A 57,671-nucleotide genomic window follows, 5' to 3' on the forward strand; every position below is an offset into this window, starting at 1 on the left:
ACCTGTTATAGTTACCTCTCCTGTTAATCCCTCACATGTTGTGTTTGCCGAAATAGTAGCCGTGGGTAAAAGATTTACTATTAAATTGAAGGTGGTTGTACTATATTGAGCAGGGTTTGCATTACTTTCCATTCGTACATAAATCACTTGATTTGGACCACCGACATATGCAGTGACAGGAGTTGCAAAATTATTTCCTGCATCAGCACCTGCCTGATCAAGGTGATAAGTTATTGTAAAGTCTGTTGAAGACAAGCCTCCTAAAACTGATGCATCTTGAATTGTTAAATCAAAAGTTTCAACACCATCATTAGAAGCATCATCACAAACTATTAAATCAGGTGGCATGGTTGCTTGACAAGGAACAACTACAGCATCAAATTGTGTAATTTTAACACAATTAGTAAATAAATCTTTAACAGCTACGAAAAAAGTTGTTACAGGAGCAGTAGTAGTTACAGAACTTGAAATAGGTATCCCATCAGGATCAAGAGCTTCTGCAAGAGAATCAAAAAACACTAAGTCATATTGAAAAGGATCCAAGCCATTTAAAATAGTTGAAGTATTCTCACTTAAATCAAAATTATTATCACAACTTATCAAATCATTTGGGGAATCATTAATTATGAAATCGGGTTGATATTCTACAACAATACAATCTTCTTGCTGACAACCAGCACCACCAGGATTGTTTGCTCTGACACAATAAGTACCAGGGGCACTAACAGCAAGAGTAGGACCTGTTTCTGAAGTAAGTATAACTGGACCACTTCCATCATTAAAAGTCCACTCAAAACTATAATTAGCAGGATTTAAACCAGTATCCAAAACTCTAATTTCATCTGGACAAGGAGCTAAGCCATTTGCAATGGTCATATCACTGTCTTCAATACCTACTCCAACAGGATAAGTTAAATTAGCCGTTCCAACATTAAAACTTCCTGCTTCAATAAAAACTGCTGAATCATATGCTGTATCCTGATAATCTCCAATTGCCAATTTGATACTATAAGGGTTATTTGGTATTACATTAGCCATAGCTGTCATCTGAACAGTGTATCCTCTCATATTCATTACTGTTGAAGCTACCGGAATACTTGGATTAAAAGTATCAAAAAAAGTAGGATTTACAGAAGGACAAGTTGCATTGTAGGCAGTGTCCCTAATATTTGTAACAGAAACAGGAGTAGTTGTCCCTGGTATAACTGCTAAATTTGTTGAAACACCAGTTGTTAAATCAGTAAGAATAAATGCAAAAACATCTGAAAATCCGCATTGAAAAGTTCCATATTCGTTTGAAGCAAAAATAAAATTAAAACTAAAATTATCTGTTAAAGGTGTAAAGTTAAATTTCACAAAAGTAACATCATTAATAGTCCCTGGATTACCATTAGCTTGACTTATTGCCAAGAGTTCAGCATCGCTATTACTTGAACAAATAGAGCTAATATTTGAATCTGTAAATTGACCAGCTGAATTTGTAACTTGTCCACATCTTAATATCATTCCACCAGCAAAATCAAAATTTGATCCTGTATATCCAAAACTCCCAACACCACAAAGACCTTGTGTTTGAAAATTAGACACTTGAGCACAAGAGGAATTAATCAAAATATCTTCAACAATATGTTGAACTGAATTTGTTGATGTATTTGCTGGATTTACTGTTATTCCTTGTGAAAAACCTAAATAAGCAGAAAATAACAGTAATAATATTGTAATTTTTTTCATAATAAAAGGGAATTATTCTTGAAAAATTGTTTGATTTAAAAAACCAAATATAATCAAAGAATGCAAATAAGTTTACTAAATTTGCAAAAAAAATAACTATACAATGCAAAATATCACTATAAAAACTACATCTAATAAAAATATTGTCAAATTTGAATTAGAGGATTTTATCACAAAAAACCAAAGTTTTGAATATAAGAATATTGATGAAACTAGCACATCTCCTTTGGCTAAGCAACTGTTTTATCTTCCTTTTGTAAAAACCATATATATTTCTGGAAACTTTATTGCTATTGAAAAATATTCAATTGTGGAATGGGAAGATGTACAAGATGAAGTAGCAGAACAAATTCAAGATTATATAACAAATGGTGGTGAGATAGTTGCACTTAACGAAAGCAACAACAAGAAAATTCCTGTTAGCATTTACGCGGAAACAACTCCTAACCCAAATGTAATGAAGTTTGTAAGCAATACTTTATTGACAAAAACTGCTTTGGAGTGTAAAAATATTGATGAAACTAAAGCTTCACCTTTAGCTAAAGAATTATTCCGATTTCCATATGTAAAAGAAATTTTCTTTGATGAAAATTACATTTCAATTACAAAATATGAAATTAAAGAATGGGAAGAAATAACACTTGAACTTCGCACCTTTATTAAGGAATACATTGAAACTGGAAATACAATTATTGATGAAAGTTTGATAACAAAAACCGAAACGCATCAAAAACAGCAAGAAGCATATTTTGACAAGCTTGATGTTACATCACAACAAATAATTAACATCCTTGAAGAATATGTAAAACCTGCTGTTCAAAGTGATGGTGGAAACATCATGTTTGATTCTTTTGACGAAAAAGAAAAACGTGTGAAAGTAATTTTACAAGGTGCTTGTAGCGGTTGTCCTTCTTCGACTTTTACATTAAAAAATGGAATTGAAAATATGTTGAAAGACATGTTAAAAGATGAAGCTATTATTGTGGAAGCTATCAATGCTTAAATCTTAAATTATTTATGATAAAAAAAGAGCCAATTTTCATTGGCTCTTTTTTATTACTTTATTTCTTTTTATTAGCATATTCGTTGAACTCTTTGAATAACTCTATTAAGTTCATTGTTGCTTTTATTAAATCATTCGTTTCTAATAATAATCCAAAGTATAATTTACTGTTTTTTGGACTATTTTCTGTAGTTCTAATTCTTTCAATTTGTTTTTGAATTAAATCAGAAATTCTACTTAAAACATCTTCTTTACTAGCTAATACTTTATCAATATTCACAAAATCTTTGTTTTCAAAGATACTTTCAATGTCTTTGAACAATTCTAAAATATGCAATTCAACACTTTTTAAATCTCTAGTTTGATTAAACTTCAATTGTTTGTGATTGTTATCAATGTGTGAATGACTATTTAATGCAATATAACTTAAAGACTGTGTCATATCTTGTAAATAACCTAATATTAAAATATAGAATTTACTTGCTTCAACAGAAGTTTCATCTAGGTTTTTAATAAAATAATATACATTGCTTTTTAATTCATCGACTTGTTTTTCAAGTTTCTTAATTGATTTTTTATTATCCTTTAAAGTTGGTAAATCTTGCAGACTTAGTCCACTGATAACACCACTATAAATTCCATTTGATTTTTTTACAATGTTTGCAATTTGGTCTGAACTTTCATTAATTACTTCGTGAATTGTAACAATATCTTCACGTTTTAAACTTTTCATTAACTCTTCTTCTTTTACTTTCTTTTTATGCAATTGGTTACTTCTATAAAAGAAAATAGCAACAATAATCATAAAAGCAAAGAATGCAAAAGCTTCACCAATATATAATAAGTAAGCAATAATTCCAGAAGCAATAAATGCAGCGATAGCTGTTAAAAACCAACCACCAATTACATTTAATACACCAGCAATTCTATAAACTGCACTTTCTCTATCCCAAGCTCTATCTGCAAAAGATGTACCCATTGCAACCATAAAAGTAACATATGTTGTAGAAAGCGGCAATTTCATTGAAGTTCCAATAGAGATCAAAACTGCAGCCACAATTAAGTTTACAGAAGCTCTCACCATATCAAACATTGGTTGTTCACTTCTTTTTCCTTTATATTCGGGCAAAATGAATTGTTGGTCAATCTTAAACTGAACAGATTTAGGCAAAATAAAGTTAATTGCATTTCCGATATACATTGAACCTCTTACAATTTGTCTCGATAATGTATTAGCACTATATTTTTCTGAACCTTCACCTTGACGAGATAAATTTTGCTCAGTTTCCAAAACATTTTTAGCCTTTTTAGAAGTCCAAAGTGTGAAAACCATTATTGAACCTGCTAATGCAAGAAAAATAAATGGTGCTGGTAAATTTTCTCCTTCTAAACCTACCATCATGAAATCTTTTGCACCTAATGTTTGTCCTGCAACTGAATACATCTCATAAGATTGAAAAGCTGCAATTGGAACACCAATAAAGTTTACTAAATCGTTTCCTGCAAAAGCAAGAGCTAAACCAAATGTTCCTACAATAATGATAAGTTTAAAAATATTATATTTAATAACAGTCATTACTATTTGCGAAACTATTGTCCAAAAGATAAAACAGTATCCAATAATCATTAATTGGTTAGCTTTAATAAAATCTTTTGTTTCACTTGAAATGAATGTAACAGATTTTAAACCTTTAATTAAGATGAAAAATGAAATTGCAGTTAATGCTATTCCTCCAAAAATTGCTCCAAAATACTTGTATCTTTTATCTACATGGAATGTGAATAATAACCTTGAAATATATTGCACAATAGAACCAAGTGCAAAAGACAACAATACTGATAAAAGTATACTATAAACAATCTCTGAAGCTTTTTTAGTGTTTATATAAGAACCTAATGTATCAAAATCTCCATCTGAAAAATAAATTTTTGATATTGCTATAAAAACAGATGCTCCTAATAATGAAAAGATAATAGAAACAGTTGTAGATGTTGGCAATCCTAAAGTATTAAACACATCAAGCAATAATACATCTGTTATCATTACTGCAAGGAAAATCATTATGACATCATTGAAACTAAACATACTTGGTGTAAAAATTCCACTTCGGGCAATTTCCATCATACCGTTTGAATATAAAGCTCCAATTGCAACTCCAATACTCGCAACAATCATTATCGTTTTAAATGATACTGCTTTTGATCCTATGGCAGAATTTAAAAAATTTACTGCATCATTACTTACTCCAACCATTAAATCAATAGTAGCTAAAAGGGCTAAAGCAATAAGCATTATAACGTAAACCTGTTCCATCTTTTATTTAATTATTTGTTTTTTAAATTTTTGCAAAATTCTATTTAATTATCGACTAATATGTTAATTTAATGTTATCAAATATACTAAAAATGTAAGTCCATTTGCAATCTCCACATAATTTCATCACTAGCATTTTCAACACCTAGATAACTTACATCTGATTGAATTTTTAATTTATGACCTACAATGTATTTTGAAACACCAAAAGTAAACTGTTTTTTTAAATTTTTTCCTGTAATTACTTTATCTAGTTTAAGCTGTGTAAATCTTGTAGCAATTTCATAATTATTCTTAAACAAATACCCTGTTTGTAAATTATAAGATTGACCTACATGAACTACATCACCTGTTAAAGTACCATCTGAATTTTTTGCTATTGGATCAGAAGCTTTTCTGTCTGCAAATTCTCCCATAAAAGAAAATCCTCTGTATTTAAACATCGCATCTACAAATAGCGTTTTAATGTTTGTTTCATAAAACCCTAAATCCGTAAACATCCAATTTCCTTGATTACTTTTAGTTTTAACAGCGTTGTTATTAAAATCATACGTTGAAGCTACAGATAATTTAGGTGTAATTTCTCTTTTTAAATCACCTCCAGAATAATCTCCATCTTTAGTAAATTCTCCGAAAGGTAAAAATTCAATTCTTGTAGTATATTGATGACCTCCTAAATTTCCTGTAGTAACATTTCGTCCTTCACCTTGAGAAATAGCAAATTTTTGCCTGATTAAAAATTCTTTACCTATTGTAAAATGATTTCTCAATTGAATTCCCATATCTCTATCAATATTAAATTCTCCATTCAATAAAGAACGATCAACTAACTGCATGTTTCCAGAAGAAATAACACGCTCCACATTTCCAGGTAATTTAGTTTGACCAGCCCATAATTCTAAATTCTTATAGAAATTCCACATAATTACGGCATCATAAACATATCTTGGTGTATTACCTGTAAATTCAGAACCTCCTGAAATATCAGTATTAGATAATCCTATTTCCATTTTATAAGTCAACTTTGGAGAATAAGCAAAACCATTGAATTTCAATCTTGATCTTCTTAATAAAAAATCTTGAGAAGGATTAGTAAGTTTATCATCAACAACATCCCATGCTGAAGTAGAAAGAATTTGCATTCTTGCAGAGAAATTCATACTCCAAGTACTGTCTTTTCCAACAATGTTTAGAATTCCTTTTCCGAAGTTTGTAGTTTTGATGTTGTTTTCTTGAGAATAAACTAAAGTAGTGAATAGCAAAAAAAGATTTGCTATCAAAAGATAATTTTTCATGTTGTGTTGTAAGTTTTTGTCGCAGCAAAGAACTTACTTCAATGTTAACAGAATGTTACCAAAAGATAATGATAACATTAAAAAAAGCTGCCTGGCCAAGGCAGCTATTTCAAGAAATAAGTTGACAAAAACTTTACATCTCATGAAATGTCTTAAGACTGTCGCAAATATCATTATTGTTTATTATCTAAATGTAAACTCGAAGTTACTAATTCATTAAAACAGCATATACTATTAATTGACTTGATATTAACTTAATTTTTTTGTAAATTTAGATTTTACTAATTTAAATTTAAACAAAATGGCAGTATTAAAAGTTATAGAAGTTCTATCAAGTTCAGAGAAAAGTTGGGAAGATGCTACTAAAAATGCCGTGGCTCATGCTGGTAAATCATTAAAAAACATTCGCTCTGTTTATGTAAAAGAGCAGAGTGCTTCAATCAAAGATAATCAAGTTCATGAATTTAGAGTGAATGTAAAAATCACATTTGAAGTAGAATAATTCTTTGCAAAACTATAAATAGCCCTTTAATTAGGGCTTTTTTTATTGTAAAAACCACACAATTGTTAAACCTTTATTAATAATCAAAATAACCATGCCATAGATTTGAAATACCTTTTTTGAAATTCTATCTTTGTTAAAAATTAAAAACATATGTCTGAGAAAGAAATTACCACCTATTTTGAATACATCAAAAATTACGTTTTAGAATATTCTCCCAAATTAATATCGGCAATACTTATTTTATTTATTGGTCTTTGGGCTACAAGTATTATCACTAAACTGATAAAAAGGTTAATGCGAAAACGAGAAATCGAAGCTACTTTGATTTTGTTTATTGGAAACCTTGTGTTTTGGGCATTGCGTATTTTGGTATTGGTAACAGTAATTACCCAATTAGGAATAGGTACAAGTTCTTTTGTTGCTATTTTAGGTGCTGCTGGTTTGGCAGTTGGTTTGGCACTACAAGGTTCACTTTCTAACTTTGCTGGTGGCGTTTTGATAATTTTACTAAAACCTTTTAGAGTTGGAGATGTAATTGAAGCTCAAGGTTTAGTGGGTACAGTAAAAGAGATTAAAATGTTTTCTACTTATATTACTTTACCTGAAAATAAACTAGCGATTATTCCAAATGCAGCTTTATCGAATGATAAGATTATAAACTTTACTGTAAATGGAAATTTACGTGTTGATATTGAAATTGGTGTTGATTATGGTTCAAACTTCAAACAAGTTAAAGAAGTTGTGTTCAACATATTAAACAATCATCCTTTGATTTTAAAAGAACCCGCTCCGAGTGTTTTTGTAAAGACTTTAAATAACAGTTCAGTTGATTTTGCCATAAGACCATGGTCAACAGCGGCAGATTATTGGACAGTTAGAGCAGAAGTAATAGAATCATGTAAATTAGCCTTTGATGAAGCTGGAATTGAAATTCCTTATCCACATCAGGTTGAAATCAGAAAAGTTGTAAAAGAAAATTAATTATTTATTCAACATAAAATCTTTCAAATAAAAAGGTTCAAAATAAGCGACATCTACAAAGTCGCTTTTTTTGTACTTTTCAAACGACAAAAAACTCATCTCATTTGCTGAAGGGTAAACTACATCTTCATGAAAAATAAATTTATCATCAGTTAGCACTCCTTTAAATTTGGCAATTCCGTCTCCTACTAAATGAATTTTAGTATCTATTTCTGAATAAGAATTAGCATCTATTATTTCGGCTTCAACTTTTCTCATTTTAGTATATTCTACATCAAAAATAGTAGAGTACACTTCCATTCTTCTTGCATCTAGCATTGGAATAATTACACCTTCAGAAACAGAAATTTTTCTTGCTAACAATTCTAATGTATCAATAGCAATCATTGGAATATTCAAAGCATAACAAAGTCCTTTTGCAGAAGAAACTCCAATTCGCAAACCAGTATAAGAACCAGGTCCTTGACTAATTGCTACTGCATTCAGATTGTTGTAGGTGAAATTTTTTTCCTTCAGCAACTCATCAATAAAAACATGAAGTTTTTCTGCGTGAGAAAAGTTTTGTTCTGCAATTTCTTTACAAGCAATTGTCTTTCCATCTTTAGCTAATGAAACCGAACAATTTTTTGTAGCTGTTTCTATGTTTAAAAGTAATGCCATAATTTTTATTTCAATGCAAAAATACAATCTTTTGAACACAATAAAAGTAAATTATATAAACAAAAAAAAGACACTCCCGTTAAGAAATGCCTTTTGGATGGTTATAAAACTTTATTTATTTTTTATCTTTTTTGTCGTTTTCATTTTCTAAACGAACCTTATCATTTGACATTAAGTCTTTTGAAACAGTTGTGTATGGTCCAACAATAATTTCTTCACCAGGTTTTAATCCTGAAATAATTTCGATGTTCGTATCATCTTGAATTCCAGTTTTAATAACTCTAAGTTTTGCTTTATCTCCAACTTTTACAAAAACACATTCAAATTTTTGATCTGATTTTGGAGCTGTTCCTTTTTTCTCTTGCTCTTCTTTTTCCAATTCAGCCACAATATCTTTTTTCACTGAAGTAGTATCGTCTTTGATAACAACTGCACTAATTGGCACAGCAATTACATCTTTGTTTGTTTTTGTAATGATATCAACCGTAGCAGTCATTCCAGGTCTAAATGGAGAATAATTATCTGGTTTGTCTTTTAATAAATCTTGGTAAGAGTCTTTTTCAATTCTCACTTTTACTTTAAAATTTGTTACTTGATCCGCTGTTAGAGCAGAACTTGCAGAATTTGAAATACTTGTAACAGTTCCTTTAAATTTTCTTTTTAAATAAGCATCCACTTCAATATCCGCTTTATCTCCAATACTTACTTTAACGATATCATTTTCATTTACATCTACTTCAACTTCCATGTTGTTAAGATTCGCAATACGTAGTATTTCAGTACCAGTCATTTGTTGTGTCCCTAAAACTCTTTCACCTAATTCGATAGAAAGTAAAGAAATTGTTCCATCAGCAGGAGCATAAATTGTAGTTCTTCCTAAGTTATCTCTTGCTTCAGTTAATGTAGCACTTGCACTTTGTACATTGTAATAAGCTGATTGTTTTGCTGCTACTGCTACTTCATAAGAAGAAACAATTTTATCCCATTCCGATTTAGAAATTACTCCTTTATCAAACAATGTTTTATTTCTATCATAATTTGCTTTTGCTTCTTTAACTTGAGCTTCTGCTTGTGTTAAACCAGCTCTTGAATTAGATACTGTTGCAGCTGTTCTATTTACACCAGAAACATAAATATCTGGATTTATTTTTACCAATAAATCTCCTTTTTTAACTTGTTGTCCTTCTTTAACAGGCAAATCAATAACTTCTCCAGAAACTTCAGATGAAATTTTAACTTCAACTTCTGGTTGAATTTTTCCTGTTGCAGAAACAGTTTCAACAATTGTCATTTTATTTGCTTTGGCAACTTCTACAATTTTAGTATCATCGTTTCCTCCTTTTCCAAAGATCATTATTCCAGCAACAACTGCTACAATTATTCCTAATACTATAAAAATGGTTTTTTTTGACATGATTTATTGTTTTTTTATTAATGGTATTCCAAAATAGAACTCTAAAATTTTAGTTCTAAAAATGTAATCGTATTTAGTTCTTAATACTTCTGACTGTGCGTTGTCTAAAGCAATAGATGATTGAGAAAAATCAAAGGTATTTAATAAACCTACTTCATATCTCTCTTTAGAAAATCCAAATGCTTGTTTGCGAGCTTCTAATGTTTTTTGTGCAGCTTCATAGCTTTTTTTTGCGTTAATTACATCATTGTAAGCTTGATAAACATTACTTTCTAAATCTAATTCTGCTTGTTGCAATTGATATTCTGTACGTTCTTGATTTATTTTTGCTCTTTGGACTCTACCTCTAGTTGCAAAACCATTTAAAATTGGTACATTTAATTGCAATCCAATAGCTGTACCATCAAATAGTGATAATTGATCTGCAAAATTAAAAGGAGTACTTTCTGACCAACGCGTATTGTATCCTACAAAACCTGATAATGTTGGCAAATAAGAAGAACGAGAAATAGACAAATCTTTTTTAGCTATATCAACATTTGAAAGTGCAACTTTAATATCATTAACAGATTCTTTTGCTTTTACTAAAATAGTTTGAGGTGTTTCATTACTCAAATCTGTTAAAGGAATATCAATAACTTCATCAGAAATATCAAATGTTGCATAATCTTCAATCAATAACATTTGACAAAGAGCAATTTTAGAAATTAAAAGTGTATTTTCGGTACTAATAATTTGCTGTTGTTGAGTAGCGTCTGTTGCTTGAAGTTCAAAAATATCTCCAGCAGGCAATGAACCAGCATCTATTAATTGTTGTGTTCTCTTTAAATTATCTTTAGTAATTGAGTTTTGGCTAATTAAAACTTTCAATTGTTCTTTATTGAATAAAATTTGTAAATAAGAATTTGCTACAGAAAGTGCAATATCGTCTTTCATCTTATCTAAACGATACGTATTTGCTATTTGGTTTAATTTACTTCTTTGTAATGTTTTCCAATTTGCTAAACCATTGAATAAAGTTATATTGGAATTTGCAGCCGCAGAAAAAGACTTAAATGTTTGATTTTGAAATTGATTTGTTACTGGGTTAATACTTGCTCCAGTATTCATACTATAATTTGCATTAGCATTTAAAGTTGGTAAAAAACCACCAATAGCTTCCATTTTTTCAACATCTGACGTTTTTAAATCCAACTCAGATTGTTTGATAGAAATATTGTTTTTAATAGCATAATCCAAACATTCTTCAAGTGTCCATTTTTTATCTTGTGCTGAAACTTGGATTCCAACAAACAAGAGAAAAAGTATAATTTTTTTTGTTATCATTTTGTATTAATTACATTCTGAATTCTCCTATAAGACCAAATTTTTCATAAAATGTTACACGAAACAATTAAAATTTTATTTTTACATCAAAATATTACTTTTCTATGAAATACTTCGTTGGTTTATTAGCTATACTTTTTATTGTTTCCTTTTTAGCATCTTGTGCTACCACAAAAAAAATTGAAGCTTTAAAGCCTTTACCTTCAGATGACACTCCAATGGTTTATAAAAACAAAACATCTTTTATTGCTTTACCTGTTGAAATTTCAGTTAGTGAAATAGAGAATCAATTGAATAAAAATTTATCAGGTTTGATTTATGAAGACAATAATTTGGAAGACGACAAAACCGAAATGAAGATTTGGAAAACTGGTAAAATAAAGCTAACCGAAAAAAATGGTGTAATTACTTCTGAAATTCCGTTGAAAATTTGGTCAAAATTCAAATATGGAACAGAATATTTAGGCTTGAATGATACTCGTCAAATTAATTTAGATGGAACTATTATTTTAGAAAGTAAAGCCCATTTAGTAAACTGGAAATTAACAACAAGTTCCAAAATAAAAGATTTCAATTGGAATGAAAGTCCGAGTATTTTAGTAGCTGGAAAAAAAATTCCGATTACTTATATCATCAATCCAACCTTGTCTATTTTTAAATCCAAAGTTTCAAAAATGATTGACGATGCTATTGACAAATCGTGCGATTTTAAACCACAAGTTTTGGAAACTTTAGGAGTTATAAGCAAACCTTTTTTGAGCAGCACTGCTTATGAAACTTGGTTTAAACTGATTCCAATAGAACTTTATGTAACAGATGCTTTATTGAAAAACGGAAAAATCACGATGGACATGGGTTTAAAATGTGATATGCAAACGATGGTTGGAATGGAACCTAAATACACTTATGATGCTACTAAAATTGCTCTAAAACCTGTTTCAAAAATGCCAGAAAAAGTTACAGTTTCAGTAGCAGCTGTTTCAACCTATCAAAGTGCTTCTAAAATAATTACTAAAAACTTCAAAGGACAAGAATTTGCTTCTGGAAGTAGAAAAGTGACCGTTCAAAATGTAGAAATTTGGCAAAAAGACAAAAAAATAATTATTGCTTTAAGTTTAACTGGAAGTTTAAATGGAACTATTTATTTATCGGGTTATCCTAATTTCAATGCACTTTCAAAAGAAATTTATTTTGATGAATTGAATTATGTTTTAGACACCAAAAATGTTTTATTAAAATCTGCTAATTGGTTATTGCAAGGAACAGTTTTAAATAAAATTAAAGAAAGTTGTCGTTATTCTATTCAGGAAAATTTAGATGAAGGCAAAAAGAACATGGAACCTTATTTGAATAATTATTCTCCAATGAAAGGTGTTTTTGTCAATGGTTCTTTGGATGATTTTAATTTTGAAAAAGTAGAATTAACCAACAAAGCCATCATCGCATTCATCACAACATCAGGAAAAATGAATATTAAAATTGATGGTTTAGAATAAATTATTTACTTCTTCGAATACTTCAATTTATAAACGGCAAAACCCACTAAAGCGACCAATATATAAGGAATTACCATTAAAAACACAATTCCATCATTAACTGCTTCTGCTTGAACAGTGTTTTCGTTACTTTCTAAAGCTGCTCTACACATGGCACACTGAGCACGAGACACAAGAGGAAAGAAGCAAGAAGCAAGAAGTATGAAGAGTGTTATTGTTAGTCTAACTTTCTTTTCTCTTTGTTCTATTCTCTTTGTTCTATTTTCTTTAATTAGCATAATAAGGAGAAATCATTAAATAAACCACAACTCCTGTAACAGCAACATATAACCAAATTGGGAAAGTGATTTTAGCGATTTTTTTATGTTTGTCAAATCGTTGTGCTAAAGCTCTCACATAAGTTATCAAAACTAAAGGAATAATCACAACAGATAATACGATATGGGAAATTAAAATTGGATAGTAAATAAATCCTAAATCACCACCATATTTTGTAGAATCTGAAGTCATGTGATAAGCTACATACATTACTAAAAACAAAACCGAACAAAGAATGGCCAATTTCATTAATCGTTCATGTAAGTCTCTTTTACCGTTTTTAACAGCTATAACTGCAGTCACTAACAAAACTGCTGTAAAACCATTTATAGTAGCGTAAATTGGAGGTAAAAAAGTAAGAGGTTCTACATCAAAACCCATTTTAGGTAAATTCACACCAAATAATATAGCAACTGCTACAGGTATTATGATTGATAAAGCAATAATTAGTTTATTGTACTTCGTTTCAATATTATTTTCCATTTATTTCTTTGTTCTATTTTCTTATTCTTCTAAAAGCTTCTTAATATCTTCTTTGATGGCTTTAATTCCTGCAGGTTCTAAACCATCATAATATAAAATTGGATTATTTTGCGAATCTCTTCTACATCTAATCTTTCCTTCTTTATCCACTAATGCAAATAATCCTGAATGTTCAAAACCACCATTAACTTCTGCGTTTTCTCCAGCGTATAAATTAAAACCCTTTAGAGCTAAATTATATATATATTTCTTATCACCTGTTAAAAAATGCCAGTTGTAATGCTTTGCTCCTAATATCTTAGCGTGTTGTTTTAAAACTTCTGAAGTATCATGTTCTGGGTCAATTGTTATAGAAGCAATACCAAAATCTGGTTTACCATAAAATTCTTCTTGAATGCCAAGCATATTTTGATTCATAATTGGACAAATTGTTGGACAAGTTGTAAAGAAAAATTCCACTACATATACTTTTCCTAAATAGTCTTTATCAGTTATCGTTTTATTATTTTGATCTGTTAAAGAAAATGCTGGAACAGGACCAATTTCAACCAAATCTGATTTTTGAAACTTAGCAATAATTTTGGGAACAGCCCAAATTCCAAAAATTAAAATAATGAATGAAATTCCGATGTATGATTTATTCTTCATTAGATTTTTCTTTTATTATTGCGTTTCAAAGCCAAACGATATTCCGCTAAAATTATTTTCACATCATCGCTCATGTTGTTGTGTAAATCAGCTGCTGAAATTGTATTGTATCCTTCTTTATATTCTTCTTCACCTTTTAAATCTTTTCCTTTTCTACCTCTAAGGTTCAAATCTTTATCAATAATATAAACATTTGTTGTTCCAATGGCTGGATTTAAATTCTCAGTAAGTTGTAAACTTTTATAGAAATTAGAAATAGAATCGTGAGAAGAAAAAACAAAGTTCCAACCTGACAAATCAGAAATAGTTCCCAATTCTTTAATTATCGATTGAATATCTTTTTCGGTTCCTTTTGGGGCAACCATAACGATTTGAAAATCTTTAAATTCTTTGTTCTTGTTATAAATTTTTTGATTTAGGTTGAATAGATTTCCTTTTTCAGTAAGAACATCATCTCCTAAAAACCCAAGAATTGTAATTTTTTCTTTTAGTTGAACTTTATGTTTTGATAGTGAATTCCAATTTGGAAGTTCATTAACATTTTTAGTAATCGTTGGTAAGTTAACAAACTGGTTTACACCTGTAGCAAAAAACATATAAACAACTAAAGGCAGTATAAAAAGTATGATTAAAATTATTTTCTTTCCCATTGAAGATGTTTTTTTTGAAGAGTACAAAGATAAAAAAATCCCGATGTTTATCGGGATTTAATTTATATTTTAAAATGTTAAAAATTCCATTTTATTGTACCATTTTTAAAAACGTCGTAGATGTAATCTCCTTCAACTAGTAATATAAAACATAAATATAAAACTAAAAATACTAATGGAGCAACAATAGATGTTCTCAAGCTTTTCTTTTCTCCTTCTAAGTGCATAAATGCCCAAACAATATAATAAGCTTTAACAATTGTAAGAATAATGAACAACCAGTTCAATAAATTCATTCTTAAAAAGTTAGTTTTGAATAAGAAATCGGGTCTTACAATACCAAAAGCAACTTCAATAATTGTTATAACAGAAAGTAGTCCAAATACAAACCAAATTCTTTTACTGTTAGATTCGTGTGCGTGTGCCATAATTACTATGCTTTATTTTTTATTATACTAAATAGAAGAATGTGAATACAAATACCCAAACTAAATCTACAAAGTGCCAATACAATCCTACTTTTTCAACCATTTCATAGCTTCCTCTTCTTTCGTATGTTCCTAATAAAACATTAAAGAAAATAATGATATTGATTAATACTCCAGTAAATACGTGGAAACCGTGAAAACCAGTAATAAAGAAAAAGAAATTAGCGAATAATTTTTGACCATATTCATTTCTAATTAAGTTAGCTCCTTCAACTACATAATGAGCTGATGCTAATCTTTTCATAGATTCTTCTCTTGAAAGAACTACTTTATGTTTATCAACAATTTGTTCTGTTCTAACTAGAATATCTGGGTTATTTTTAAAACCTTCAACAACTTCATTAACTGAATAAGTTGGCAAAGAACCTTCTGACATAAACCAAGTACCTTTACTTCTAGTTAATTCTTGCCTTTCTTCTGGTAAATGTGCCGCAAAATCTGCTAATGCAACTCTTTCACCTTCTTTATTTACGAATTGTAAAATTGAGCCTCCTTTAGTTTCAATTGCTCCAAACTCACCTTTGATGAAATTTTTCCATTCCCAAGCTTGAGATCCTAAGAATATAAAACCACCAACAATAGTTAAAAGCATGTAAAAGGCAACTTTACCTTTATTTAACTGATGACCTGCATCTACTGCCAATACCATTGTTACAGAAGAGAAAATCAAAATAAATGTCATCAATGCCACATAATACATAGGAGCTTCTACTCCATGCATAAATGGAAAGTGAGTAAAAACTTCGTCTGCAATAGGCCAAGTTTCTATGAATTTAAATCTCGAAAAACCATAAGCGGCAAGAAATCCTGAAAATGTTAATGCATCTGAAACGATGAAAAACCACATCATCATTTTACCATAGGTTGCTCCCATTGGTCCTGGTCCTCCGTCTAAAGCGTGTTCATGTGAAGTAACTGTTGCTTCCATAAATTAATTTATTGTTAAAAAAGTGCTCAAATTTATTGTTTTTTTTCTATTTGTAAAAGTAGAAAAATAAAAACAGATAAATCCATATAAAATCCATAAAGTGCCAATACATTGCACTAAGCTCAATACCAAGGGTTTGAGAGGGATTGTATTTTTGTTTAAAATGATTATAAATTACGATTAATAATGAAATAATTCCTCCTAAAAGATGAGCTATATGTACAATTACTGCAATATACAAAAATGAAGTAGTAACATTACTCTCACTTCCTGTAAAAAAATACCCATTTTCTACAACTTGAGAAAAACCTTTAAATTGTAACATTATAAATGTTACCCCTAAAGCTAAAGTTGATAAGAGCAAAATTGTAGTTAATTGTCTGTTGTTTACTTTCATAGCTTTATTAGCTCCATAAAAAGTCAAACTACTTATCAATATTACAATTGTGCTATAAATAAAAGCACTTGGCAATTGAAAATCTTTCAACCAATCTGGTCTTGATTTACTAACTACATAAGCACTTGATAATCCTGCGAAAATCATAAAAATACTAATCATTCCAAAAAGCAACAACATTTTGTATGTTTTGCCTTTTCTTAATTCTTGTTCTTCTATTGTTATCATAATCTAAATTTTAAAAAAACTTATCAATTACATAAATAATTTGTAACAAAGTTATATATGAAACACTAACAAGCATCAATTTTCTTGCTGCTTGAGCGTCCATTTTATTGTATAATTTAAAAGCATAAAACAACATCCACAATCCTAGTACAAAAATTATAACTGCACTAACAATTGAAATATGAAATTTTCCTGTAAAACCAAAAACTGGAATTAACGATGCTAATATGGTCCAGATTGTATAAAGTATAACCTGCAAGGCTGTTTTCTTATCTCTTTTACCAGTTGGAAGCATAAAAAATCCAGCTTTTTTATAATCATCAAATAAAAACCAACCGATTGCCCAAAAATGAGGAAATTGCCAAAAAAATTGAATAATAAAAAGAGTTCCTGCTTCTATACCAAAAGTTCCTGTTGCTGCAACCCAACCTAACATATAAGGAATTGCACCCGGAAAAGCTCCAACAAAGACTGATAAAGGTGTAATTGTTTTTAATGGAGTATATAAACTTACATACATAAAAATGGAAATAGCACCAAAAAGAGCCGTTTTTTCATTTACAGAATATAATATTGCTAATCCTAAAACCGTTAAAACACAACCTAAGATAAAGGCATTTTGTTTTGAAATTAAACCCGCTGGCAAAGGACGATTTTTAGTTCTATCCATTAAAGCATCTAAATCTTTTTCAATAATTTGATTGAAAACATTAGAAGCACCAACCATACAGTACCCACCAATTGATAAAAGTCCTAAAACTTTAAACGCATCAACATTCCATTGATCAACTCCTAAAGCATATCCTGCCAAAGTTGAAAACATTACACTAATGGTCAAACGAGCTTTTGTAATTGCCGTAAAAACACTAAATAATGAAGGTTTAGTAACAGATGAATTAGACGAACTCAAAATAAAGTTTTTAGGATTTTTAAATCGAGTGCAAAGATAGTAATAAGATTTATTATTTGGAGCACAAAAACTGTTGATTTAACAACTGATTTCGCTTGAAAGTTTATTTAGTAAAAAATCTAAGCCATTAATAATCAAAATACCAATTAAACAAGTCTGTTTTTATTCCAGCAGAAAACCAAGTTGTTGTTGAAGTTTTAGTAATTAAATCTTCTGTTGTTGGCTTATAATCCCTAAACATTAAATTAGCAAAAACTTTCATGTTTGAAGATGGATTCACAATATAACCAGCTTGAAAATCAGCAATAAATATAGTGGTTTTATTTCCTTGCCCAACTTCAACTCCTTTATCAAAAGGACGATTATCATCATAATTTAGATAAATATTTCCACCATAATTATTGATATTAACACCATCATTATAATCTAATCCTTGAATACCATAATTAATTTTAGCTTGGGCAAAATATCTTCCTTTATTGTATCTCGCAATAGCCACTAATTCACTTGCATTTGCTCCCCAATTATGACCCATACTTTGATTGTTGTGACCATAATTTGTAATTACATTGCTGTGTGCATAAACATAAGGCCTAATTCTATTGTATTCTAATTGCAATGTTAGATTGTCAACTCCAAAAGCATTATAATATTTGGCTCCTACTTGATAAGCAAATTTATTTCTCCAACTTTTATCTCTCGCTTTCACATCACCTATTGAAAATTCATCTAACAAAAATTGAGCATAAAAATTGATACTGTTATTGAATTTGTACTTAGTCGTTAAACCCAATAAAGCATTTCCTGCTCTTGAAGAAGAAGAAAATTCAACGGCTCTGTAAAAAATAATTGGATTCACAAAGTTTACATCAAAACCTCTATCGTTATCATTTCCCCAAACTACACTTTCAAAGAAACCTATATTCATTCGTTTTGAAACATTCCAACTCAAATAATGATTTGCCATAAACTTCGTTGTATATGTTCTGTCAATAGTAACTTCTGGACGAACATCTTTCAACCACATATATGTGTTTGTATATTTAATTTTCCAAAAAGTAGTGTTGATTTTGAAAAACGGATAAGGACTTGTTCCATCACCTTGAAGCAAAGAGCGATAACCATCACCAATAAAATTTCGACTATAACCCAATTGTAAATCTATAAATTTACTTGGAGTATATTTTATATTTGCTTCAGCCAAAGGAAAATCATAGGCATTTTCTTTGAACTGTTTTGCAATACCAATTCCAGGAATTATAGCAGGATTTCCACCAGAAGGTTTTAAACTATTAGCATATTCATTGTAATAATCTGCAAACAAACCTTGAGATTCATAGATTTGAGTAGAAAAACTTAATTGTTCTCCTAATTGTCCATTTACATTAACACCTCTTGTATTCACGTAAGTGTAATTTTCATCACTTCCAAAATCTTTTCCTACATTAAGATTTAAAATTGGATTTATGGTAAACCAATAACCTTCACCTTGAATTGCTACTAAATTTTCATTCCATAATTTTCTGCCCCACCACGATTTTTTGTCTTTTTTGATTTTTTCAAATTCTGAATCAAAGTCATAATATCTTGCAACTTCAGCATAAGAATATGGTTTTGAAGCTGTGTGATTGTTACTTCCTACAAGATTTAAATTTTGATCAAATAAGGCATAATTAGCATGTGTGAAAGGCAAATTATTATTTCCTTTGTAGATACTGTTTTTATATTCTTGAAGTTTGATATCTTCATATTCAGTTAATTCAGCAAATTTTTCCGTTTTTTTCTTTTTAACAATTGTTATTTTGTCGTTGTTAGCAATTACAAAAGTTGAATCCAGTGGAATTGGAATTGTAATAGCATATTTTGCAAACGTTTTTCTACCCTGATATGAAGCTGGTTTTACTTGTTCAAGCAAATCAAAAACACGTTTAGTTTCTGTTTTTAAGTCTTCAGAATAAGCTTCTGTGTAAAGAATTTTAAATTTTCCAACAGTATCCACTTCAAAAAGAGCATACACTTTTCCGTTATAACTATTCGCTGATTCAGGGATTTTAAAATTTGACAGAATATGTTGTTGTAAATTTTGATAAAAACAGTCTTTTTTACTTAAAGTCTGATTATTCTCGCAACTTTTAAATTCAGGAAAATCTTGATTATTATTTTGTTGTGAAAAGGAAATTTGAACAAAAAACAACAGAAAAAATATACTTTTATAATTCATTTTAATTTTTTTAATACTCATTTTTAGTTTCAAGTCCTTCAACAATAGCTTTTGCAGATGAAGTTCCAATACGTTTAACACCTAATTTTATCATTTCTATTGCTTCTTCATAATTTTTAACTCCACCAGCAGCTTTTACTGGCAAAGGAAATGAATTTTCTAACATTATTTGAATTGTATGTATTGTAGCTCCATTAGGAAGATTATTATCTGTCTTGTAAAAACCCGTAGAAGATTTCACAAAAACATTTTCATATTGATTTTCCTTAAAATTAGAAATTACAATATTCTTAATTAAAGCACATAATCCGATAATTTGAGAATCATTTAAAGCTGCTACTTCAATGATCCATTTTACGATTTTATTGTTTTGTAGCCCTAAAGATGTGCATTTTAAAACTTCATCTTTTACTACATTAAACTTACCATCTTTAAATGCTTCATAATTAACCACAAAATCCAGATCATCAGCACCATCATCAATGGCTTTTTGAGCTTCACTTAGTTTGTTTTCAAGGCTTTTTTGACCTAAAGGAAAATCGATTACTGTTCCAATAGCTACTTTAGAATTGGAATCTAAAATCATTTTTTTAGCCATAGAAACAATTTCTGGACGAATCATAATTAATTTAAATCCAAAGTCAATTGCCTCTTGGATTTTAATTATATTAACTTCATTGTTTTCATTTTCTGAAATGGAAGCCTGTTGAGCAGTTTTAAGATAAGTAGAGTCGAGAAATTGTCTGATATTCATAAAACCAAATACTAATTGGGTATAAAAATAAAAAAATCCCTTTTAAAAAAGGGACTTTAAAAATATTATTTATTAATCTTAAATGATATAGGGATAGTGTAGGTTACTTTAACATCTTTCTCACCTTGTCTTGCAGGAATAATTCTCGGTAATTTCTTAACTGCTTTTTCAACAGCTTGTCTCATATCATTAGTTGCTCTATTATTTTCTGGAATTTTTATTGAAGTAAAGTTTCCTTTTTCATCTACAATAAATTGAACAAAAACAGTTCCCTCCTTTTCATTTTTCAAATCTTTCTCTGGGTAAACTAAAGTTTTAAAAATTGCTTTTTGTAACTGTTCATCAAAACATGCCTTTTGGTTATCTTTTGAAACATTTAAACAATTAGGAAACCTTGGTAAAAACTCTACTACTACAAAAACTTCATCTTTAGAACCACCATTGCCTGAATTTGAATCTACTGGATTAATATTTGAATTATCAACTACAGTACTAACAGAAATATTTGAATCTTGATGTGCCGTTTCTTTTATAAGATCATCTTTAACCTCTTCTTTAGTTTCAACAAATTGATTAATAATTTTTGGCTGAATAACTGGCTTAACAATTGGCTTTGTAACAACCTGTTTTCTAGGTTCAGATTTTGCTTTTTCAATTACTCCAACAAATCTAAAAGGTTCATCGTCTGGCAATTCAATTCTGAATGAAGAAGTATCTTTAAAATTTTCTGTTTTAAAATTTAATTCTAAAACAAATAATACAGCCACCATAACAGCGATTAATCCTAGCTGAAAATAAATAAAACTATTTTTTGATTTATCAATCATTTTAACATTTGGTCTCATAATAATCTGTTTTAAAAGTTAATTAAATATTAATAAACAAAATATGTGCCAAAAAAAATCCCATTCTGATAGAATGGGATTTTCATTAAAATATATTAGTAAATACTATTGGTTTTCTAATTTAAATACAATTGGTTGAGCATAACTTACACCAACTGGTTTACCTCTTTGTTTACCTGGAGTAAATTTTGGTAATTTTTTGATGATTCTTTCTGCTTCATTTTCTAGAAGCTCACCACCTTTTTTATTAAGACCTTTCATTCTTAGGTTAGTTACATTTCCGTTTTTATCAATTACGAATAAAACTGTAATTCTCCCTTGAACTCCATCTTCACGAGCCTTTGAAGGATATTCAAAATATTTTTTAATATGTTTATTCATTTGTTCCATGAAACAATCTTTTTGCTGGCTTCTTGGTACTTTTTCACAACCTGGAAAAAGAGGAACATCTTCTAACACAGCAAAAGGGACATCTACATCTAAATCTTCAACACCTACATCAGCATTTCCAACTGCAGCAGCTTTAACAACTTTTACTTCTTGTTTTTCATTCGTTTCAGTTGTTTCGATTTTTTTATCTTCAATAACCACTTTATCCTCAACAATTTGAATGACTTCTGGTGCTGGTGGTGGTGGTGGTGGTGCTTTTTGCACTTGCATTGTTAAAGGAATAATTTCCTCATCGATAAAATTATCTACAATTTTAGGTTTTTCAACTATAATAACTGGATCTGGAGTTTTTACTTCAATAGCGATATAAGTCAAAACAGTAATTGCTGCCAATCCAATTTGGAAATACAATAAACTATTTCGTTTCGCATCAACGTTAGGATTCTTTTTTGGTTGCATGGTTTTTTTATTTTAGAGTACGAATATAAATAATAATTTTAATTTTTTTTAATTTTACTAGAAGAAATCCTTTTTATAAAGTACTTATTTAACATTACAGCGAAAAAAATACCAGCTGAGTTTGCTAATACATCATAAAAATCACCTTTTCTACTTTGTGTAAAACTATCTTGTAATACCTCAATAATTATGCCATAAAAAAAGGGTAAGACGATAACTATCAAATATTTATATTTTCTTTTATTCTTAATACTTTTCAACAACAAAGATGTCATTATAAAATAAAAAGAAAAATGAACTATTTTATCACTATTTTCAAAGGAAGTAATGGTTTGCTTTTCAAAACTAATCAAGCTAAGGATTGTAACAAAAACAATCCAAATCATTGTTAGTCCTTTATAAAACCTATGCCCCAACTAGTTCTTTATATTCATTGTTATCTAATAATTCTTCTAATTGAGAAGCGTCAGATATTTTAACCTTTATCATCCATCCTTCTCCATAAGGGTCACTGTTTACCTTTTCTGGTTCACTTTCAAGAGAGTCATTAAACTCAATTATCTCACCTGAAACAGGTAAAAATAAATCTGAAACCGTTTTAACAGCTTCAACAGTACCAAAAACTTCATCTTTATCTAAAGTTTGGTCTAAAGTTTCAACTTCAACATATACAATGTCACCTAATTCTTTTTGGGCAAATTCAGTAATCCCTACAGTTATTACATCACCGTCAATACTAACCCATTCGTGGTCTTTTGTGTATTTTAAATTTTCTGGAAAGTTCATTTGTTTTAAATTTTAAGCAAAAATAAATTTTTATAAATAATAATTTCGTTTTTTTTTAATTAATTTCCAAAATTATATCTCAATGTAAATCCTGCCCTAACTGTTGTAAGTGGAAATGCTGTAGAAATAACTGCTTTTGAAAATTGATGATCGTAATAGAATATAGCTGTAAAGTTTCTTGAAAACGAATAATCAGCTGTTAACTTAATTGACATTAAATTTTGACCACCAGACAATTGATTGTTATCATAATCCAAATATCTTACAATTGTTTCATTCTTTCTGATAGAAAAATCAGCTTTTAAATTAACATCACTTTTTATTACACCTGTTGGAGTATCAGCTAATTTTGAACTTATAGTAACATCTTTTATTCTATACCCAACTCCAAAGGTATATTCATTACCTTTTACTTCGGTTAAAAGATTATTGTCAAAACTCATGTTTAGTGTTCTATCTCGCTTAATTTCGGCAAGAATTTTTAATGAACTTTTAGTTTCAAAATCAAAACGAACTAATGGATTAAATTGTTCGGCTAAATTTACATTTGAAATAATCCTTTTTGCATAAATATTACCATTTTGATCTGTAACTTCAGGGTTTAGATTTGATCTAAATGCATTTATTCCATAACTTGCTCTATAACCGTGTTGAATTGAGAAACGTTTAAATTTATCTTTAAAGAATTTATAATTCATTAAACCTGTATATTTAACATTCCAGTTTGGCAGTGGTATTGATTTAAAATCATTAGTTGAAACTTTATTTGCACTTTGTCCAGAATAAGCTGCTAAAAAAGAAGGTAATAATACTTGCTGACTGTTTTTACCAAATCCATCAGGGTAACCATCACCATCAGAATCTTGAACATTCCCAGCACCATAATATTCTTCAGCTAAACGATTGGCAATAATAATTCTATTGTCTCTAAAATCTTGAAATGCCTTAGAAAAACCTTCACTACTTTCACTAAAAGCTGTTTTGATAAGAATAGTTGATATATTATAATTTCCGAAGTTATAAGGTGATCTTGGATTATAAACTCCATCAGAAACATCATATTGCTCAGAAAAATTTTCAGACAAAGTTCTATCAGCACTTAAATCAATTTTAAAATCTTTGAAAACTTCCATTTGAGCTGTAAAGTTCAATTGTCTGTTTTTTACTTGTGTAAAGTTTTGATTAAAATCTGGAAAATTCGTTAAATAACCATTTTTAGCTGCTTCATATCTTATATCCGATTGACTGCCTAAAACAAACCCAACGGTTGGTCTTGTGGTTCCAAAAAACCCAACACCTGGTAAAAATCCTGGTAAAACAGTTCCGTTATTTTCTGTATAGTTAACTTGAATATTTTTAACACTAGTGACAACATCTATCAATGCTTTTACAAATGGATTTTGATCACTTGTTCCAGTGCTTTTAGGTTTTGCAACTATTTTTTCTCCTGGTTTTGGAGGAGCAACAGGTTTAGCTTTTGGTGTTTTCTTAACTCCAATTCCTAACATTTTATAAAAAGCAGTCATATCAAGCGTAGTATTTAGCTTGTGAGAATTTGCATTTTGAATAGTGTTTCCTAATTGATAAACATCTCCTGCTTCTGTTTGAATTGATGAAAAAGCATTTGAAGAACGAGTCCAATTGTAATCTGAAGTATATGAATAATTTGATTTAACAAAACTTAAGAAAGGTAATTTATTGACAGGTAATTCATAGTTAACCACTAATTGTTGGTTGTGCTGGTTTGGTGTTCCTGCATCCCAAAAATCATCCCAAATGGAAAATGAATCAATTGGCAAATTATTTTCATCTAAATAGTTTCTGACAATATTATTTGAATTTGCATTATAAACAGCGGAAAGAGATTTTGTCAATTTATAATTAAAACCATAGTTATAATTAAAGAAAAAGTTTCTTCTGTATAATGGGTCTAATTCTATTCCTTGTACATCAATTTGTCTAAATTGTTGTTTGTTATATTGTCTTAGAATATTAGAGCTAAAAGCAATACTTGTAGGCAAAAAATTGAAATTAAAGTCTTGTAATGCTTTATAATAACTTCCTTTAGATAAAAATTTAGACTTCTTAAACGGTTCTATAGTAGATGGTTTGAACGAATAAGCATAATCAACTGTTGTTTTTACTTGTTTATCGGTTAAACTTTCTATTTCAAAATCATGATGCAAAGTTTCGTTATATGAATAAGAAAGTGTTAAGTTTTCTGGATCATAAATACGTTGTTTTTGATCTGGAGCTCTATCTTTTCTTACACCAATGAAGTTTATACTTTGTCGTTTTGTATAATCAATAGCTCTTTCTTCAATAGCATCCTTTTCATCTTGATTTTCAGTAATATCTATTAATTGTTGCAATTCAATATCTTGATAATAAGGATCATACTTTGGTGTGATTTTTTCTTCACCAACAGCATAATTAAAAGGTAAGTTAATTCCCCATTTTTTTGGAAGCAATTGTCCTAAATTGAAGTTAGTCACTAAATCATACTGTTTTACATCTTCTCTACTTCTTTCATTAGGTCCTTGTTCTAGTGAACCAAAACCTATTGTACTTAATCTTCCAGTTGTTGATATAGTTGCAAAATCAGCCATGTTTGCATCAATATTTGCCACAGCAGCATAACCACCTTTGTTATCCATTTCAGACATTCGCAATTCATTGAACCAAACTTCTCCTCTAATAGGCTGAGAACCGTTTTTGTTTTTAATTCCAATCATTAAAGTTCTCACTAACCCAAAGTTTGGATTCCCTTTAATTCCTAATGTTAATCTGCTTTCAGAAGAACCAATTAATTCATCTTCTTCTTCAACAAATACAATTCCGTTAACATCTGGAGCTGCTAAATCAGGGTTATTTGAAAGTGCTAAAATTTTTAATTTAGTTAATAGCGAAAGAGGTATATTAATTTCATTATCAACAGGCCAAACATCTTCAGGAGAAGCAGCTCCATGAGGAGTGACTTTAAGAGGCATTTCTATTTGATAGAAGTTTTGTGTAAAATCATTTCCAAAACGAATAAAAGCTACCATTTCATCTTCACCTAAAACATCAGGAGAACCATCATTTTTCAATAAGGCTTCAGCATGTAAAAACATACGCATTTTTTTAAATTGACGCATATCTACATTAACATTTTTGAAAACAGCTCTTGAATCTCCTACTTGTAATCCATCATTTGCATTTGTAGAAATTGGGTCATAGACTCTTAATGAGAGAGATTGTTCATTTTGGTTTATAATAGTATTGTTATTGTATAATTGCTCTCTATCAACTCCTGGAGGAGCAACATACTTAATTGGTGAGCGATTTCCATTTTCTTGAATATTCACAGACACTACATCAAAACCTGTATCATCATCTGTATTATCTAAAGGAGTAGGGTCTGTAGAACCATCATCTAAAGAGGAATTAAACCTTCTCCATTCTCCTCTAACCAAATCTAAAGCTCCGAAACGTAAAGTTACATTTTCAGTAAAACCTGTCAAATACATTCTCATAAATCGAACAGATAATAAATCTGAAATTGAACCTACAGCATTATCCGGAATTGCTAATTCTTGAATTGGGATTTTATATTGTAACCATCTTGATTTACCTGAGCCACCATCTGGTAAATCAATATCTGTAACTTCTCTAACATCAACAACATAGTTTGAACCTACTTGTTGATTTGGCACCATATTAACCTCAAACTTATAATACGCATTTATAGTATTCATGGTATTATCTCTATTGATATCTTCTACATCAGGAAAAGTTGTGCTTCCTCTATTGGTATCTGAAACGTTTACAGGTGAATTACCTTGAGTTCCATTATAATTTTTATATCGATCTAAAACTCCACCTGTTGCATTAAGATAAAATTGATAATTATCTGCTGCTGGATCTGGATTTCCTGCAAAACCAGCAAACTTTGCTGCTTCTTCAGCATCAGAAAGACCATTTAATCCTAAATCTTGAACAGCTCTGTTTGCTTCATTAGTATCAAATGCATAAATTAAAGATTGTGAAGCTGATATTTTACCCCAATTGGTTGAAGTCGTTGCACTAACTGCTCCAGCTTCTGGCAAACCATTCTCATATGATTTTCTTCCATCGTTAAGAACGTCTTCTGATATTTCTCCTAGATTAAAAACTAATTTTCCTTCATTTGCAACATTGACAGGTTGTCCTTGCACATCATAATAAGGATCTAATACCCAAAATTGCAAATATTCAACATTAGACTGTACAAAATTTGTTGAATTAATACTTCTCATAATTCCACCCCAATTATCTTGTTCAGTGCCAGTAGGAAAAGTATTGTTTGTAGCATTTGGATTAAAATTATAAGGTCCACGTTCCTTTGGAAAATAAGACAAATCTAATGTTGAAACAACTTGGGTTTGTCCTTGTGCAATATCTGTTTGTGGATATAATTCTCTACTAAAAATTCTTCTGGTATTATTTGTTGATAAATCTGCATTTGAAATTCCTGCAGGAGCTTGTGTGTAAAAAACAGGATCAATTGAATACCATGACATTTTTGCTCTTTTAAATCCAATGGATATATCATCAACAGCTGGTTCATTCTCAGTTGGGTTATTATCAAAATTATCTTCTAGAGGCACACTTGCTAAACTCCAAGCAGAAGCTGAACGCATATCAATAGTTGTTTGTGAACCTTCAAAATCATCTATATAAACTGTTGACTCTCCGTTAAAATTTGAAGTTTTAGATGCTCCAGGTTTTAAAAAGGCTACTTCACCTCTAAAAGATAAATTTGAAGGAACATCAGTATCAATATTTGGTAATTTATTAGCTAATCTTGTTAAAAAAGGAACTTCAGTAGCATAATTGGCATTTAGTCCAAAAATTGTATTGTTTACTGCATCTTGACCATAATCTGCTTTTTGGGTAAATGGTCTTTCAGACATGTTTAAAATTGTACCACCAATTAAGAAATTTTCATTGAATTTATGCTCTACATTTAATCCCCAAAAACGTCTTGTTTGTTGGCCGAAAACAGCGTTGTTTTCCAATGAAACTTGAATTGGTGTATTTGAAGCCAATATTGAAGTATCAGTAATATAAACTCGACCTAATTGATAATTTACTGTATAATCTATACCTTCAACTAAAACTCTACCTCCAGCAGTAACAACAACAGAGCCTTGAGGCACATTAAATGCACCTATTGGAATTCCATCCCCAGAAGTTGATTTATATCTACCTCTTAATTGAAATTTATTTTTTTCACTGTCTTGAAGAGCTTGAGCTTGTGTTTTTTCATATAAGTTCTTGAAGACATATTTTTCTTGATTTGAATTGTAACTAAGTTCTACATTATAATCTTCTGTGCCTACTTTTAATTTGTCAAAAAGCAATTTACCAAATGGCTCTACATTTGTAAAAATAATTCTTCCATATTGAGCATCAACCGTAATTCCAGGAATAAAATCAAAAAAACCGTCACCTCCTTGTTGAGGGTCATTTGTGTAATTTAATTTATCTAAATTAAAAACCTTAATTAATGGAGTTTCAGCTACATCTGCTGGCAATGGAGTTGAGCCAACTTGCTGAATGTAATTTAATGGAGAAGGATCTGTGTATAAAATATTAAATTTAAAATCTTCACTTTCTAGTTGATATCCACCTGGAATTTGATAAATATTTTTCATCATTAAGTTCCATACTGGTTTATCTACATTTATCAAAGTTCCTTTCAACATCTTTAAAATCAAACTTTGAGAGGAAGGTGTAGCAATACCAGTTGAATTATCTACTTGAGTTGCATCAACTCCATCTGTACCAAATTCACCAACTTGATATACTTGATCTCCAATTGTATATTGGTATGAAACGGCTAAAACTTCATCATTTGACAGCCTTTGGTTTAATGAAATATAACCTAATTGAGGATGAAATGTGAATTCGTTTGCAGTAAGCTTCCTTGCATTTTCTAATTTTACATAATCTTGACCTTCTGTAACTCCAACATTAAAACCATTTCCTGCAGTGGCAATATCTCTAATTCCAGAGTTTAATAAAGATCCTGCTCCTCCAATGTTTGTAGGATCAAATTTATTATTACCATTATCCGATGGCCTGTCTGGGTTAGACAATGGGAAGTTAAAGAAATTTGCCGGAATTGTATTTAAACCTATAATTTCAGAATTAGGAATTCCATTTATTTGAGCCTCTCCTAAATCCTGAAGACCTATGATGTTTCTTAAATTGTTATCTTGAGTATTAATTCGGTTTTGTCTGTTTGTTATCCAAACTTCTATTCGAGTAATTTGAATTCTACTATCGATGTAAGGATAATTTCTTAAAGCTTTGTCATAGTTGTTTCTAAAATATTGCGATAAAAAATAGTGTCTGTCATTATCATATTCTTGGGCAAATAAACTAAAATCTTGAATTGTGGCACCACCTTCAGCATTAACTGTCTTAGTTTGTGATTTTTGTTCAGAGAAAACTCCAGTTACTGTTGTTTTTCCAAACTGCAATTGTGCTTTTACCCCAAATAAACTTTGGGCTCCACGAATAAGTGTACTGTTAATTGGTAAACTAACATTACCCACTTCAATTTTCTGAATAATATCATCCTCAGTTGGAGTATATTCTAATTTAATTAAGTTTTGAAAAGCAAAAGTAGATTGTGTATCATAGTTTACGTTTACATTTAAACGTGTTCCTACTTTACCTTGCAAGCCCATACTGATTCTTTGATTGAAATCGAAAGTGAAGTTTTTTCTATTTCTAGGAGAAAGAGCTGGATTATCTTGTTTTGTAAAACGCATCCCTAAATCCATTTCAACAGAACCTGTTGGCTTTACATCAATAGTATTTCCACCAAAAATCGTTTCAAATAATTTTGAATTGACATAATACCTGGGCAATAAATCTCTTTTAGCTTCTTCAGAACCTTCTTTTTTACCTTCAACAGCACTTAATTTTTGCTTGTAATATTCACGCATTGATTCTCTTAAAACCAATTCTTCATATTGTTGTGGAGTAAGAATTATTGGGTAATTGATATTAAAACCATCAAAAGTATTGGTGTAAATATATCTATCAGTCACTGGATCGTAACTGTAGGCTTCTAAAATACTACTTGGATTAGCCAAACCTAAACTTCCTTGGCTATACCCTGTTTTTGTAGAATCAATTTCAACGTCTTGAGCAAACGCAAAAGGAGCAATCAGTGTTATAAAAACTGTTGCTACAAACTTAAATAAGTTATACAATAAATTATTCTTTTCCAAGTAATTATAAGTTTTTTAATGCTTGTTTGATGATGTTTTCAACAGATGTATTAGGGTTTTCATTAATGATTTTGTCAATCATTTTCTCTGCATTTTTTCTAACAAATCCTAAAACCTCCAAAGCTGATAACGCTTCTTCTTTATTTGTATTGTAATTAGATGTTGAAACTTCATCTAAACTGTATATTTTTAACACTTTATCTTTTAAATCCAAAATAACTCTTTGAGCTGTTTTTGCACCAATTCCTTTTATGGATTGTACTGTAGCCACATCATTTGAAGCAATTGCTTGTATAATGTTTGTTGGTGAAAGTGAAGACAACATAGTTCGAGCAATATTAGCTCCAATTCCAGAAACTGAAATTAATAGTTTAAACAATTCTCTTTCTTGTTTTTCTACAAAACCATATAAACTATGCGAATCTTCTTTAACTTGTAAGAAAGTATAAAGTTTTAGGTTTTCTGAGTCTGGTAATAATGAAAAAGTATGCAAAGAAATATTAATATGATAACCTACTCCACTGCAATCTATTACAACTTCTGTAGGTGTTTTTTCAACTAATTTTCCTTGAATGTGTGTTATCATTATGACAAACTATTTATTGACTTTAATTTTTTTAATCTTTCGTTCTTTTTCTTGAGCATCTACAACAGCTACTGCTGCCATATTAACCATTTCTTCTACACTTGCACCTAATTGAAAAATATGTACAGGTTTATCTAATCCCATCATAATTGGACCAATTGAATCTGCTTTATTTAATTCTTTGAGCATTTTGTAGGTAATATTTGCAGCGTCTAAATTAGGGTAAATTAACGTATTTACTTTTTTATTTACTAATTTAGAAAAAGGAAATTTACTTTTTAACATTTCTGAGTTTAATGCAAAATCTGTTTGTATTTCTCCATCAACAATTAAATCTGGATAATATTTATGTAAATAATCCACTGCTTCTCTAATTTTTTTAGAACTTTCATTGTGTGAAGAACCAAAATTTGAAAACGAAACCATTGCAATTACTGGTTCCATACCAAACATTCTAACCGTTTTTGCAGTCATTAGTGCAATTTTGGCCAAATCTTCAGCTGAAGGGTTTACGTTAATTGCTGTATCTGACAAAAATATTGGTCCACGAGAGGTCATCATCATATTTGTTGTAGCTATTCTCGTAACTCCTGGTCCTTTGTCAATTAATTCCATGATTGGTTTCACTACAGAAGGATAACTTCTTGAATAACCTGTAACCATTGCATCAGCTTCACCTTCATTTACCATCATAGCAGCAAAATAGTTTCGCTCACGCATCCATTTTTCAGCATCTAATAATGTAATTCCTCTTCTTTGGCGCGTCTTCCAAAATGTTTTAGCGTATTTGTGTCTTCTTTCATCTTCTTCATTAGTTTTTGGATCAATGATTGTAATATCACCCTCAAAACCTATTTCCAACATTAGTTCTTGAATAATTTCTTTATTTCCTAACAAAATAGGATTACCTATTCCTTCTTCTAAAACAATTTGAGCTGCTTTTAAAACATCTAAATGATCTGCTTCAGCAAATATTATTCTTTTAGGGTTTGTTTTTGCTCTATTTATTAAAAGTCTTATCATTTTATTATCAGAACCCAAACGCTCTAATAATTCTTCTTCATATTTTTCCCAATCTGTTATTTCAACTTGAGCCACACCTGAATCCATAGCTGCTTTTGCCACAGCTGGTGCAACTACTGCAATTAATCTTGGATCAAAAGGCTTTGGAATAATATAATCTCTTCCAAAATTTAATTTTGTTTCACCATAAGCAATATTCACTTGTTCAGGAACAGGAGTTTTTGCTAATTCTGCTAAAGCTTTAACAGCTGCCATTTTCATAGCTTCGTTAATTTTGGTAGCTCTTACGTCTAAAGCACCCCTGAAAATATAAGGAAAACCAAGTACATTATTAACTTGATTAGGATGATCAGAACGACCAGTTGCCATTATGATGTCTTCACGAGTATTGATTGCTAAATTGTAATCAATTTCAGGAATAGGATTTGCCATTGCAAAAACAATTGGATTTGCATTCATGGTTAACAGCATTTCAGAAGTTAAAATATTACCTGCTGAAAGTCCTAAAAAAACATCTGCTCCAACTAAAGAATCTGCTAGAGTTGTTCCTTTTTTTCCGTATGAATATCTCTTTTGTAATTCTGATAAATCGTTTCTATCTGATGATAAAACACCATCCTTATCAAACATTATTATGTTTTCTAATTTAATTCCTAGAAGTACATATAAATTTGCACAAGCTAGAGCAGCAGAACCAGCTCCAGAAACTACAACTTTTACATCTTCAATTTTTTTATCTGCTAGTTCTAATGCATTTAATAAAGCAGCTGAAGAAATTATAGCTGTTCCATGTTGGTCATCATGCATTACAGGAATGTTTAATTCTTCTACCAGTCGTCTTTCAATCTCAAACGATTCTGGTGCTTTTATATCTTCCAGGTTTATTCCTCCAAAAGTTGGAGCTATATTTTTGACAGTTGCAATAAATTCTTCAATATCCTTTGTTCCAACTTCAATATCAAAAACATCTATATCAGAAAAAATTTTAAACAACAAAGCTTTCCCTTCCATAACTGGCTTAGAAGCCTCTGGACCAATATCTCCAAGCCCTAAAACAGCTGTTCCATTTGAAATAACAGCTACTAAATTTCCTTTTGCGGTATATTTATAAACGTTGTTTACATCTTTAGCAATTTCCAAACAAGGTTCTGCAACTCCGGGTGAGTATGCTAACGACAAATCTCTTTGTGAAGCATATTTTTTTGTTGGAACAACCTGAATCTTTCCAGGTGTAGGTTTTGCATGGTATAATAAGGCTTCTCTTCGTTTTGTATCTTTGTGCATATAACAGATTATATATGAACCTACAAAGTTAAAATAAGGATTGAAAGAAAAAAATTTTAATGAAGTTCTTTTGACTAAAAAATCTTATCTCAATAATGAAAAATGACCTCTAACAATTCTACCGTTATTAAGTTCAATTGTATACCAATAATCATCAGCTGGTAAAGGACGATTATTATAAATTCCGTTCCAACCTGGACTTAAAGGATTTATTTGAGCTAAAAATTTTCCATAACGATCAAAAATTCTAATTACAGTTTTTGCATTTAATTTAGCATCAACTCCTTTAATGTTCCAAAAATCATTGAAACTATCACCATTTGGTGTAAAAAATTTAGGAGCACCTAAAACATTAATATCATTTTCAGCAATTCCACAGCCATTTATATCTTTAACATAAACTGTATAAATCCCTGGCAGAACATCATTAAAGGTATTAGAAATTTGAAAATTAAGATTATCTAAGCTGTACAAGTAATTTCCATTTCCATTAGCAACAATAACTAAAATATTGTTATCTGTTAAATCATAAACCTCTACATCATCAATTGTGGCAATATTAGATTCTTTAACTACTATCAATCTAGTACTTTCACAATTATTTGAATTAGTTACTTTTACTGTATAATTTCCTGCTTCATTAATTTGTAAATTATAAGAAGTGGCTCCAGAAATAATATCATTGTTTAAAAACCATTGATAGGTAAAACTAGCAATTTGACTAGAATTATTTAAACCTGCATCTATAGTAGCAAAATAATTTGGCAGATTTTTACATACAAACTTTTCGTTTCCTACTAACTCTACATCAGGCAACGATATAACATTAAAAGGAATAATTCCCGTAGTGAAACAATTTGTATCGTTAGTATTTATAACTTTAACAGAAATATTTTGAGTTGATGTTTTAAAAGGATTAGGTAATGGACTGCTTAATTGCACATTGTTTTCATCATAATATTCCACTACTATTCCTGTTTGACCATTCAATATCGTTGATTGAAAAGTTGATGTATCAAAATTAGCAAATTCTGCTTGTAGATGAGGATCATTTTGATTACACAAAGTAACTAAATTTGAAGGTAAGGCAAAAAACTGTGGTTTGTTATTTATAATAAATTCAATTGTTGTATTAAAAGAACAAGGGTTTCCTGTATTACTCGTCAACGTTACATTTATAGTTTGCTCAGTAGTTGTAAAAGGACTTGGTAATGGACTTGGCAAAGGATTGTTGTTTTCATCTGTATAAGACAAATCAAAACCTGTTAATCCATTTAATAAATCAGATTCTAAGTTTGCAGTATCAAAAGTAAACATACCATCTGGTGTATCATCACAACCTACAATTTGAAAGGGTTGAATGCTATTAAAGACCACTTCAATTGGCATTACAATGAAGCAAGAAGAATTTGTATTTGTAATTCTGACAAAATAAGTTCCTTGAGAAACATTATTTAACCCAATTAACTCATTTGTATTTAACGATGCATTTTGATTAGAGTCAAAATAAGAAATTGTGTAACCAGTAATGCTTCCAAGATATGAAGCGGTTAAATTAGAAAAATCATATGGCTCTATATTATCTGCACCATCATCACACAAAACAACATCATCAAAATCATTGAAATTTTGCATTGCAAAAGGATTAGCAATTGTAGCAGTTCCGTTCCAATTTAATGTAAAAGAAGAATTCCCAACAGGTCTGTCAATTACAATAAAATAACTCTCACCAGCCAAAACGTCTAATTGTTTCACAAAACTATCTCCATCTGCACCAGGTCCTTCTGTAGTATCTGTGGAACTTGTATTCATTCCTGTATGATTATTTTGTTGATTTATTGCAGCTGGATTTGTTGTGGAACATCTTATTGGAGTTCCTAAATTATTACAAGCCAAATCTGGTCCAAAAACCCAAAAATCATAATCTTCAGTAATATTTGTAGTACTTGGAATTAATTCAAAACCAAGAGTTCCTGCTTGTTCAATAGTTACGCGAATCCAAAACGAATTATTTTCTTGACTACTACAAGACATTGGAATAATCTCTTGAATTCCAGCACCTGACACATTGTATGAAACACTTTGGTTATCACAGGCTTGAATATAATTTACACAGTCATTTGGTAAATTTTGACCAAATAAAAAGCTATGAAAAAAAATTAAGGCTAAAGATGATAAAATATGTTTCATTGTAAATCTAATTGAATTTACAAATGTAAGAAATTAGGAAATCATTTTTTTAGGAAATCAACATTCCTTTTAAAACCTGCTAATTTTGTTCTTTTAACTGCTGAGTTTTTAAAGACTTTGTTAAAAGTCTCTGTTGTTATTTCTTCCCAATCTTTTTTTGAAAAGTTAAGAATAGATTCGTTGGGTTTTAATAAAGGTTCATTATGAGGTTTTGAAAAACGATTCCAAGGACAAACATCTTGACAAACATCACAACCAAAAACCCAATCATCAAATTTACCTTTCATTTCTTGAGGTAAATTATCTTTTAATTCAATAGTGAAATAAGAAATACATTTGCTTCCATCAACTTCATAGGGAGCAACAATTGCTTCAGTAGGACAAGCATCTATACATGCAGTGCAAGAACCACAATGATCTGTAGTTGAAACATCATAATCTAATTCCAAATCAACAATTAATTCTGCAATAAAATAAAAAGAGCCTACTTTTTGAGTTATTAAATTGGTGTTTTTTCCTATCCAACCTAAACCACTTTTTGCAGCCCAAGCTTTGTCTAAAACAGGTGCAGAATCTACAAAAGCTCTTCCAGAAACTTCTCCAATTTCTGATTGAATGAAATGTAATAACTCTTTGAGTTTTTCCTTAATTAAAAAATGATAATCTTGACCGTATGCATATTTTGAAATTTTATAAGAATCAGGATTTTGGAGTTCTGCTGGATAATAATTTAAGAGTAATGAAATGACACTCTTTGCATCATCAACTAATAAAGTTGGGTTTAAACGTTTGTCAAAATGATTTTCCATATAACTCATTTGACCGTTCCTGTTTTTATTTAACCAATTTTCTAATCGAGGTGCTTCTTCTTCAAGAAAACCTGCTTTAGAAATTCCACAAGACAAAAAGCCCAATCTTTTAGCTTCCTCTTTTATACTTTTTGTGTATTTTTCTTTAGCATTCATTTTCTATCCTTAAATTCTAAAATTGCATTAAAAGGTTTTAATGTGATTAATGGTTTTATTTGAATAGGTTCTTTTTTTTCAATAATTTCAAATTGTTCGATTAATGCGATAATTGCTAAAATCATTTCATACATAGCAAAATTATTTCCTATACACATTCTTGGTCCGGCTCCAAAAGGAAAATAATTTTTTGAAAATTTAATGGTTTCATCTAAAAATCGTTCTGGCAAAAATGCTTCTGGATTTTTCCAAAAATCTGGATGACGATGAATTTCATACACTGAAAATAACAAATTAGAACCTTTTGGCAGCACCATTCCGTTAAAATTCTCTTCTTCAATATTAACTCTATCAATGAAGTAAGCTGGTGGATATAATCGCATGGATTCTTCAATAACTAATTTTGTATAATTAGCATTTTTTATCCAATACATTATATCATCTGATTCAGTTTTTATTGTTTGGATTTCTTTTAAAATCTTTAATTGAGCATCTGGATTTCTTGCTAATAATTCACATGTAAATGTCAATGCATTTGAAGTAGTTTCATGTCCTGCAGCAAATAAAATTAAAATTTCATCTACTAATTGATTTTCATCCATACTTGAACCATCTTCATATTTCGCATTCAACAACATGTCTAGTAAATCATTATGTTTATTGATGCTTTTTCTTCTCTCTTCTACAAGTCTTTTAAGAATTATTCTTGAACTTTGAGTTAAATCTAAATGTTTTTTTGTTTTTCCAGATAAATTAAACCACCAAACAAAGAAAGGTTGTCTTAGTTCTTGAACTAACATTTTTTGAGTAGCTTCTGTTGTATGTTGCAATGAAGCGACATCTTCATCAGAAATATCAATATTAAAAATAGACTTTACAACAGTTTGAAAAGCCAAATCATTAAAAACAGGAAAAATATCGGTAGGTTTTCCAGTTTTGATATTTTTTAACTCAATTAAAATCGTTTTCTGAATAGTTTCTAATAAAACATTCAATTGGCTTTTATGAAAAGCTGGTTGAATTAATTTACGCTGTTTTTGCCAATGTTTCCCTTCAGCAGTCAAAAGTCCTTTTCCAATATATTTTGCCAAATCTCTTGTTTGAATTTGAGATTTGGTATAATTTTTTTGATTTTTTTGAAGAGCATGTTGTAATAAAGAAGCATCTCTACAAAAAAGAACAGATTTACCTAAACCAACATTCAAACGAAAAATATTTCCAAATTTTTTAAAGTTTTTGGAATGAAAAGGTAATGGATTTTTTAAAATATTATTCGCATGATTTATGAACCTAAAAAAAGAAACTTCAGGAATTTTATTAGGTAAACTCATTTTGATTTTTATTTCTTTTATATTTTAAAACAAGCCTCCTTGGATATTATTTCTAATTTTTCCCAAGTGTTTGTATGCTTTGTCAGTAACTTCTCTTCCTCTAGGAGTTCGCATTATAAATCCTTCTTGAATTAGAAAAGGTTCATAAACTTCTTCTACTGTTTCACTACTTTCTGAAACAGCTGTTGCTAAAGTTGAAAGACCAACTGGACCACCTTTGAATTTATCAATAATTGTTATTAAGATTTTATTATCCATTTCATCTAAACCATGAGCATCTACATGAAGTGCTTTAAGTGCAAAACGAGCAATTTCAATATCAATACTGCCATTTCCTTTTATTTGAGCAAAATCTCTTACTCTGCGTAATAATGCATTAGCAATACGAGGTGTTCCTCTACTTCTTCCAGCAATTTCAATAGCTGCTTCCATAGTAATTGGCATATTTAAAATAGCTGAACTACGCTGAACAATTGTTGTTAAAAGTTCGGTGTTATAATATTGTAATCTACTTTGTATTCCAAATCTTGCTCTCATTGGAGCAGTTAGTAATCCAGAACGAGTTGTTGCTCCTACTAGCGTAAAAGGATTAAGGTTTAACTGAACAGAACGTGCATTTGGTCCTGATTCAATCATGATGTCTATTCTGAAATCTTCCATTGCTGAATATAAATATTCTTCAACAATTGGACTTAGACGGTGAATTTCATCAATAAAAAGAACATCTCTTTCTTCAAGATTTGTTAATAAACCAGCTAAATCACCAGGTTTATCTAAAACTGGTCCAGAAGTAATTTTGATTCCAACTCCTAGTTCGTTCGCTAATATATTGGCTAAAGTAGTCTTTCCTAAACCTGGTGGCCCATGAAATAAAGTATGATCAAGTGCTTCACCACGAAGATTTGCAGCTTTAACGAATATTTGCAAGTTTTCTAAAACTTGTTCTTGGCCTGTAAAATCATCAAATGATAGAGGTCTTAACTTTTTTTCAAGGTCAAGCTCTTCATGGTTGTAATTTGAATTTGTTGGGTCAAGATTCTCGTTCATATAGCAAATATAATTAAAGTTACACAAAAAAACCTTTCCGTTTGGAAAGGTTTTAATTTATATTTTATTTTAAATCTTAGTGATGTAATTCTTCTTCACCATCTTTCATTGGAACAGTTTGAGGAACGAAGTCAACATCATGCCCTGGTTTGTTGTAATCATATGGCCAACGATATACTTCTGGAATTTCACCTGGCCAATTTCCATGAATATGTTCAACTGGAGCAGTCCATTCAAGTGTAGTAGATTTCCATGGATTCATTGGTGCTTTTTTACCTTTGAAAATACTGTAGAAGAAGTTCCAAAAGAAAGGTAATTGGAATGCAGCTCCAACAATTGCAAAAATTGTAATTAATACGTTAACATCTGCTAATTCGTCAAATAATGGAAATGCTGTGTTGCTGTAATAACGTCTTGGTAATCCTGCCATTCCGATGAAGTGCATTGGAAAGAAAACTCCATAAGCACAAACTGCAGTTACCCAAAAGTGAATGTATCCTAAGTTTTTATCTAACATTCTTCCAAACATTCTTGGGAACCAGTGGTAAACACCAGCAAAGAAACCGTAAAGAGCAGAAATACCCATTACTAAGTGGAAGTGAGCAATTACGAAATATGTATCGTGAACGTTAATATCTAAAGTACTATCTCCAAGGATAATTCCTGTTAAACCTCCTGTGATAAATGTTGATACAAAACCAATAGAGAATAGCATTGCAGGGTTCATTTGAACATTACCTTTCCACAAAGTTGTAATCCAGTTGAAAGCTTTTACAGCAGATGGAATTGCAATTAATAAAGTAGTAAAAGTAAATACTGAACCTAAGAAAGGATTCATTCCTGAGATAAACATATGGTGACCCCAAACAATTGTAGATAAGAATGCAATTGCAATAATAGATGCAATCATCGCTCTATATCCAAAAATTGGTTTACGTGAATTTGTTGCAATAATTTCAGAAACTAATCCCATTGCAGGTAAAATAACGATATATACTTCAGGGTGACCTAAGAACCAGAACAAGTGTTCAAACAATACTGGTGAACCTCCTTGGTAATGTAAAACTTCTCCACTGATAAAAATATCTGACAAGAAGAATGATGTTCCAAAACTTCTATCAAAAATAAGTAATAAAGCTGCTGAGAATAAAACTGGAAATGAAACCACTCCAATAATAGCAGTAACAAAGAATGCCCAAATTGTTAATGGCAATCTTGTCATTGACATTCCTTTTGTTCTTAAATTAATAACAGTTACGATATAATTTAATGAACCCATCAAAGATGAAGCAATGAATATTGCCATAGAAACTAACCATAAAGTCATACCCAATCCAGAACCTGGAATTGCTTGTGGCAATGCACTTAAAGGTGGATAAATTGTCCAACCTGCAGATGCTGGTCCAGTTTCAACAAACAATGAAGATAACATAACAATACAAGAAATAAAGAACATCCAATATGAAAGCATGTTCATAAATCCTGAGGCCATATCTCTAGCTCCAATTTGTAATGGAATTAATAGGTTACTAAAAGTTCCACTTAATCCAGCCGTTAATACGAAGAATACCATTATAGTACCATGAATCGTAACTAAAGCTAAATAAATATCATTTCTCATTACTCCACCTGGAGCGAAGTTTTCACCTAAAAATATTTTAAAAACTTCAAAAGATTCTTCTGGCCATGCGATTTGCATACGGAAAAAAAGTGATAAAACTACCCCTACAATTCCCATTAATAGACCCGTGATTAGATATTGCTTAGCAATCATCTTGTGATCTATACTAAAAATATATTTAGTAATAAAAGTTTCTTTATGATGACCGTGTTCGTGTGACATAATTGTATTATTTGAAATCTTCTATATTATTTTTCTACTTGAGCTACTACTTTTGTAGTATCTATAATCGTTTCTATTATTTCTTCTTTAATTTCTTCAGCAGCAGGAGTATTAGCTTCTTTCCACTGAGCAGAAACAGTTTGCTTATCAGCTAACCATTTGTTAAAGTCGCTTGGAGTGTCAACAACAATTTTCATTTGCATGTTGTAATGAGACCTTCCACAAATTTTATTACAAAGTAATAGATAATCAAAAGTATATGGATCAAGAGCTGATTCTCCTTTAGCTACTAAATCTTTACTTTTATTTGCTCTAATTTTGTTAATCTTATCCACTTTAGCAATTATAGCTTCATTTTGTCTCATTTCAGCTGTAGTAACTGTTGGAACAAAAGCAAATTGAGTAACCATACCAGGAACACAGTTCATTTGTGCTCTAAAGTGTGGCATGTAAGCTGAGTGAAGTACGTCTTGAGAACGTATTTTGAAAACTACCTTTTTACCTTTTGGCAAGTGTAATTCTGTAACTACTTTATCATCTTGAGCATTTGGATCTTCTAGATCAACACCAGTTGTATTGATTCCTTCAATATATCTTACGTTAGCTTTACCAAGTGTATTATCTTCACCTGCATAACGTGCTTCCCAACCAAATTGCTTAGCATATAATTCTACATACATTACATCTTCTTCGTCATCATAATACATGATTTGATTCCAAGTATACAACCCGTATAAAATTAATACTGCTAAAACGATTACAGGAATAATTGTCCAAATAGCTTCTAACTTATTATTATCTGCAAAATAAAGTGCTTTTTGACCTTCTTTACCTCTATATTTAAATGCATAATAATGCAATAAAAACTGTGTAATAGTTTGAACAAAGAAAATCAACCACATTGAAATCTCCATCAAGTTGTCAACTTCTACTCCATGTTCAGATGCTGGAGTTCCTAATACAAAATCTCCCCAAGCAATTAATGAATAAATAGTAAATATGTAAATGAATCCTAAAAATCCAAACATTAAATAACCATTTACACTATTATCCTTATCAGTTGCAACACCAGAATTATCTGTAGCTTCCCCAACCTGAGTTAAATCAAATATTTTAGTTAACTGCCAAACAGCAATTCCAATTAAAACTAAAACAAAAAATACCAATAAACTCGTCATTTGTTTATCTCTTTAAATATTAATAATGAAAATGTTTACTTTCTTCCATCAAAGGGTATTTCTTAGCAATTAGAGGAGCTTTTGTTAAAGCTGTAAATACTACTAAAATAAATAACCCAGCAAAGAAAAATATTGATCCTATTTCTGATGCTCCAATAAACCATTGATCTCCAACAGTAGCTGGCATAATCATATTAAAGAAATCTAAATAGTGACCAAATAATATTACTGCACCTGCACCAATAACAATCCAAGTTAAACGCTTAAAGTCAGCATTCATGAGAATTAAAATAGGGAAAATGAAGTTTAAAGCTAACATACCAAAGAAAGGTAAGTTGTAATGTTCAATTCTAGTTACAAAGTATGTTACCTCTTCTGGAATATCTGCATACCAAATCAACATAAATTGTGAGAACCATAAATATGTCCAAAAGATACTAAATGCAAACATGAATTTAGCTAAATCTTGCAAGTGACTTTTATTTACTTCTGGTAATAAACCAATTGATTTTAAATATATAGTGATCATTGTTAAAACAGTAATTCCACTTACGAAGAAACTTGCAAAAACATACCATCCAAATAAAGTACTATACCAGTGAGGATCAACAGACATAATCCAATCCCATGACATAATAGATTCAGTAACAATAAAGAATACTAAAAATGCTGCAGAAGCTTTGAATAATTTTTTGTAATTACTATCATCGTTAGACTCATCTTGAGCTAAAGAAAATTTTCTAGAAAAATGTCTATATAAATTCCAACCTCCAATAAAAATTACAGCTCTTATCAAGAAGAAAGGAACATTTAAAAATCCTGATTTTCCTTGAATTAAATGATCTTCTTTAACAACTTCTGGATCCATCCACACAAAAAGATGGTTTACGTGAAACCCTGAAAGTAATAATAATGCGAAGAATATAATTGAACCTGGTAACAGATAGCCTGTTATTCCTTCCATAATTCTAAACAATACTGGAGACCAACCTGCTTGAGAAGCAATTTGAATAGCATAAAATGCCAAAACACCCATTGTTAAAAGAAAAAAGAAAATACATGCTACATAAAATGCTGACCATGGTTTGTTTTGCAATTGATGATAAACATGTTCTACATGTTCTTTATGTTCCGCATCTGCATGAACATCTTTTGCATCGTGAGCTGCATGTGCATCGTGAGTTGAATGAGCGTCTTTAGAAGCTTCTCCGTGTCCATCATGATGGCTTTCGGTCAACATCTTTTCAACCTCTTCAGCGGATTTTGGCACAGATAAGAATCCATAAGCAATTCCTAATATTCCTAATGCAATAAGAATAAATGAAAAAGTTTTTAATTTACTTGAAAAAGTGTACATATCTTTTATTTTCAAAAAAGTGTTTTACAATTATAATTCTGATCTCAATTTTAAAACATAACCAGCTACTTGCCATCTTTCCTCTTGTGTAAGTTGATTTGCATGTGAACCCATTGCGTTTAATCCGTAAGTTTCTACGTGAAAAATACTACCTTCTGTAATTTCTCTGTCTTTGTAATTAGGCACACCAAGGAATTTTTCTCTTTCAACAAGTTTTCCTTTACCATCACCTTTATCTCCATGACAAATGGCACAATAAATAGTATATAATTCCTTACCTTTTTCTAAATTAGATGATATTGAATCTAAAGGAGATTTTAAATTAGCTTTAGCCTCAGCATAACCTTCAGTGGTATTTGGAATTTCATAAGGAACAAATCCTCTTTTTATAGCACCTTCAGGAACTAGTTGACCTTCTTTTCCATTTTTAAATGCATTACTTTCTGAATAAGTTTCATAACCTACCGACTCATACATATTTGGAAAAAATTGATAGTTAGGCTTAGCTGTATCGTGGCAGGAAACTGCTCCAATTGACAAACCTACTAATGCTACTATTTTATATAAGCTTTTCATATCTTGTATTAATGCTTTTCTATTACTAAAACTTCAACTGCTCCAGTAGACATAAAGAAAGAAACCAATTCTTCTTCATTACCATGAACACCAACTTCCATTAAAAAGTGATCATCAGTTGTTCTTACATCAGGATTTTCTGCTTGTTTAAAAGGCCATAATTTACTTCTCATATAAAAAGTAATAACCATTAAGTGAGCGGCAAAAAACACTGTTAATTCAAACATAATAGGCACAAATGCTGGCATATTTTGTAAGTAACTAAAACTAGGTTTACCTCCAATATCTTGTGGCCAATCTTGAATCATTACAAAATTCATCAAGGTAGTTGCAACAGATAAACCAACTAATCCATAAAGAAACGATGCAATTGCAATTCTTGTTGGTGCTAATCCCATAGCTTTATCTAGTCCATGGACTGGAAAAGGTGTATAAACCTCTTCTATGTGATGATGTGCAGATCTAGTCTTGTGAACTGCATCTAATAATACATCATCATCATTGTATATAGCGTGTATAACTTTATTACTCATGATATTATTAATGATTATCTGAATTATGATCGTGTTGTGCTCTTGCTCTTTTAAAATTATCTCCTGAAGTTTTCAAAATAGTCTTAACTTCAGCTTGAGCAATTACTGGGAAACTTCTAGAATATAATAAAAATAATACGAAGAAGAATCCAATAGTTCCAATAAAAATACCAGCATCAACAAATGTTGGTTGGAACATTGTCCATGATGATGGTAAATAATCTCTATGTAATGAGGTAACGATAATTACGAAACGCTCAAACCACATTCCAATATTTACAACAATTGAAATTATAAAAGAGAAAGTAATACTTGTTCTTAATTTTTTAGACCACATGAACTGTGGAGAGAATACATTACAAGTCATCATTAACCAGTATGACCACCAGTAAGGTCCAGTTGCTCTATTTAAAAAAGCATATTGCTCATATTCAACACCTGAATACCAAGCGATAAATAATTCAGTAATATATGCAGTTCCAACGATAGAACCTGTAATCATAATTACAATGTTCATTAACTCTATATGCTGAACTGTGATGTATTCTTCTAAGTTTGATACTTTCCTCATGATGATAAGCAAAGTATTTACCATGGCAAATCCTGAGAAAATTGCTCCTGCAACGAAATAAGGAGGCAAGATAGTTGTGTGCCAACCTGGAACTACAGAAGTTGCGAAGTCAAAAGATACAATCGTATGTACAGAAAGTACAAGAGGAGTAGCTAAACCAGCTAATACTAATGAAACTTCTTCAAAACGTTGCCAATCTTTAGCTCTACCACTCCATCCAAAAGAAACTACTGAATAGATTTTTTTAGTAAAAGGAGTTACAGCTCTATCTCTCAACATAGCAAAATCAGGTAGTAAACCAGTCCACCAAAAAACTAATGATACTGAAAGATACGTTGAAATTGCAAATACGTCCCAAAGTAATGGTGAGTTAAAGTTAACCCATAATGAACCAAATTGATTTGGAATAGGCAATACCCAATATCCTAACCATGGACGACCCATGTGAATAATAGGGAATAAACCTGCTTGCATTACAGAGAAAATTGTCATTGCTTCTGCAGAACGGTTAATTGCCATTCTCCATTTCTGACGGAATAATAATAATACAGCAGAAATTAAGGTTCCAGCGTGACCGATACCAACCCACCAAACGAAGTTAGTGATATCCCATGCCCAACCAATTGTTTTGTTTAATCCCCAAGTACCTATACCTGTAGTTATAGTGTAAGTCATACAACCTAATCCCCAAAGGAATGCAACTAGTGCGATTGTAAAAACTGTCCACCATTGTTTATTTGCTCTACCTTCAACAGGTCTAGCAACATCTACTGTAACATCGTGGTAAGATTTATTTCCTACTACTAAAGGTCTTCTAATGGGTGCTTCGTAATGAGACGACATAATCCTTTATATTGTTTCTGTTAATTAAATTTTTTCTTTATCGTTTGTAACCTTCACATGATAAAACACATTTGGCTTAGTTCCAATATGCTCTAGTAAATGATACATTCTTTTATCTTCTGCTAATTTAGCTACTTGAGATTCTTTATCGTTAACGTCTCCAAAAACCATTGCTCCACTTGAACAAGCAGAAGAACAAGCTGTTTGGAATTCTCCGTCTTTGATTTCTCTTCCATCACGTTTTGCATCAAGAATAGTTTTTTGTGTCATTTGAATACACATAGAACATTTTTCCATAACTCCACGAGAACGAACATTCACATCTGGATTAAGAACCATACGTCCTAAATCATTGTTCATGTGATAATCAAACTCACTGTTTTTATTATACAAGAACCAGTTGAAACGTCTCACTTTATATGGACAGTTGTTAGCACAATAACGAGTACCCACACATCTGTTATAAGCCATATGGTTTTGACCTTGTCTACTGTGTGAAGTTGCAGCAACTGGACAAACTGTTTCACATGGAGCGTGATTACAGTGTTGACACATGATTGGTTGGAAAGCAATTTGTGGATTCTCTGAAGGATCTTCCATATCGCTTAAAGTTCCAATAACATTTGTTAATCCATGTGCACTTTCTTTTAATTCAACGTCACCAGCAAAAGTTTCTTCGTGAGAATAATATCTATCAATACGCAACCAATGCATATCTCTACTTCTTCTAACTTCAGATTTACCTACAACTGGCACATTGTTTTCAGCATGACAAGCAATAACACATGCTCCACAACCTGTACAAGCATTTAAATCAATTGACAAATTAAAATGATGACCTGTTGTTCTATCGAATGATTCCCATAAATCTACTGTCTTAGCAGGAACTTCTTTATGATCTAAAGAAACCATAGGAGTTGGGTTCCAAACTTCAGAATTTTCATATTCTTTCACAAAAGTACTTAATGTAGTTTCCTTGATAATATCACCTCTACCCATTAATGTTTTTTGCAATTGAACACATGCAAATTCATGTTCTCCACTTGCTTTAGAAATTGTTGCAGATTGGTTAGAATTCAAATTAGCATATAACTCATAAGCATTAACACCTACTTGCATTTCTGCTTTCATTGATTCTTTTTTGCCATATCCAAATGCTAATCCAATAGTTCCAACAGCTTGACCTGGTTGAATAATTACTGGTACATTTTTAAGAGTGGTATTTCCAACTTTAATATCAGCATAACTTCCGTTAAGACCACCATTAGCAACGTTCCAATTCTCTAGTTTATATTTTTCAGCATCTTTCTTAGAAATAGTAACATAGTTATCCCATGAAACTCTTGTAATTGGATCTGGAAATTCTTGTAACCAAGGATTATTTGCTTGTTGACCATCACCTAAACCAACTTTAGTGTACAATACTAAGTCTAATCCATTAGATTTTGATTGAGCCAACTTAACTGCAGAAGCTGAATAATCAGCAGAAGTTGCAGTTAATTCAACCACTTCAGTTGTAGCAAAACCATCATGTACTGTCTTATTCCATGATTTACCATTTAAACTTGCTGAAGCAGATGATTTTAAATAATCATGATATGATGTAGTATTATCTGTTAAAGACAACAATACTTCTTGAAATTGTTTTGTATCAAATAAAGGATTAATAGTTGGTTGTTGAATACTATAATTTCCTCTTGTTAAAGTAACATCTCCCCAAGACTCTAAATAATGTGGAGTTGCAGCTGCTATATTTGAAACTAAAGCTGTCTCATCTTCTTTCATTGAAAATGCAACAGATAATTTTGTTTTCTTAAGACCTTCAACAAATTCTTTTGAATTTGGTAAAGTATAAACAGGATTTACACCACTCATTAAGATTGTGTGAACTTTTCCTGCTTTTAAATCAGAAACTAATTGATTAACATCTTTCGCATTACCTTTTCTAGTTAATATTGCGTTTGATGTATTAAATGCTTCTGAAGACAATTGATTATTAATCGCTAATGTTAACATTTGAGCATCATAATCATCAATTCCACAAACAAGAACACCTTTTGTGCCTGCTGCTTTTAATTGTTGAGCTGCTTTTAAAACATCAGCTTCGTATTTATCGATTTTTGGAGTTCCAACTGTTGCTCCAGAAATTAAATTATATATTTTAACTAAAGCTTGTTTTTGATTCGCTACAGTTAAAGGAATTCTTTTGTCAGCTTTTGCTCCAGCCAAAGACATGTTTGCCTCTATTTGGATGTGCTTAGACATTTTTCCGTTTTTAGGAATTCTTCCTTTAGCATAACTAGCATCAAAACCACCACCTTGCCAATCTCCTAAGAAATCTGCACCGATAGAAACAATTACATCTGATTTTGAAAAGTCATAATTTGCTAAACCTCTAACACCATAAACTGTTTGAAAAGCATCAAGTGCATTAGATTCAGAAACTGCATCATAAACAACTTGTTTTGCGTTAGGATACTTAGCCATAAAATCAGCTAATAAAGCATCTGTTGAAGGACTTGCTGTAGAGTTTGTTAAAACTACTACACTTTCTCCTTTGGCTTTCGCATCTTCAAGACTTGATTTGATTTTAGCATTAACTTGACTCCAATCAGCATCTTTTTGATTAATCTTTGGCTGTTTTAAACGAAGACTATCATATAATGAAAGAACAGAAGCATGAACTCTAGCATTTGCACCAGATCTTGCTCCTTCTAAATTATTGTTTTCAACTTTAATAGGACGACCTTCACGAGTTTTGATTAAGATATTAGCAAAATCAAAACCATCCGCAATAGTTGTTGCGTAGTAGTCTGCAACTCCTGGAATAATTTGCTCTGGTTGAAGTACATAAGGAATTGACTTTACAACTGGACCTTCACAAGCAGCTAATGAAGCAGCTGCAGTACTAAATCCAACGTATTTCAAAAAGTCACGACGAGAAGTTGATGAAGAAGACAAATTTTCTTTATCTCCTAAAAACTCATCAACAGGAATTTGCTCCACAAACTCGTTGCTTCTTAGCGTCTCAACAATAGAGCTGTTTTCGTCTAGCTCTTCAACACTTTTCCAGTATTTTTTGTTTGATGCCATTGTATATAAATATTAGCTTCTTAAATTATTTTTATTAATAGTGACATTTACCACATTCTAAACCACCCATTTGAGCTGCTGTCAATTGACTTACACCATATTTTTTAGATAGTTCTTCGTGTATTTTTTTGTAGTATTCGTTGTCTTCTACTCTTACATTTGTTTCTCTGTGACAATTAATACACCATCCCATTGTTAATGGAGCAAATTGACTCATAACCTCCATCTCCTGAACAGGACCGTGACAAGTTTGACACTCAACACCAGCAACAGTAACGTGCTGAGAGTGATTAAAATAAACAAAATCAGGTAAATTATGAATACGAACCCATTTAACCGGACTTGTTTTTCCTGTATATGATTGAGTAGCTTTATCCCAACCTACAGCTGCATATAATTTATTGATTTGTTCGTCATAAAAAGCTTTTGTATGCTCTTCAGTTGCAGTAGTTTCAGCTACCTCACTAATATTTTTATGACAATTCATACAAACATTCAACGAAGGAATATTCGAATGTTTACTAACTCTTGCAGCAGAGTGACAGTATTTACAATCAATACCATTGTCACCAGCATGAATTTTATGAGAATAATGAATTGGTTGAATTGGCTCGTATCCTTGATCAACACCAACTTGCATTAAAAATCCGTAAATAAAGTAAGCACTTATCAACAAGAACAAGATTGCAGAAACCACTAACAAGAATTGGTTTTTAGCAAACGCTTTCCATAAGGGTAGCGACTTTTCTTTTTGAGCTACTTCAATACCATTAGCTTTTGCTATTTTGTTAAGCACATTGCTTACCAAGAACAACATAATAACTAACATCATCAAAACCAAAGCTAAAGCTCCTAAAATAATATTGTTAGAAATTCCTGAACCTGAATTAGTATTTCCTCCTTCGACAGGACCCGGAACAACAACTTCTTCTTTAACTTCAGAAGTATAAGCTAAGATATCATCAATATCAGCAGTTGATAATTGAGGAAAAGCTGTCATTGGTGTTTTGTTATTTTCTTCAAACACTTTTACAGCTTGCGCATCACCAGATTTAATTAATTCTGCACTGTTGTGAACCCATTTATAAATCCACTCTTTGTCATATTTATCTGCAACATTACGAAGTGCTGGACCCGTAGATTTTGCATCTAATTTGTGACAAGCTGCACAATTTGCATTAAATAATTCTTTTCCTTTTACAGCATTACCACCAGCAGCAGGTGCTGCGTCAGCAACTGGTGCTTCAGCTGAAACTGCATCTTGAGAATAAGAAACTAATGATAAGGATAGCGTTAAAGCTAAACTGAAGAAAATCCTAGAAAACGATTTATGGTTACCCACCTTTTTCATATTTAAAATGATTATCGACTATAATTGGTATAGTTTTAGATATAAATGTGCTTGATAAATACCACACCTTTTTTAAAACTCCGACAAAAATACAATAATAGAATTATTATCAAAACCTTAATTTTACCTTAAAATGTAATTTATATTTGTTCTAAATAAAATATTAACTTCGACAAATCCATTTAAAATGTAATTTTGCATTAAACAATATTCATTATGAAGAAATTAACAATTTATAAAATGCTTTTTTTAGCACTGATATTCAGCTTTATATCAAATAAAACTTTTTCTCAAACCATTGAGCAAGACCCAAAAATAGATGCTTTATTGAAAGAAAAAAGAAAAATTAATACTGGAATTACCATTAATGATTTGTACAAAATTCAAATTTTTAATGGCAAAAAAGATGAAGCTCTAAAAACTTTAAATGAATTTAAAGGCCATTTTAAAGAAATTGATGGTACTATGATTTATAATAATCCAACATTTAAGGTTTGGGTAGGAAGTTTCAAAACTAGAATTGAAGCTGAAAACGCTTTACTTGAAATAAAAAAGAAATATCCATTAGCTTTATTGATAAAACCCAACAAATAAAACATGAGAATATTATTCTTTTTTGCTTTCCTATTTATAGGTACAATTTCTTTTTCACAAACTAAAAAGGACACAACAAACGTAAATCATTTGGAAGAAGTTGTTCTTTCATCCATTAGAGTTCCTAAAAATAAAGAAGTTTTGCCAACCCAAATAGAGACTATAAATTTAAAGCAAATTGAGTTTCAAAATTTTCAAAATACTGCAGACTTACTTTCAAATTCAGGTACTTTAGCCGTTCAAAAATCGCAACAAGGTGGTGGAAGTCCAACTATTAGAGGTTTTGAAGCTAGTAGAGTTTTGTTATTAGTGGATGGAATTAGGATGAACAACCTTATATTTAGGTCTGGTCATTTGCAAAATGTAATTACGGTAGATGAAAATTTACTAGAAAATGTGGATGTTTTTTACGGACCAACTTCAACACTTTTTGGAAGTGATGCTCTAGGAGGAACAATCAATATGACTACTAAAAGAGCAAAAATTTTATCTGAAAAAACACCTATTATTAGCGGAACAGTTTCAACAAGGTATTCTTCAGTTAATGAGGAAAAATCAGGGCATTTTGATTTTAATTATGCTAAAGAAAATTGGGCTTCATTGACTTCCTTTTCCTATAATGATTTTGGAGATTTAAGAATGGGGGAAAAGAAAAATCACAATGGAGATTTTTTTGGAGAAAGACCATTTTATGTTGAAACAATAAACGAAACAGATGTTTTAGTTGAAAATTCAGATAAATATACTCAAAAGCAATCTGGATTTAAGCAATATAATTTTATGCAAAAATTTGCTTACAAGAGTCAAAAAGGTTTTGAACATGACCTAAATTTTCAATTTTCAAACAGTACAGATATTCCTCGATATGATAGATTAACCGATGCTTCAACAAGTGGTTTAAAAAATGCTGAATGGTTTTATGGTCCACAAAAAAGACTTTTGGCTATTTATAGTTTAACTAAACAAAAAGTCTTTTTAAATAGTGATTTAAAAGTGGATTTTGCATATCAAAATATAGAAGAAAGTCGTCATAATAGAAGGTTTGGTAATTATAACTTACAAAACAGAACTGAAAAAGTAAACATGTACTCAATAAGTGTTGATTTGCATAAAGAATTTTCAAAAAGTGATTTATTTTATGGAGTTGAAAGTTATTTAGAAAATCTAAATTCATCTGCTTTTTCTAACAATATCAATACTGGAGAAATTAAAAAAATAGATACACGTTATCCAAATGGAAAAAATAATATGTTGAGAAATGATTTATACGTTTCTTATAATTCTAAGTTTTCCAAAAAAAATAATTTCAACATTGGTGCAAGAGCAGGTTACACTATTTTAAACAGCACTATTTCTGACGATTCTTTTTTTCCTCTTCCATTTAATGATATTAATCAAAAGAATTTTACTTATAGTGGAACTGTTGGATTGGTTCACAAACCTTCAAAAAATATTGATTTAAAAACAAACATTAGTACAGGATTTAGAGTTCCAAATATTGATGATTTAGCTAAAATATTTGAATCTGGTGGTGGTTTTGTAATTGTTCCCAATGCAGATTTAAAACCCGAAAAAACAATCACCACTGATTTAGGAATGGTTATAAAATCAAACAACAAACGTTTTCAAATTGAAAACACGTATTATTTCACTCGTTTTATTGATGCAATTGTTACGGATGATTATTTGTATAATAATCAATCTACAATTATTTATAATGGAAGTGAAAGTCAGGTTTTAGCCAATCAAAATAAAGGAAGAGCTTTTGTAACAGGTTTTTCAACAAATATTAAAGGGTATTTAGTTTCAAGTTTGCAATATTTAGCTAATTTTAATTACACTTTAGGTCGTATTACAAGTGAAGAAAACAGAACTCCATTGGATCATATTCCTCCTTATTATGGAAAACTAGGATTGAATTATACAAAAAAATGGGGAACAATAGAAGCTTATGTATTGTACAATGGTAAAAAACCAATTGAAGATTATTTTTTAAATGGTGAAGACAATGAGCAATATGCTCCAAAAGGTGGAATGCCAGCTTGGGAAACTTATAATTTAAAAACAGCTTTTACTATATTACCAAAAGCAACATTATTTGTTGGAATTGAAAACATTTTAGACACTCAATATAGGGTTTTTGCTTCAGGAATAAATGCTCCAGGTAGAAATATTTATGGTGGTTTGAAATATGATTTCTAAAAAGCCAAACTTAATAAACAAAAAAATCCCAAGCTATCTATAAACTTGGGATTTTTTATTTATTGTGATGAAATTATTTTTTCAATTTCTTCTTAACTTCAACTTCTTGAAAAGCTTCAATGATATCTAATTCTTGAATATCGTTATATCCTTTAATTTGCATACCACAATCATATCCTTTTGCAACTTCTTTCACATCATCTTTGAAACGTTTTAAGGTAGCTAATTCACCTGTGTAAATTACAACACCTTCTCTAATAAGACGAATTTTAGAATTTCTGTATACTTTGCCATCAGTAACCATACAACCAGCGATACTTCCTACTTTAGAAACTTTGAAAATTTCTCTGATTTCTGCAGTACCAGTAACTTCTTCTTTTAATTCTGGAGAAAGCATTCCTTCCATCGCATCACGCAAATCGTCAATGGCATCATAAATGATTGAGTAGTTACGGATATCTATTTCTTCTTTTTCAGCTAATTGTTTGGCATTTCCTTGAGGACGAACATTAAATCCGATAATAATTGCATCAGAAGCAGAAGCTAACAATACATCAGATTCAGTAATTGCTCCAACTCCTTTATGTATAATATTTACTTGAATTTCTTCAGTAGATAATTTAGAGAATGAATCAGAAAGTGCTTCAACAGAACCATCCACATCACCTTTAAGGATTATATTCAATTCTTTAAACTGACCTAATGCGATACGACGACCGATTTCGGCAAGTGTAATATGCTTTTGAGTACGAACAGATTGTTCTCTTTGTAATTGAGTACGTTTTGCTGCAATTTGTTTTGCTTCTCTTTCGTCTTCATATACATTGAACTTATCACCTGCTGTTGGTGCTCCATCTAAACCTAATATAGAAACAGGAGTTGATGGACCAGCTTCAGTAATTATATTACCTCTTTCATCATGCATTGCTTTCACTTTACCATGATTTTTTCCTGCTAAAATATAATCTCCAACACGAAGTGTACCTGCTTGTACTAAAATAGTAGAAACATATCCTCTACCTTTATCTAACTGAGCTTCAACGACAGTACCAACTGCTGGTTTATCTGGATTAGCTGTTAATTCTAAAACTTCAGCTTCAAGTAAAACTTTCTCAAGTAATTCTTTTACTCCAGTTCCTTTTTTAGCTGAAATATCGTGAGATTGGTATTTTCCACCCCAGTCTTCAACTAACAAGTTCATTCCTGCTAATTTTTCTTTAATTTTTTCTGGATTTGCTGCTTCTCTATCTATTTTGTTAATAGCGAAAATCATTGGAACACCAGCTGCTTGAGCGTGACTAATTGCTTCTTTTGTTTGAGGCATAATGTCATCATCGGCAGCAATTACAATAATTGCAATATCAGTAATTTGAGCACCACGGGCACGCATCGCTGTAAAGGCTTCGTGACCAGGTGTATCTAAGAAAGCGATTTTTTGACCACCTTCTAAAGTTACTCCATAAGCTCCAATATGTTGTGTAATTCCTCCTGATTCACCAGCGATTACATTTGCTTCACGGATATAATCTAGCAAAGATGTTTTACCATGATCAACGTGTCCCATTACAGTAACAATTGGAGAACGAGGTTTTAAATCTTCTGGTTTATCTTCAACAACTTCCAAGTTTTCTTCAATTTCAGCAGAAATAAATTCAACTTCATATCCAAATTCATCAGCAACAATAGTTAAAGTTTCAGCATCTAAACGTTGGTTTTGAGTTACCATGATTCCAAGTGTCATACAAGTTCCGATTACTTTTGTAATTGGCACATCCATCATGGTCGCAACTTCACCAACAGTAACAAATTCTGTTACTTTGATTGTTTTACTTCCTTCTTCTAATGCTTGTTGTTCATCTTCAGAACGTTGACGGTGAGAGTCTCTTTTATCTCTACGGTATTTGGCAGCTTTTGATTTACCACTTTTACCTCTACCTTGAAGTCTTTCAAGCGTTTCTTTAATTTGATTTTTAACATCTTCTTCGGTCGGCTCGACTTTTTGAATAACAGGCTTTTTACCACCTTTATTAAATCCACCGCCACCTCTGACGAATTCCTTTTTTCCTCCAGTATTATTAACACCTGGTGTAGGAGTTCCTGGTTTAGCAATTCTTCGACGTTTATTTTTGTTAGCGTTGTTGTTATTTGCTCCAGGAGTTCCTGGTGCTTTTACATCACCTGCTTTTTTAACTTCTTTTTTAGGATCTTTCTTTTTAGGCTTGTTAAATTGAGACAAATCAATTGTTTTACCTGTAAAAGTTGCACCAGCTAATTTTTGATATTGAGTTTCAACTTTCTCCTCTTCAGGTTCATCAGTAGTTGATACTTTTGCTGATTCTTTAGAAGCCTCCACTGTTTTTTCAGCTTGAGGTGTTTTTTTCTCCAATTTAGGTTTCTCTGAAACTGGTTGAACTTCTTCTTTAGGAGTTTCCTTTGCTTGAGGAACAACTTCTTCTTTAGGAGTTTCAGCTTTTGGTGCTTCAGCTTTTTCTTGAGGTTTGTCTGCTTTTTTTGGATTTAAATCTATTTTTCCAATAGTTTTTGGTCCTGAAAGTTCTGCTCTAGCTTTAACAACTTCTTGTCTCTGCTTTTCTTCCTGCAATCTTTTTTCTTCAAGTTCTTTTTCGAGTTGCCTTTTAAGGGCTTCTTTTTCTTTACGCTTTTCTTCACCTACTTCAAGAGAAGCAACTTTCTTACCTTTATCAGCAGAAAATTGACCGCATAAAATATCATATTCCGCTTGAGAAATTTTTGCATTAGGACTTGCATCAATGTTATGATCCTTCTCTTTCAAGTAGTCCACTGCTCTTTCTAAGGAAATATTTAATTCTCTTAAAACTTTGTTTATTCGTATTGCTCTTTCTTCAGACATAAATTAATTTACTATTTCTTCTAAACTATATTATTGTAAATATAATCTTTTTTTTAATCTTTTTTCTTGACTATTAGTTTTGAAAACTATCTATCAAATTCTTCTTTTAAAATTCTAACTACCTCTAAAACTGTTTCTTCTTCAAGATCTGTTCTTCTTACTAAATCAGCAACATCTTGATCTAAAATACTTTTAGCTGTATCTAATCCAATTTTTTCAAATTCTTCAATTACCCATTCTTCAATTTCGTCAGAGAATTCTCTTAATTCAACATCATCTTCTTCTTCTGTTAAACCTTCTCTAATTACATCTAATTCGTAACCTGTAAGTTGACCAGCTAATCTAATGTTGTGACCTCCACGACCAATTGCTTTTGAAACCTCTTCTACTTTTAAGAACACTTCTGCTGTTTTCTTTTCTTCGTTAATTTTAATAGAAGAAACTTTTGCAGGACTTAATGCTCTAGTAATATACAATTGTGTATTCGTTGTATAATTGATTACATCAATGTTTTCATTCCCTAATTCTCTAACAATTCCATGAATACGAGAACCTTTCATACCAACACAAGCTCCAACTGGATCAATTCTATCATCATAAGAATCTACGGCAACTTTTGCTTTTTCACCTGGTATACGAACTACATTTTTTACAGAAATTAATCCGTCAAACACTTCTGGAATTTCTTGTTCAAATAATTTTTCCAAGAACAACGGTGCTGTTCTAGACATAATAATTTGAGGCTTATTCCCTTTTAATTCAACACTTTCAATAACTCCTCTTACGTTATCTCCTTTTTTGAAATAATCACTTGGAATTTGTTTTTCTTTTGGAAGAACAATTTCATTTCCTTCATCATCCATCAAAATTACAACTTTTGGACGTACATGATGTACTTCAGCTGTATAAATATCACCTATTAAATCTTTAAATTGTTTGTAAAGATTTGTATTGTCGTGTTCGTGTATTTTTGAAATCAGGTTTTGACGTAAAGCTAAAATAGCTCTTCTACCCAATTGAATTAATTTTACTTCTTCAGAAACATCTTCACCAACTTCAAAATCTGGTTCAATTCTTCTTGCTTCAGATAATGATATTTCAGAATTCTCATCTTCAACTTCTCCATCTGCCACAACAACTCTATTTCTCCAAATCTCCATATCACCTTTATCAGGGTTTATGATAATATCAAAGTTGTCATCTGATCCGTATTTTTTCTTTAATGCGTTTCTAAAAACATCTTCTAAAATAGCCATTAACGTTACTCTATCTATGAGTTTGTCGTCTTTAAATTCTGAAAACGAATCGATTAATGCAATATTCTCCATGTTGATTCTAAATAATTAAAATGATATTAATACAATTGCTTCTTTAATTTCTGAGTAAGCAATTTCTTTTTTATTGTTAACTGTTTCTTTTCCTTTGCCAATTTTTTTTGGCTCTCTTGACTGCCATTCCAAGGTGATTTTTTCATCATCAGCATTGGTTAATTTGGCTTCAATTTTTTCTAATTCGTTAGTAGTAACCTTTAAATTTCTACCTACATTTTTTTTATATTGTCTGATAAATTTCAACGGTGTAGAAACTCCAGCTGAAGCAACATCTATTGAATAAATCAGTTCTTCTTCATCTAACTTGTGTTCAATTGCACGACTAATATCCATACAATCTTGAAGTATTACTCCATTATCATCATCTAAAGTTATTGAAATTTTATTGTCTTCTGTAACAGTT

The 57,671-nt window shown here is 30.6% G+C and carries 44 protein-coding genes (1 of these 44 running past the window's edge); 6 read left to right on the forward strand and 38 right to left on the reverse strand.

What is annotated here, in order from left to right; translation table 11 throughout:
- A partial coding sequence (locus ACFO3U_RS04575) for a choice-of-anchor L domain-containing protein (RefSeq protein ID WP_379738558.1) occupies positions 1 to 1,731 on the reverse strand: 1,731 nt, incomplete at its 3' end.
- Positions 1,732 to 1,834: 103 nt separating this feature from the next.
- Between ACFO3U_RS04575 and ACFO3U_RS04580 the strand changes: the two genes are divergently transcribed.
- Complete coding sequence (locus ACFO3U_RS04580; protein ID WP_379738559.1) at positions 1,835 to 2,734, forward strand: NifU family protein; 900 nt, start codon at positions 1,835 to 1,837, stop codon at positions 2,732 to 2,734.
- 58 nt (positions 2,735 to 2,792) lie between these two features.
- On the opposite strand, the gene ACFO3U_RS04585 is transcribed toward ACFO3U_RS04580, so the two are convergent.
- Together ACFO3U_RS04585 and ACFO3U_RS04590 are read right to left on the reverse strand one after the other, a co-directional pair.
- Positions 2,793 to 5,048 carry an inorganic phosphate transporter gene (locus tag ACFO3U_RS04585; protein WP_379738560.1) on the reverse strand — a complete coding sequence of 752 codons (2,256 nt, stop codon included), beginning with the start codon at positions 5,046 to 5,048 and terminating at the stop codon, positions 2,793 to 2,795.
- A gap of 86 nt (positions 5,049 to 5,134) precedes the next feature.
- A complete protein-coding gene (locus ACFO3U_RS04590; protein WP_379738561.1) occupies positions 5,135 to 6,343 on the reverse strand; it encodes a porin in 1,209 nt (402 codons plus the stop codon).
- Positions 6,344 to 6,644: 301 nt separating this feature from the next.
- Between ACFO3U_RS04590 and ACFO3U_RS04595 the strand changes: the two genes are divergently transcribed.
- Complete coding sequence (locus tag ACFO3U_RS04595; RefSeq protein WP_379738562.1) at positions 6,645 to 6,845, forward strand: dodecin family protein; 201 nt, start codon at positions 6,645 to 6,647, stop codon at positions 6,843 to 6,845.
- A gap of 153 nt (positions 6,846 to 6,998) precedes the next feature.
- Positions 6,999 to 7,829 (forward strand): mechanosensitive ion channel family protein, encoded by an 831-nt coding sequence (locus ACFO3U_RS04600; RefSeq protein ID WP_379738563.1) that lies wholly within the window; start codon positions 6,999 to 7,001, stop codon positions 7,827 to 7,829.
- On the opposite strand, the gene tsaB is transcribed toward ACFO3U_RS04600, so the two are convergent.
- The 3 genes from tsaB to ACFO3U_RS04615 form a co-directional block, all read right to left on the reverse strand.
- Complete coding sequence (tsaB, locus tag ACFO3U_RS04605; RefSeq protein ID WP_379738564.1) at positions 7,830 to 8,489, reverse strand: tRNA (adenosine(37)-N6)-threonylcarbamoyltransferase complex dimerization subunit type 1 TsaB; 660 nt, start codon at positions 8,487 to 8,489, stop codon at positions 7,830 to 7,832. It abuts the gene before it with no gap.
- Between the two features lie 115 nt (positions 8,490 to 8,604).
- On the reverse strand, positions 8,605 to 9,903 hold the full coding sequence (locus ACFO3U_RS04610; protein ID WP_379738565.1) for an efflux RND transporter periplasmic adaptor subunit: 1,299 nt from the start codon (positions 9,901 to 9,903) through the stop codon (positions 8,605 to 8,607).
- A 3-nt stretch (positions 9,904 to 9,906) separates the two neighbouring features.
- Entirely contained in the window at positions 9,907 to 11,229 is a 1,323-nt protein-coding gene (locus ACFO3U_RS04615; RefSeq protein WP_379738566.1) for a TolC family protein, read from the reverse strand.
- A 104-nt stretch (positions 11,230 to 11,333) separates the two neighbouring features.
- On the opposite strand from ACFO3U_RS04615, the gene ACFO3U_RS04620 reads away from it, so the two are divergent.
- A complete protein-coding gene (locus ACFO3U_RS04620; RefSeq protein ID WP_379738567.1) occupies positions 11,334 to 12,725 on the forward strand; it encodes a DUF4403 family protein in 1,392 nt (463 codons plus the stop codon).
- A 5-nt stretch (positions 12,726 to 12,730) separates the two neighbouring features.
- Here ACFO3U_RS04620 and ACFO3U_RS04625 read toward each other — a convergent pair whose 3' ends face one another.
- The 29 genes from ACFO3U_RS04625 to ACFO3U_RS04765 all read right to left on the reverse strand — a co-directional run bounded on the left by ACFO3U_RS04625 (position 12,731) and on the right by ACFO3U_RS04765 (position 50,269).
- Positions 12,731 to 13,003, reverse strand: coding sequence for a hypothetical protein (locus ACFO3U_RS04625; RefSeq protein ID WP_379738568.1), 273 nt, complete (start codon positions 13,001 to 13,003; stop codon positions 12,731 to 12,733).
- The gene (locus ACFO3U_RS04630) at positions 12,993 to 13,526 is read right to left on the reverse strand and encodes a DUF420 domain-containing protein (protein ID WP_379738569.1); all 534 of its coding nucleotides are present in this window, start codon (positions 13,524 to 13,526) and stop codon (positions 12,993 to 12,995) included. Before ACFO3U_RS04630 ends, ACFO3U_RS04625 begins: the two co-directional genes overlap by 11 nt.
- Before the next feature lie 21 nt (positions 13,527 to 13,547).
- Positions 13,548 to 14,174: an SCO family protein gene (locus ACFO3U_RS04635; RefSeq protein WP_379738570.1), complete on the reverse strand. Its 627-nt coding sequence runs from the start codon at positions 14,172 to 14,174 to the stop codon at positions 13,548 to 13,550.
- On the reverse strand, positions 14,174 to 14,824 hold the full coding sequence (locus ACFO3U_RS04640) for a hypothetical protein (RefSeq protein ID WP_379738571.1): 651 nt from the start codon (positions 14,822 to 14,824) through the stop codon (positions 14,174 to 14,176). The genes ACFO3U_RS04635 and ACFO3U_RS04640 overlap by 1 nt, the downstream gene beginning before the upstream one ends.
- Positions 14,825 to 14,901: 77 nt before the next feature.
- A complete protein-coding gene (locus tag ACFO3U_RS04645; protein WP_379738572.1) occupies positions 14,902 to 15,252 on the reverse strand; it encodes a cytochrome C oxidase subunit IV family protein in 351 nt (116 codons plus the stop codon).
- Between the two features lie 22 nt (positions 15,253 to 15,274).
- The gene (locus tag ACFO3U_RS04650) at positions 15,275 to 16,240 is read right to left on the reverse strand and encodes a cytochrome c oxidase subunit 3 (RefSeq protein WP_379738573.1); all 966 of its coding nucleotides are present in this window, start codon (positions 16,238 to 16,240) and stop codon (positions 15,275 to 15,277) included.
- 46 nt (positions 16,241 to 16,286) lie between these two features.
- Entirely contained in the window at positions 16,287 to 16,865 is a 579-nt protein-coding gene (locus tag ACFO3U_RS04655) for a cytochrome c oxidase subunit 3 (protein ID WP_379738574.1), read from the reverse strand.
- Between the two features lie 10 nt (positions 16,866 to 16,875).
- Positions 16,876 to 17,775, reverse strand: coding sequence for a heme o synthase (gene cyoE, locus ACFO3U_RS04660; protein WP_379738575.1), 900 nt, complete (start codon positions 17,773 to 17,775; stop codon positions 16,876 to 16,878).
- Positions 17,776 to 17,902: 127 nt separating this feature from the next.
- Complete coding sequence (locus tag ACFO3U_RS04665; protein ID WP_379738576.1) at positions 17,903 to 20,017, reverse strand: gliding motility protein RemB; 2,115 nt, start codon at positions 20,015 to 20,017, stop codon at positions 17,903 to 17,905.
- Positions 20,007 to 20,750, reverse strand: a complete 744-nt coding sequence (gene deoC / locus ACFO3U_RS04670) for a deoxyribose-phosphate aldolase (RefSeq protein WP_379738577.1) — start codon at positions 20,748 to 20,750, stop codon at positions 20,007 to 20,009. Before deoC ends, ACFO3U_RS04665 begins: the two co-directional genes overlap by 11 nt.
- A gap of 65 nt (positions 20,751 to 20,815) precedes the next feature.
- Complete coding sequence (locus tag ACFO3U_RS04675) at positions 20,816 to 21,595, reverse strand: TonB family protein (protein ID WP_379738578.1); 780 nt, start codon at positions 21,593 to 21,595, stop codon at positions 20,816 to 20,818.
- Between the two features lie 105 nt (positions 21,596 to 21,700).
- A complete protein-coding gene (locus ACFO3U_RS04680; protein WP_379738579.1) occupies positions 21,701 to 22,444 on the reverse strand; it encodes an energy transducer TonB in 744 nt (247 codons plus the stop codon).
- A gap of 38 nt (positions 22,445 to 22,482) precedes the next feature.
- Positions 22,483 to 22,830: a VanZ family protein gene (locus ACFO3U_RS04685; protein WP_379738580.1), complete on the reverse strand. Its 348-nt coding sequence runs from the start codon at positions 22,828 to 22,830 to the stop codon at positions 22,483 to 22,485.
- 19 nt (positions 22,831 to 22,849) lie between these two features.
- Complete coding sequence (gcvH, locus tag ACFO3U_RS04690; protein ID WP_379738581.1) at positions 22,850 to 23,230, reverse strand: glycine cleavage system protein GcvH; 381 nt, start codon at positions 23,228 to 23,230, stop codon at positions 22,850 to 22,852.
- A 59-nt stretch (positions 23,231 to 23,289) separates the two neighbouring features.
- Positions 23,290 to 30,444: a T9SS outer membrane translocon Sov/SprA gene (sov, locus tag ACFO3U_RS04695; protein WP_465254189.1), complete on the reverse strand. Its 7,155-nt coding sequence runs from the start codon at positions 30,442 to 30,444 to the stop codon at positions 23,290 to 23,292.
- A 58-nt stretch (positions 30,445 to 30,502) separates the two neighbouring features.
- Positions 30,503 to 31,084 carry a Holliday junction branch migration protein RuvA gene (gene ruvA / locus ACFO3U_RS04700; protein WP_379738583.1) on the reverse strand — a complete coding sequence of 194 codons (582 nt, stop codon included), beginning with the start codon at positions 31,082 to 31,084 and terminating at the stop codon, positions 30,503 to 30,505.
- A 9-nt stretch (positions 31,085 to 31,093) separates the two neighbouring features.
- Positions 31,094 to 33,391, reverse strand: a complete 2,298-nt coding sequence (locus tag ACFO3U_RS04705; protein ID WP_379738584.1) for an NADP-dependent malic enzyme — start codon at positions 33,389 to 33,391, stop codon at positions 31,094 to 31,096.
- Between the two features lie 84 nt (positions 33,392 to 33,475).
- Entirely contained in the window at positions 33,476 to 35,581 is a 2,106-nt protein-coding gene (locus ACFO3U_RS04710; protein ID WP_379738585.1) for a T9SS type B sorting domain-containing protein, read from the reverse strand.
- Positions 35,582 to 35,622: 41 nt separating this feature from the next.
- Positions 35,623 to 36,546 (reverse strand): tRNA epoxyqueuosine(34) reductase QueG, encoded by a 924-nt coding sequence (gene queG / locus ACFO3U_RS04715; RefSeq protein ID WP_379738586.1) that lies wholly within the window; start codon positions 36,544 to 36,546, stop codon positions 35,623 to 35,625.
- Positions 36,543 to 37,877 carry a cytochrome P450 gene (locus ACFO3U_RS04720; protein WP_379738587.1) on the reverse strand — a complete coding sequence of 445 codons (1,335 nt, stop codon included), beginning with the start codon at positions 37,875 to 37,877 and terminating at the stop codon, positions 36,543 to 36,545. Before ACFO3U_RS04720 ends, queG begins: the two co-directional genes overlap by 4 nt.
- A 24-nt stretch (positions 37,878 to 37,901) precedes the next feature.
- Positions 37,902 to 38,924, reverse strand: coding sequence for a Holliday junction branch migration DNA helicase RuvB (ruvB, locus tag ACFO3U_RS04725; RefSeq protein WP_379738588.1), 1,023 nt, complete (start codon positions 38,922 to 38,924; stop codon positions 37,902 to 37,904).
- A gap of 76 nt (positions 38,925 to 39,000) precedes the next feature.
- Positions 39,001 to 40,767, reverse strand: a complete 1,767-nt coding sequence (locus tag ACFO3U_RS04730) for a cytochrome c oxidase subunit I (RefSeq protein WP_379738589.1) — start codon at positions 40,765 to 40,767, stop codon at positions 39,001 to 39,003.
- A 26-nt stretch (positions 40,768 to 40,793) separates the two neighbouring features.
- Positions 40,794 to 41,945 (reverse strand): cytochrome c oxidase subunit II, encoded by a 1,152-nt coding sequence (locus ACFO3U_RS04735; RefSeq protein ID WP_379738590.1) that lies wholly within the window; start codon positions 41,943 to 41,945, stop codon positions 40,794 to 40,796.
- Between the two features lie 19 nt (positions 41,946 to 41,964).
- A complete protein-coding gene (locus ACFO3U_RS04740) occupies positions 41,965 to 43,302 on the reverse strand; it encodes a quinol:cytochrome C oxidoreductase (protein ID WP_379738591.1) in 1,338 nt (445 codons plus the stop codon).
- Between the two features lie 30 nt (positions 43,303 to 43,332).
- Positions 43,333 to 43,878 (reverse strand): c-type cytochrome, encoded by a 546-nt coding sequence (locus ACFO3U_RS04745; protein WP_379738592.1) that lies wholly within the window; start codon positions 43,876 to 43,878, stop codon positions 43,333 to 43,335.
- Between the two features lie 8 nt (positions 43,879 to 43,886).
- The gene (locus ACFO3U_RS04750) at positions 43,887 to 44,411 is read right to left on the reverse strand and encodes a DUF3341 domain-containing protein (protein ID WP_379738593.1); all 525 of its coding nucleotides are present in this window, start codon (positions 44,409 to 44,411) and stop codon (positions 43,887 to 43,889) included.
- 7 nt (positions 44,412 to 44,418) lie between these two features.
- Positions 44,419 to 45,825 (reverse strand): NrfD/PsrC family molybdoenzyme membrane anchor subunit, encoded by a 1,407-nt coding sequence (gene nrfD, locus ACFO3U_RS04755; RefSeq protein ID WP_379738594.1) that lies wholly within the window; start codon positions 45,823 to 45,825, stop codon positions 44,419 to 44,421.
- A gap of 24 nt (positions 45,826 to 45,849) precedes the next feature.
- On the reverse strand, positions 45,850 to 48,918 hold the full coding sequence (locus tag ACFO3U_RS04760) for a TAT-variant-translocated molybdopterin oxidoreductase (RefSeq protein WP_379738595.1): 3,069 nt from the start codon (positions 48,916 to 48,918) through the stop codon (positions 45,850 to 45,852).
- Positions 48,919 to 48,952: 34 nt separating this feature from the next.
- On the reverse strand, positions 48,953 to 50,269 hold the full coding sequence (locus ACFO3U_RS04765) for a c-type cytochrome (RefSeq protein WP_379738596.1): 1,317 nt from the start codon (positions 50,267 to 50,269) through the stop codon (positions 48,953 to 48,955).
- A gap of 216 nt (positions 50,270 to 50,485) precedes the next feature.
- Here ACFO3U_RS04765 and ACFO3U_RS04770 point away from each other — a divergent pair, with 216 nt between their 5' ends.
- Both ACFO3U_RS04770 and ACFO3U_RS04775 read left to right on the forward strand, forming a co-directional pair.
- Positions 50,486 to 50,863 (forward strand): SPOR domain-containing protein, encoded by a 378-nt coding sequence (locus ACFO3U_RS04770; RefSeq protein WP_379738597.1) that lies wholly within the window; start codon positions 50,486 to 50,488, stop codon positions 50,861 to 50,863.
- Between the two features lie 3 nt (positions 50,864 to 50,866).
- Positions 50,867 to 53,065 carry a TonB-dependent receptor plug domain-containing protein gene (locus tag ACFO3U_RS04775; RefSeq protein ID WP_379738598.1) on the forward strand — a complete coding sequence of 733 codons (2,199 nt, stop codon included), beginning with the start codon at positions 50,867 to 50,869 and terminating at the stop codon, positions 53,063 to 53,065.
- 73 nt (positions 53,066 to 53,138) lie between these two features.
- Here the strand turns inward: ACFO3U_RS04775 and infB are convergent, their stop codons facing one another.
- From infB to rimP, 3 genes are all read right to left on the reverse strand, one after another.
- Complete coding sequence (infB, locus tag ACFO3U_RS04780) at positions 53,139 to 55,937, reverse strand: translation initiation factor IF-2 (protein ID WP_379738599.1); 2,799 nt, start codon at positions 55,935 to 55,937, stop codon at positions 53,139 to 53,141.
- 86 nt (positions 55,938 to 56,023) lie between these two features.
- A complete protein-coding gene (gene nusA / locus ACFO3U_RS04785) occupies positions 56,024 to 57,265 on the reverse strand; it encodes a transcription termination factor NusA (protein WP_379738600.1) in 1,242 nt (413 codons plus the stop codon).
- 15 nt (positions 57,266 to 57,280) lie between these two features.
- Positions 57,281 to 57,671, reverse strand: the 3' portion of a protein-coding gene (gene rimP, locus ACFO3U_RS04790; protein ID WP_379738601.1) for a ribosome assembly cofactor RimP. It continues 77 nt past the right edge of the window; 391 of the gene's 468 nt are visible here — the last part of the coding sequence; the start codon falls outside the window, past its right edge; its stop codon occupies positions 57,281 to 57,283.

It is taken from the genome of Flavobacterium ponti (assembly GCF_042652765.1).
GTDB lineage: Bacteria > Bacteroidota > Bacteroidia > Flavobacteriales > Flavobacteriaceae > Flavobacterium > Flavobacterium ponti.

Bases quoted from the DNA above. Each gene is read 5' to 3' on its own strand.
- ACFO3U_RS04580 (WP_379738559.1), top strand. From the start codon at position 1,835: ATGCAAAATATCACTATAAAAACTACATCTAATAAAAATATTGTCAAA.
- ACFO3U_RS04585 (WP_379738560.1), bottom strand. From the start codon at position 5,048: ATGGAACAGGTTTACGTTATAATGCTTATTGCTTTAGCCCTTTTAGCT.
- ACFO3U_RS04590 (WP_379738561.1), bottom strand. From the start codon at position 6,343: ATGAAAAATTATCTTTTGATAGCAAATCTTTTTTTGCTATTCACTACT.
- ACFO3U_RS04595 (WP_379738562.1), top strand. From the start codon at position 6,645: ATGGCAGTATTAAAAGTTATAGAAGTTCTATCAAGTTCAGAGAAAAGT.
- ACFO3U_RS04600 (WP_379738563.1), top strand. From the start codon at position 6,999: ATGTCTGAGAAAGAAATTACCACCTATTTTGAATACATCAAAAATTAC.
- tsaB (WP_379738564.1), bottom strand. From the start codon at position 8,489: ATGGCATTACTTTTAAACATAGAAACAGCTACAAAAAATTGTTCGGTT.
- ACFO3U_RS04610 (WP_379738565.1), bottom strand. From the start codon at position 9,903: ATGTCAAAAAAAACCATTTTTATAGTATTAGGAATAATTGTAGCAGTT.
- ACFO3U_RS04615 (WP_379738566.1), bottom strand. From the start codon at position 11,229: ATGATAACAAAAAAAATTATACTTTTTCTCTTGTTTGTTGGAATCCAA.
- ACFO3U_RS04620 (WP_379738567.1), top strand. From the start codon at position 11,334: ATGAAATACTTCGTTGGTTTATTAGCTATACTTTTTATTGTTTCCTTT.
- ACFO3U_RS04625 (WP_379738568.1), bottom strand. From the start codon at position 13,003: ATGCTAATTAAAGAAAATAGAACAAAGAGAATAGAACAAAGAGAAAAG.
- ACFO3U_RS04630 (WP_379738569.1), bottom strand. From the start codon at position 13,526: ATGGAAAATAATATTGAAACGAAGTACAATAAACTAATTATTGCTTTA.
- ACFO3U_RS04635 (WP_379738570.1), bottom strand. From the start codon at position 14,174: ATGAAGAATAAATCATACATCGGAATTTCATTCATTATTTTAATTTTT.
- ACFO3U_RS04640 (WP_379738571.1), bottom strand. From the start codon at position 14,824: ATGGGAAAGAAAATAATTTTAATCATACTTTTTATACTGCCTTTAGTT.
- ACFO3U_RS04645 (WP_379738572.1), bottom strand. From the start codon at position 15,252: ATGGCACACGCACACGAATCTAACAGTAAAAGAATTTGGTTTGTATTT.
- ACFO3U_RS04650 (WP_379738573.1), bottom strand. From the start codon at position 16,240: ATGGAAGCAACAGTTACTTCACATGAACACGCTTTAGACGGAGGACCA.
- ACFO3U_RS04655 (WP_379738574.1), bottom strand. From the start codon at position 16,865: ATGATAACAATAGAAGAACAAGAATTAAGAAAAGGCAAAACATACAAA.
- ACFO3U_RS04665 (WP_379738576.1), bottom strand. From the start codon at position 20,017: ATGAGTATTAAAAAAATTAAAATGAATTATAAAAGTATATTTTTTCTG.
- deoC (WP_379738577.1), bottom strand. From the start codon at position 20,750: ATGAATATCAGACAATTTCTCGACTCTACTTATCTTAAAACTGCTCAA.
- ACFO3U_RS04675 (WP_379738578.1), bottom strand. From the start codon at position 21,595: ATGAGACCAAATGTTAAAATGATTGATAAATCAAAAAATAGTTTTATT.
- ACFO3U_RS04680 (WP_379738579.1), bottom strand. From the start codon at position 22,444: ATGCAACCAAAAAAGAATCCTAACGTTGATGCGAAACGAAATAGTTTA.
- ACFO3U_RS04685 (WP_379738580.1), bottom strand. From the start codon at position 22,830: ATGATTTGGATTGTTTTTGTTACAATCCTTAGCTTGATTAGTTTTGAA.
- gcvH (WP_379738581.1), bottom strand. From the start codon at position 23,230: ATGAACTTTCCAGAAAATTTAAAATACACAAAAGACCACGAATGGGTT.
- ruvA (WP_379738583.1), bottom strand. From the start codon at position 31,084: ATGATAACACACATTCAAGGAAAATTAGTTGAAAAAACACCTACAGAA.
- ACFO3U_RS04705 (WP_379738584.1), bottom strand. From the start codon at position 33,391: ATGCACAAAGATACAAAACGAAGAGAAGCCTTATTATACCATGCAAAA.
- ACFO3U_RS04710 (WP_379738585.1), bottom strand. From the start codon at position 35,581: ATGAAACATATTTTATCATCTTTAGCCTTAATTTTTTTTCATAGCTTT.
- queG (WP_379738586.1), bottom strand. From the start codon at position 36,546: ATGAATGCTAAAGAAAAATACACAAAAAGTATAAAAGAGGAAGCTAAA.
- ACFO3U_RS04720 (WP_379738587.1), bottom strand. From the start codon at position 37,877: ATGAGTTTACCTAATAAAATTCCTGAAGTTTCTTTTTTTAGGTTCATA.
- ruvB (WP_379738588.1), bottom strand. From the start codon at position 38,924: ATGAACGAGAATCTTGACCCAACAAATTCAAATTACAACCATGAAGAG.
- ACFO3U_RS04730 (WP_379738589.1), bottom strand. From the start codon at position 40,767: ATGTCACACGAACACGGTCATCATAAAGAAACTTTTATTACTAAATAT.
- ACFO3U_RS04735 (WP_379738590.1), bottom strand. From the start codon at position 41,945: ATGACGAGTTTATTGGTATTTTTTGTTTTAGTTTTAATTGGAATTGCT.
- ACFO3U_RS04740 (WP_379738591.1), bottom strand. From the start codon at position 43,302: ATGTACACTTTTTCAAGTAAATTAAAAACTTTTTCATTTATTCTTATT.
- ACFO3U_RS04745 (WP_379738592.1), bottom strand. From the start codon at position 43,878: ATGAAAAGCTTATATAAAATAGTAGCATTAGTAGGTTTGTCAATTGGA.
- ACFO3U_RS04750 (WP_379738593.1), bottom strand. From the start codon at position 44,411: ATGAGTAATAAAGTTATACACGCTATATACAATGATGATGATGTATTA.
- nrfD (WP_379738594.1), bottom strand. From the start codon at position 45,825: ATGTCGTCTCATTACGAAGCACCCATTAGAAGACCTTTAGTAGTAGGA.
- ACFO3U_RS04760 (WP_379738595.1), bottom strand. From the start codon at position 48,918: ATGGCATCAAACAAAAAATACTGGAAAAGTGTTGAAGAGCTAGACGAA.
- ACFO3U_RS04765 (WP_379738596.1), bottom strand. From the start codon at position 50,269: ATGAAAAAGGTGGGTAACCATAAATCGTTTTCTAGGATTTTCTTCAGT.
- ACFO3U_RS04770 (WP_379738597.1), top strand. From the start codon at position 50,486: ATGAAGAAATTAACAATTTATAAAATGCTTTTTTTAGCACTGATATTC.
- ACFO3U_RS04775 (WP_379738598.1), top strand. From the start codon at position 50,867: ATGAGAATATTATTCTTTTTTGCTTTCCTATTTATAGGTACAATTTCT.
- infB (WP_379738599.1), bottom strand. From the start codon at position 55,937: ATGTCTGAAGAAAGAGCAATACGAATAAACAAAGTTTTAAGAGAATTA.
- nusA (WP_379738600.1), bottom strand. From the start codon at position 57,265: ATGGAGAATATTGCATTAATCGATTCGTTTTCAGAATTTAAAGACGAC.